Annotated in this window: 49 protein-coding genes and 1 tRNA gene (1 of these 50 cut by a window edge); 33 read left to right on the forward strand and 17 right to left on the reverse strand. The window is 70.6% G+C overall.

What is annotated here, in order from left to right; genetic code table 11:
- From AB0M26_RS06720 to AB0M26_RS06740, 5 genes are all read left to right on the forward strand, one after another.
- A partial coding sequence (locus tag AB0M26_RS06720) for a lipid II flippase MurJ (protein ID WP_365255568.1) occupies positions 1 to 968 on the forward strand: 968 nt, incomplete at its 5' end.
- Positions 958 to 1,704 carry a polysaccharide deacetylase family protein gene (locus AB0M26_RS06725; protein ID WP_365255571.1) on the forward strand — a complete coding sequence of 249 codons (747 nt, stop codon included), beginning with the start codon at positions 958 to 960 and terminating at the stop codon, positions 1,702 to 1,704. The genes AB0M26_RS06720 and AB0M26_RS06725, both read left to right, overlap by 11 nt.
- Before the next feature lie 20 nt (positions 1,705 to 1,724).
- A complete protein-coding gene (locus AB0M26_RS06730) occupies positions 1,725 to 2,927 on the forward strand; it encodes a glycosyltransferase (RefSeq protein WP_365255873.1) in 1,203 nt (400 codons plus the stop codon).
- A gap of 8 nt (positions 2,928 to 2,935) precedes the next feature.
- The gene (locus AB0M26_RS06735; RefSeq protein ID WP_365255573.1) at positions 2,936 to 3,628 is read left to right on the forward strand and encodes a Wzz/FepE/Etk N-terminal domain-containing protein; all 693 of its coding nucleotides are present in this window, start codon (positions 2,936 to 2,938) and stop codon (positions 3,626 to 3,628) included.
- Positions 3,625 to 4,833 (forward strand): GNAT family N-acetyltransferase, encoded by a 1,209-nt coding sequence (locus tag AB0M26_RS06740; protein WP_365255576.1) that lies wholly within the window; start codon positions 3,625 to 3,627, stop codon positions 4,831 to 4,833. The genes AB0M26_RS06735 and AB0M26_RS06740 overlap by 4 nt, the downstream gene beginning before the upstream one ends.
- 327 nt (positions 4,834 to 5,160) lie before the next feature.
- Here AB0M26_RS06740 and AB0M26_RS06745 read toward each other — a convergent pair whose 3' ends face one another.
- Entirely contained in the window at positions 5,161 to 6,300 is a 1,140-nt protein-coding gene (locus AB0M26_RS06745) for a glycosyl hydrolase (RefSeq protein WP_365255579.1), read from the reverse strand.
- A 417-nt stretch (positions 6,301 to 6,717) separates the two neighbouring features.
- Between AB0M26_RS06745 and AB0M26_RS06750 the strand changes: the two genes are divergently transcribed.
- The 4 genes from AB0M26_RS06750 (at position 6,718) to AB0M26_RS06765 (ending at position 10,963) form a co-directional block, all read left to right on the forward strand.
- Entirely contained in the window at positions 6,718 to 7,701 is a 984-nt protein-coding gene (locus AB0M26_RS06750; protein WP_365255582.1) for an ATP-grasp domain-containing protein, read from the forward strand.
- 88 nt (positions 7,702 to 7,789) lie between these two features.
- Complete coding sequence (locus tag AB0M26_RS06755; protein WP_365255875.1) at positions 7,790 to 8,986, forward strand: NAD(P)-binding domain-containing protein; 1,197 nt, start codon at positions 7,790 to 7,792, stop codon at positions 8,984 to 8,986.
- A 222-nt stretch (positions 8,987 to 9,208) separates the two neighbouring features.
- Positions 9,209 to 10,183 carry an MBL fold metallo-hydrolase gene (locus tag AB0M26_RS06760; protein WP_365255584.1) on the forward strand — a complete coding sequence of 325 codons (975 nt, stop codon included), beginning with the start codon at positions 9,209 to 9,211 and terminating at the stop codon, positions 10,181 to 10,183.
- Positions 10,184 to 10,210: 27 nt separating this feature from the next.
- The gene (locus tag AB0M26_RS06765) at positions 10,211 to 10,963 is read left to right on the forward strand and encodes a GPP34 family phosphoprotein (protein WP_365255587.1); all 753 of its coding nucleotides are present in this window, start codon (positions 10,211 to 10,213) and stop codon (positions 10,961 to 10,963) included.
- Between the two features lie 129 nt (positions 10,964 to 11,092).
- Here AB0M26_RS06765 and AB0M26_RS06770 read toward each other — a convergent pair.
- A tRNA-Leu gene (locus AB0M26_RS06770) sits at positions 11,093 to 11,180 on the reverse strand.
- A gap of 278 nt (positions 11,181 to 11,458) precedes the next feature.
- Between AB0M26_RS06770 and AB0M26_RS06775 the strand changes: the two genes are divergently transcribed.
- The 3 genes from AB0M26_RS06775 (at position 11,459) to AB0M26_RS06785 (ending at position 14,213) form a co-directional block, all read left to right on the forward strand.
- Positions 11,459 to 12,778, forward strand: coding sequence for a M20/M25/M40 family metallo-hydrolase (locus AB0M26_RS06775; RefSeq protein ID WP_365255590.1), 1,320 nt, complete (start codon positions 11,459 to 11,461; stop codon positions 12,776 to 12,778).
- A gap of 241 nt (positions 12,779 to 13,019) precedes the next feature.
- Entirely contained in the window at positions 13,020 to 13,253 is a 234-nt protein-coding gene (locus tag AB0M26_RS06780; protein ID WP_365255593.1) for a chaplin, read from the forward strand.
- A gap of 135 nt (positions 13,254 to 13,388) precedes the next feature.
- Positions 13,389 to 14,213: a chaplin family protein gene (locus AB0M26_RS06785; protein ID WP_365255596.1), complete on the forward strand. Its 825-nt coding sequence runs from the start codon at positions 13,389 to 13,391 to the stop codon at positions 14,211 to 14,213.
- Positions 14,214 to 14,320: 107 nt separating this feature from the next.
- On the opposite strand, the gene AB0M26_RS06790 is transcribed toward AB0M26_RS06785, so the two are convergent.
- The gene (locus AB0M26_RS06790) at positions 14,321 to 14,509 is read right to left on the reverse strand and encodes a DUF5703 family protein (protein ID WP_365255599.1); all 189 of its coding nucleotides are present in this window, start codon (positions 14,507 to 14,509) and stop codon (positions 14,321 to 14,323) included.
- 47 nt (positions 14,510 to 14,556) lie between these two features.
- Here AB0M26_RS06790 and AB0M26_RS06795 point away from each other — a divergent pair, with 47 nt between their 5' ends.
- On the forward strand, positions 14,557 to 15,252 hold the full coding sequence (locus AB0M26_RS06795) for a hypothetical protein (RefSeq protein WP_365255601.1): 696 nt from the start codon (positions 14,557 to 14,559) through the stop codon (positions 15,250 to 15,252).
- A gap of 204 nt (positions 15,253 to 15,456) precedes the next feature.
- Here AB0M26_RS06795 and AB0M26_RS06800 read toward each other — a convergent pair whose 3' ends face one another.
- Positions 15,457 to 17,403, reverse strand: a complete 1,947-nt coding sequence (locus AB0M26_RS06800; protein ID WP_365255604.1) for a helix-hairpin-helix domain-containing protein — start codon at positions 17,401 to 17,403, stop codon at positions 15,457 to 15,459.
- Between the two features lie 689 nt (positions 17,404 to 18,092).
- Positions 18,093 to 19,076 carry an aldo/keto reductase gene (locus tag AB0M26_RS06805; protein WP_365255607.1) on the reverse strand — a complete coding sequence of 328 codons (984 nt, stop codon included), beginning with the start codon at positions 19,074 to 19,076 and terminating at the stop codon, positions 18,093 to 18,095.
- A 137-nt stretch (positions 19,077 to 19,213) separates the two neighbouring features.
- Between AB0M26_RS06805 and AB0M26_RS06810 the strand changes: the two genes are divergently transcribed.
- Complete coding sequence (locus AB0M26_RS06810; protein WP_365255610.1) at positions 19,214 to 20,266, forward strand: LLM class F420-dependent oxidoreductase; 1,053 nt, start codon at positions 19,214 to 19,216, stop codon at positions 20,264 to 20,266.
- Positions 20,267 to 20,457: 191 nt separating this feature from the next.
- Here AB0M26_RS06810 and AB0M26_RS06815 read toward each other — a convergent pair whose 3' ends face one another.
- Positions 20,458 to 21,072 carry a hypothetical protein gene (locus tag AB0M26_RS06815; protein ID WP_365255613.1) on the reverse strand — a complete coding sequence of 205 codons (615 nt, stop codon included), beginning with the start codon at positions 21,070 to 21,072 and terminating at the stop codon, positions 20,458 to 20,460.
- Positions 21,073 to 21,334: 262 nt separating this feature from the next.
- Between AB0M26_RS06815 and AB0M26_RS06820 the strand changes: the two genes are divergently transcribed.
- The gene (locus AB0M26_RS06820) at positions 21,335 to 22,123 is read left to right on the forward strand and encodes a ferritin-like domain-containing protein (protein ID WP_365255616.1); all 789 of its coding nucleotides are present in this window, start codon (positions 21,335 to 21,337) and stop codon (positions 22,121 to 22,123) included.
- Positions 22,124 to 22,316: 193 nt separating this feature from the next.
- On the opposite strand, the gene corA is transcribed toward AB0M26_RS06820, so the two are convergent.
- Positions 22,317 to 23,312, reverse strand: a complete 996-nt coding sequence (gene corA / locus AB0M26_RS06825) for a magnesium/cobalt transporter CorA (RefSeq protein ID WP_365255878.1) — start codon at positions 23,310 to 23,312, stop codon at positions 22,317 to 22,319.
- Between the two features lie 64 nt (positions 23,313 to 23,376).
- Between corA and AB0M26_RS06830 the strand changes: the two genes are divergently transcribed.
- The 4 genes from AB0M26_RS06830 (at position 23,377) to mshC (ending at position 27,099) form a co-directional block, all read left to right on the forward strand.
- Complete coding sequence (locus AB0M26_RS06830; protein WP_365255619.1) at positions 23,377 to 24,078, forward strand: histidine phosphatase family protein; 702 nt, start codon at positions 23,377 to 23,379, stop codon at positions 24,076 to 24,078.
- Positions 24,079 to 24,263: 185 nt separating this feature from the next.
- Entirely contained in the window at positions 24,264 to 24,857 is a 594-nt protein-coding gene (locus AB0M26_RS06835; RefSeq protein ID WP_365255622.1) for a DUF3090 domain-containing protein, read from the forward strand.
- Positions 24,818 to 25,651, forward strand: coding sequence for an SCO1664 family protein (locus AB0M26_RS06840; RefSeq protein ID WP_365255625.1), 834 nt, complete (start codon positions 24,818 to 24,820; stop codon positions 25,649 to 25,651). Before AB0M26_RS06835 ends, AB0M26_RS06840 begins: the two co-directional genes overlap by 40 nt.
- A 218-nt stretch (positions 25,652 to 25,869) precedes the next feature.
- Positions 25,870 to 27,099 (forward strand): cysteine--1-D-myo-inosityl 2-amino-2-deoxy-alpha-D-glucopyranoside ligase, encoded by a 1,230-nt coding sequence (gene mshC / locus AB0M26_RS06845; protein WP_365255628.1) that lies wholly within the window; start codon positions 25,870 to 25,872, stop codon positions 27,097 to 27,099.
- Positions 27,100 to 27,189: 90 nt separating this feature from the next.
- Here the strand turns inward: mshC and AB0M26_RS06850 are convergent, their stop codons facing one another.
- The 6 genes from AB0M26_RS06850 to AB0M26_RS06875 all read right to left on the reverse strand — a co-directional run bounded on the left by AB0M26_RS06850 (position 27,190) and on the right by AB0M26_RS06875 (position 34,747).
- Complete coding sequence (locus AB0M26_RS06850) at positions 27,190 to 28,350, reverse strand: PAC2 family protein (RefSeq protein WP_365255631.1); 1,161 nt, start codon at positions 28,348 to 28,350, stop codon at positions 27,190 to 27,192.
- Between the two features lie 301 nt (positions 28,351 to 28,651).
- On the reverse strand, positions 28,652 to 29,332 hold the full coding sequence (locus AB0M26_RS06855) for an FCD domain-containing protein (protein ID WP_365255634.1): 681 nt from the start codon (positions 29,330 to 29,332) through the stop codon (positions 28,652 to 28,654).
- 211 nt (positions 29,333 to 29,543) lie between these two features.
- Positions 29,544 to 31,154 (reverse strand): glycerol-3-phosphate dehydrogenase/oxidase, encoded by a 1,611-nt coding sequence (locus AB0M26_RS06860; RefSeq protein WP_365255637.1) that lies wholly within the window; start codon positions 31,152 to 31,154, stop codon positions 29,544 to 29,546.
- Between the two features lie 3 nt (positions 31,155 to 31,157).
- Entirely contained in the window at positions 31,158 to 32,681 is a 1,524-nt protein-coding gene (gene glpK, locus AB0M26_RS06865; protein ID WP_365255640.1) for a glycerol kinase GlpK, read from the reverse strand.
- Between the two features lie 43 nt (positions 32,682 to 32,724).
- The gene (locus tag AB0M26_RS06870; RefSeq protein ID WP_365255643.1) at positions 32,725 to 33,507 is read right to left on the reverse strand and encodes an MIP/aquaporin family protein; all 783 of its coding nucleotides are present in this window, start codon (positions 33,505 to 33,507) and stop codon (positions 32,725 to 32,727) included.
- A gap of 475 nt (positions 33,508 to 33,982) precedes the next feature.
- Positions 33,983 to 34,747 (reverse strand): IclR family transcriptional regulator, encoded by a 765-nt coding sequence (locus AB0M26_RS06875; protein ID WP_365255646.1) that lies wholly within the window; start codon positions 34,745 to 34,747, stop codon positions 33,983 to 33,985.
- Positions 34,748 to 34,990: 243 nt separating this feature from the next.
- On the opposite strand from AB0M26_RS06875, the gene metH reads away from it, so the two are divergent.
- From metH to AB0M26_RS06890, 3 genes are all read left to right on the forward strand, one after another.
- Positions 34,991 to 38,500, forward strand: coding sequence for a methionine synthase (gene metH / locus AB0M26_RS06880; RefSeq protein ID WP_365255649.1), 3,510 nt, complete (start codon positions 34,991 to 34,993; stop codon positions 38,498 to 38,500).
- A 287-nt stretch (positions 38,501 to 38,787) separates the two neighbouring features.
- Positions 38,788 to 39,492: an HAD family phosphatase gene (locus AB0M26_RS06885; protein ID WP_365255653.1), complete on the forward strand. Its 705-nt coding sequence runs from the start codon at positions 38,788 to 38,790 to the stop codon at positions 39,490 to 39,492.
- Between the two features lie 414 nt (positions 39,493 to 39,906).
- Entirely contained in the window at positions 39,907 to 41,511 is a 1,605-nt protein-coding gene (locus tag AB0M26_RS06890) for an ABC transporter substrate-binding protein (RefSeq protein ID WP_365255656.1), read from the forward strand.
- 99 nt (positions 41,512 to 41,610) lie between these two features.
- Here the strand turns inward: AB0M26_RS06890 and AB0M26_RS06895 are convergent, their stop codons facing one another.
- Together AB0M26_RS06895 and AB0M26_RS06900 are read right to left on the reverse strand one after the other, a co-directional pair.
- Entirely contained in the window at positions 41,611 to 42,282 is a 672-nt protein-coding gene (locus AB0M26_RS06895) for a response regulator transcription factor (RefSeq protein ID WP_365255659.1), read from the reverse strand.
- A gap of 29 nt (positions 42,283 to 42,311) precedes the next feature.
- A complete protein-coding gene (locus AB0M26_RS06900; protein WP_365255881.1) occupies positions 42,312 to 43,316 on the reverse strand; it encodes a PD-(D/E)XK nuclease family protein in 1,005 nt (334 codons plus the stop codon).
- Positions 43,317 to 43,677: 361 nt separating this feature from the next.
- Between AB0M26_RS06900 and AB0M26_RS06905 the strand changes: the two genes are divergently transcribed.
- The 3 genes from AB0M26_RS06905 (at position 43,678) to AB0M26_RS06915 (ending at position 46,714) form a co-directional block, all read left to right on the forward strand.
- A complete protein-coding gene (locus AB0M26_RS06905; RefSeq protein ID WP_365255662.1) occupies positions 43,678 to 44,874 on the forward strand; it encodes a site-2 protease family protein in 1,197 nt (398 codons plus the stop codon).
- Between the two features lie 108 nt (positions 44,875 to 44,982).
- The gene (locus tag AB0M26_RS06910) at positions 44,983 to 45,888 is read left to right on the forward strand and encodes a tRNA (adenine-N1)-methyltransferase (RefSeq protein WP_365255665.1); all 906 of its coding nucleotides are present in this window, start codon (positions 44,983 to 44,985) and stop codon (positions 45,886 to 45,888) included.
- A 235-nt stretch (positions 45,889 to 46,123) separates the two neighbouring features.
- A complete protein-coding gene (locus AB0M26_RS06915) occupies positions 46,124 to 46,714 on the forward strand; it encodes a hypothetical protein (protein ID WP_365255668.1) in 591 nt (196 codons plus the stop codon).
- 22 nt (positions 46,715 to 46,736) lie between these two features.
- Here AB0M26_RS06915 and AB0M26_RS06920 read toward each other — a convergent pair whose 3' ends face one another.
- On the reverse strand, positions 46,737 to 47,039 hold the full coding sequence (locus AB0M26_RS06920; protein ID WP_365255671.1) for a ferredoxin: 303 nt from the start codon (positions 47,037 to 47,039) through the stop codon (positions 46,737 to 46,739).
- 242 nt (positions 47,040 to 47,281) lie between these two features.
- Between AB0M26_RS06920 and arc the strand changes: the two genes are divergently transcribed.
- From arc to prcA, 5 genes are all read left to right on the forward strand, one after another.
- Positions 47,282 to 49,048, forward strand: a complete 1,767-nt coding sequence (gene arc, locus AB0M26_RS06925) for a proteasome ATPase (protein WP_365255674.1) — start codon at positions 47,282 to 47,284, stop codon at positions 49,046 to 49,048.
- Positions 49,049 to 49,267: 219 nt separating this feature from the next.
- Positions 49,268 to 50,779 carry a depupylase/deamidase Dop gene (dop, locus tag AB0M26_RS06930; protein ID WP_365255677.1) on the forward strand — a complete coding sequence of 504 codons (1,512 nt, stop codon included), beginning with the start codon at positions 49,268 to 49,270 and terminating at the stop codon, positions 50,777 to 50,779.
- A 146-nt stretch (positions 50,780 to 50,925) separates the two neighbouring features.
- Positions 50,926 to 51,144 (forward strand): ubiquitin-like protein Pup, encoded by a 219-nt coding sequence (locus AB0M26_RS06935; RefSeq protein WP_251411117.1) that lies wholly within the window; start codon positions 50,926 to 50,928, stop codon positions 51,142 to 51,144.
- Positions 51,145 to 51,254: 110 nt separating this feature from the next.
- Positions 51,255 to 52,100, forward strand: coding sequence for a proteasome subunit beta (prcB, locus tag AB0M26_RS06940; protein WP_365255680.1), 846 nt, complete (start codon positions 51,255 to 51,257; stop codon positions 52,098 to 52,100).
- Between the two features lie 56 nt (positions 52,101 to 52,156).
- On the forward strand, positions 52,157 to 52,954 hold the full coding sequence (gene prcA, locus AB0M26_RS06945) for a proteasome subunit alpha (RefSeq protein WP_365255683.1): 798 nt from the start codon (positions 52,157 to 52,159) through the stop codon (positions 52,952 to 52,954).
- A gap of 97 nt (positions 52,955 to 53,051) precedes the next feature.
- Here the strand turns inward: prcA and AB0M26_RS06950 are convergent, their stop codons facing one another.
- Entirely contained in the window at positions 53,052 to 54,032 is a 981-nt protein-coding gene (locus AB0M26_RS06950) for a LacI family DNA-binding transcriptional regulator (RefSeq protein WP_365255884.1), read from the reverse strand.
- 301 nt (positions 54,033 to 54,333) lie between these two features.
- Between AB0M26_RS06950 and AB0M26_RS06955 the strand changes: the two genes are divergently transcribed.
- From AB0M26_RS06955 to AB0M26_RS06965, 3 genes are all read left to right on the forward strand, one after another.
- A complete protein-coding gene (locus tag AB0M26_RS06955) occupies positions 54,334 to 55,593 on the forward strand; it encodes an MFS transporter (protein WP_365255686.1) in 1,260 nt (419 codons plus the stop codon).
- Between the two features lie 9 nt (positions 55,594 to 55,602).
- Positions 55,603 to 56,964, forward strand: coding sequence for a Pup--protein ligase (pafA, locus tag AB0M26_RS06960; protein WP_365255689.1), 1,362 nt, complete (start codon positions 55,603 to 55,605; stop codon positions 56,962 to 56,964).
- Positions 56,965 to 57,123: 159 nt separating this feature from the next.
- Positions 57,124 to 57,671 carry the 5' portion of an FKBP-type peptidyl-prolyl cis-trans isomerase gene (locus AB0M26_RS06965; protein ID WP_365255691.1) on the forward strand. The gene runs 430 nt beyond the window's last position, so 548 of the gene's 978 nt are visible here — the first part of the coding sequence; it begins with the start codon at positions 57,124 to 57,126; the stop codon falls past the right edge of the window.

Genomic DNA, 57,671 nt, shown 5'->3' on the forward strand with positions numbered 1-57,671 from the left:
CGCCCGCCGACCCGCGTACGGAACAGACCGTCCCGCCCGCCGGTTCCCGTACGGGACGGAGAGACCGCGCGCCCGACCGTCCCCGGGCAACCGCACGGCGGGCCGTGCCCCCCGTGCTCGCCGTACTGGCACCCGTGGTCCTCTTCGCCCTCGGCCGCCAGTCCCAGGTGCTGGTCGAGCGGTACCTCGGATCCACCCTGTCCGCCGGCGCGATCTCGCACCTGAACTACGCGCAGAAGGTCGCCCAAGTCCCCATGACCCTCTCGCTGATGGTCGTGACGGTCACCTTCCCCCTGGTTGCCCGCGCCATGGCCGACGGCGAGAAGGAGCGGGCCCGCCGGCGCATCGAGCGCGACCTCTCCCTCGCCGCGCTGCTGGTGCTCCTCGGCGCCGCGTACGTCATCGCGTACGCCCCCCAGCTCATCGAACTCCTCTTCCAGCGCGGTGCCTTCGATGCCCAGGACACGGCCGCGACCGCGTCGGTCATGCGGGTCTACGCGATCGGGCTGCTCGGCCACAGCCTCACCGGAGCCCTCATCCGGCCGTTCTTCTCCGCGGCACGGCCCACCTGGGACCCCGCGGCGGCCATGGCCATCGGGCTGCTCGTCACCATCGGCTGCGCCCGTCTCGGCATCGTCCACTGGGGCGTCCACGGCATCGCCGCGGCCAACGCCACCGGCATCACCGTCACCATGCTGCTCCTGCTCCACGGCCTCGGCCGCCAGGGCATTGCCATCGACATCCGGCGTGTGACCGGTGGCCTGGCCCGGCTCGCCCTCGCCGCCGCTGCGGCCGTGGCCGCGGGCTGGGCCGCCGCACCCCTCGTCCCCACCGCCCTCGGCACCGCCGCGGCCGGCGCTCTGGTCGTCCCGGCGGCCTTCGCCGCCGCCGCGCTTGCGGTACGGGCGCCCGAAGTCCCCCTGCTGATCTCGTCCGCGAAACGGAAGCTGCGCCGACATGCCCGCTGAACCCTGGCTGCTGATGTACCACTCCGTGACCGGCTACACGGAGGACCCCTACCGGATCACCGTGACCCCGGACCGGCTGCGCCGCCAGCTCCGCTGGCTCGCCGGACGCGGCCTGCGCGGTGTCGGCGTCGCGGAGCTGCTGCGCGAGCGCGCCGCGGGGCGCGGCTCCCGCCTTGTCGGCCTCACCTTCGACGACGGCTACGCCGACTTCACCGAGAACGCGGTTCCGCTGCTTCGCGAACACGGCTTCCGCGCAACCGTGTTCGTCGTCCCCGGATGCCTCGGCGGCGACAACGGCTGGGACCCGCTCGGTCCCCGCAAGCCCCTGCTGACCGAGGAGGGCATCCGCGCCGCTGTCGTCGCCGGCATGGAGGTCGGCTCCCACGGCATGCTGCACGTCTCCCTGCCCGAAGCCGAAGACGCCACCCTCCGCGAGGAGACCGTCCATAGCCGTGAGCTGGTGGGCGAGATCACCGGCCGTCCCGTGCACGGCTACTGCTACGCCTACGGGCACGTCGACGCCCGCGCCATCGCCGCCGTGCGCTCCGCCGGATACGCCTACGCCTGCGCCATCGACCCCGGCCCGCTCACCGGCCCGTTCGCCCTGCCACGCATCCACGTCGACGACCGCGACACCTCCCTGCGCCTGACCGTCAAGCGGCTGCTGCATCCCGTACGACGGCGGGCCAGGCCGGGGACGACCGCCGGCGCGCCACTCGCCGGGGCCGGCCGATGAGGGTGCCGGGAAGAGCGCCACTGCGGGTGCTGCACGTCATCACCGGCCTGGGAGCCGGAGGTGCGGAACAGCAGCTGCGCCTGATGCTGCGTCACCTTCCCGTGACGTGCGACGTCATCACGCTCACCAACCCTGGCGCCGTGGCCCAGGGCATCATCAGCGACGGCACGCGCGTTCTCCACCTCGGCATGGACGGCAACCGCGACCTGTCCGCGCTTCCCCGGCTCGTCACCGCCATCCGGGCCGGGCACTACGACCTGGTGCACACCCACCTCTACCGCGCGTGCGTCTTCGGCCGGGTCGCCGCCCGGATGGCCGGAGTCGAGGCCGTGCTCGCCACCGAGCACTCCCTGGGTGCCACCTGCATCGAGGGCCGCCCCCTCACTCACGGCACCCGCGCGCTCTATCTCGCCACCGAGCGCCTCGGCTCCTCGACGGTCGCCGTCTCGGCCACCGTCGCGGACCGGCTGCGCGCCTGGGGTGTGCCCCGCGACCGTATCGAGCTGATCCCCAACGGCATCGATGCCCGGCACTTTCGCTACGACCCCGCGGCCCGCGCCGCCGCCCGGGCCCGCCTCGGCTTTCCCGAAAACGCCTTCGTGGCCGGGGGCGTGGGCCGGCTCGTACCGGGCAAGCGCTTCGACATCCTGCTGCGGGCCGTCGCCGAACTGCCCGAGGCCAGGCTGCTGCTCGTCGGCGAAGGACCCGAGCGTGCCTCCCTGGAGCGGCTGGCCGTACGGCTCGGCATCGAGCGGCGCGTACGGCTGCTGGGGGAACGCGACGGCGCCGTCGAGTGGAGTGCGGACCGCTCCGCCGACATCCCCGGACTCCTCGCCGCCATGGACGTGTTCGTCTCCCCGTCCTCCGAGGAGTCCTTCGGGCTGGCCGTCCTCGAGGCACTCGCCGCCGGGCTTCCCGTTCTGCACGTCACCAGCCCGGCGATCGACGAACTGCAGGCCGACGAGGCACCGGGAGCCCGGCGCATCGCGCTCGGCGTACCGTCCCTCGTCACCGCACTCGCCGAAGCCCGGCAGGAGCACGAGCGCGCGGGCACCCGCCGTCTGCCCGCCCCGCCGGCCGTCGCCCGCTACGACATCGCACGCAGCGCCGAGTTGCTTGCCGACCTCTACGAACGCACCGCCGCCGCCCGTCACAAGGGCGGCTGGGGCGCGTTCCCCAGCCCGTACCACCACGCCCCCGCCGTCTCCCGACCGAAAAGGTGACCGCCGCCATGACCACCGACACCGCAGTGGCCGCAGCCCCGGCAGCAGCACAACGCCCGGAACCGGGCCCGATGGACCTGATCCTCGCCCTGGGCCGGCGTCTTCCTTCCTGGTGGCCGCTCGCCCTGTGCCTGCTGCTCGGCACGCTGGCCGGCCTGGGCTACGGGGCGATGAAGACGCCGAACTACACGGCCACCAGCTACGTGGTCGTCAATCCCGAACGCGGCGCCGAAACCGCGACCGCGCTCGGCTTCGCTCACGCCTACGGCCGGGTCGTCAGCAACGCCGCGGTTCTCGCCGACGCCCAGGCGGCGACCGGCATCCCGGCCAACGAGCTCCGCAACCGCGTCCAGGCCGTGACGTCCCCCGAGGCACCCATGATCGAGATCGTCGGCAGCGACGTACGGGCGGACAAGGCGGCGACCAACGCCAATGAGGTGGCCCGGGCCCTCACCGCGTACGCCAACGCCTCGGCCGCCAGCACCGGCGTACGGCTCTCCGTGCTCTCCAAGGCACCCACCCCCACCGCTCCGGCCTCGCCCTCGATCTGGATCGCCGGTGCGGTCGGCGCCTGCGCCGGCGGACTCCTCGGCTGCCTGATCCTCCTCGTCAAGCCTTCCGGACGCCGCGGTTCCGCCTCGGTGGTTCCCGCGCCGGCGCCCTCCAAAGCGGGGCAGCCGGCGCGGGAGGCCACACGGTGACAGCCGATACCACCGCCGCCCCGGCCCGAACTCCCCCCGCAGTCAACGGGCTGACGGTGCGGCTATGCCGCGACCCGGACCGCTTCGCCTCCCTGGGGCCGGAGTGGGACCGGCTGTACCGGCGGTGCCGCACCGCGACTCCGTTCCAGACGCACGCCTGGCTCCATTCCTGGTGGCTGTCGTACGGCACGTCGACGCGGCTGCGGCTGCTGCTGGCCTACCGGGAGAACCGGCTGGTCGGTGCCGCTCCGCTGATGATGGCGTACCGTCCGCTGCCCGCGCTGGTCTTCCTCGGGGGAGGCATCTCGGACTACCAGGACGTGCTGATCGACGACAGTTGCGCGGGCGCAACGGCGGCCGGGCTGGCCGAGGGGCTGCACCGGGCCGCGCGCAGGGCCGTCGTGGATCTGCGCGAGGTACGGCCCGGCGCCGCGGCCGAGCGTGTCGTACAACTCTGGCGCGGAACGGGGAAGCAGCTCGAGGACTCGGTCTGCCTCGAACTTCCCGCTCTGCCCTTCGACGCGTTGATGCGCCGCCTTCCCGGTCCCGCCGCCCGCAGGTCGCGGGCCAAGGTGCGCAAGCTCGACTCGGTCGGCATCGAATACCGAGGCGTACCCGAACCCGAAGTGCCAGAAGCCGTCCTCGCCATGCTGGGGCTGCACCGGCTCCAGTGGCAGGGCCGAGGGGTCACCCCGGAGCACCGCAGGGCCCGCTTCGCCGAGCATCTCGTACGCGCCGTCGGGCACATGGCGACGACCGGCGACGCCCTCGTCACCGAGTACCGGCGGGGGAGTCAGGTGCTGGCGCTCGATGTGACGCTGATCTCCCCGGAACTCGCGGGCGGCTACCTCTACGGCGCTCACCCGGATCTGCGGGCGGCGAAGGCCGACATCACCACCATGCTGCTGCGCCACGACGCCGACCTGGCGGCCGAGGCCGGCCGCGGCGTGCTGAGCCTGCTGCGCGGGAACGAGGAGTACAAGCACCACTGGCGGCCGGTCACTGTCACCAATCAGCGTTTCCTGCTGGCCCGGGAGGAGATGGCCCCGGCCCTGCGGCTGTACGCCGCGCGGATCGCCGGCCGCGCCCTGCTCGCCGAGGAGGCCCGGAACCGCTTCCCCGGCCTGCTGCTGTGGCGGAGCAGACTGAACAACTGGCGTGCGGTTCCCGGCCGCAGGACCGGACCGGGCCGTCCCGCCGGCTGAGAGCCGCGTGACGTCGCACGGCGCCGGGCCGGCAGCCGCGCCCGGACCCGGGCGGGCGCCCGGGCACCCCAACGGTCCGCCCCTTCCCGGGCACCCGTACCGTCCTTGCCCGGGCACGCCTACCGTCCCGCCCCTCCCCGGCGGCCGCACGGCAAGCGCGATGCTCCCCGGTGCCGGCCCGCCGACATTGCCCGGGGGCGAGTTGTCCTGGTGCGGTGGGAGGCAAGTCGCCGGATCGGCCTGACAGCAGGCCAACGCGGATGATCGGCAATACGGCGGACGGCCGTGCCGGGGCGGCGAGCGGGGCACACCTCGGCGGGGGCGGCGCTAGCCCTTGGGCCAGTTGAAGCGGATGCACATGTCGCGTCTGCCCAGCAGCGACTCGGCCCAGGAGCCCAGATCCAGATGCATGCAGTCCGCCTCGTGCTCCGCCGGGTCGGGCTCGGTGAACTGCTGATGCCGGAACACCTGGGACGCCCTCGGATTTGTCCCGCACCGCCAGACGCCGTGCGGGCAGTAGTCCGTGATGGTGTGGTAGACGGGCGGATGCTCGGCGATCCAGTCCAGCATGTGCCGCATGTATTCAGGGTTGTCCCCGTTGCGGAAGAGTCCCCATTCGGGGTACGAGATGGGCTTGTTGTGCTGCCGCGCGAATTCCACCTGGTCCCGCAGGCCCATCCGCTGGTTGATGTGCTCCTCGAAACTCCGCCCCGGCGGCTGGTCGTAGGAATCCATGCCGACGATGTCGACCACATCGTCGCCCGGATAGCACTCGGTCCAGGGAATGGCGTCCTCGCCGCGGCTGGGCGCGAAATCGAAACGGAAACGCTGACCGGACACGGAACGCATCGTGGTGACGATGCGCCGCCAGTATGCCCGCCATGCCTCCGGATGCGGCGCGCACCGGCTGGTGTATGTGGTGCCGTTCATCTCCCAGCCCAGCACGATCACCGTGTCCGGAACGCCGAAGTTCACGAGCCTGTCCGCCAGCGTACGGAAGACCTGGTCGAACTCGCCTCCCGCGCCGCGTTCCAGAAGCTCCGCCACCTCCTCGTCCGGCACTCCCTCCTCATTGCGTTCCAGCATGGGCACGTTCAGCACGAACAGGCGGTCCGACTCCGCGCGGCGCCACCCCGACCAGGGCTCCAGCAGCGACGGGCTGCCCTCGATGTCTCTCCAGAGGTGGCCGGGAAGATAGGTGTGCCCCACCCGCATCTCGGATCCGCCCAGCCATTGCTGCATCGCCGTCATATGGGCCGGGCCCTCGGGACCGGACCCCAGGAATGCGCCCCACGGCACACCCGGTACCGGTTCCATCATCGGCGCGCTCTCGTCGAAGGGGAGACTTCCGGCAGACTCCGGGGCGGCCGGATCGGCGCCCTCCCCTATGGCAGTACCGGCGAGCAGAATTCCCACGGTGACTGCACCGAGGCATGATACGGCCAGCCTCCGAGGACGGCGCAACATTGGCTACTCCTTCCGGCGTGCAACCCGCGCGGCATGCATACCCGACGAATGCAATTGGGACGTATTCCGGAGAATTCCATCGCCCGCACGGCCTATTGATCCCGAAGGGGAGCAGTGCATCACCACACCCTTGCGCGTCCCGCCCCGCGTCCCGACCTCGACACCGATGTGCCGGCACTGCTGATCCGCCTTGATCAGAATCCGTTTCACCACGGAACCCTGGGGGCCGTCAGATCCCTCGGCCGTGCGGGAATCGAAGTGCATACGCTCGTCGAATCGGCGACGAGCCCGGTGAACCGGTCCCGGTACGTCCACCGGGCGCACCGCTGGCCCTCCGGTGGCCCGTCCACCGCACGGCTCTATATGACTCTCTGTCAGGTCGCGGAACGGATCGGACGGCGTGCTGTGCTGATCCCCATGGACGACGTCAGCGCCATCGTCGTCACCGCGCTCGAAGAGCGGCTGGCCGACTCGTACCTGATGGCCAATCAGCCAAGGGGGTTGCCCGAGCGCGTCGCCGACAAGGCCGAGCTGGCCCGGGTGTGCCGCGCCACTGGCGTACCCCACCCGACCACCGTCATCCCAGAGAGCGGCGCAGAGGCCGCAGCTGCCGCCGTCGAACTCGGAGCACCCGTAGTGGCGAAGTGGAGCAGGCCCTGGCTGCTGCCCCGCGCGGCCGGACTGCGCAGCACCACCCTGATCCACACCCCCGACGAGGCCCGCGCGCTCTACGAGCACAGCGGCCGGGCGGGCAGCAGGCTGCTGCTGCAACGACACCTGGCGGGCGGCCGGGACACGGACTGGTTCTTCCACGGCTGCTTCGGTGAGGGGTCCGTCTGCCTGATCGGCGGGGCGGGCCGCAAGGAGCTGTCCTGGCCGGTGGGAACGGGCCTCACGGCCGTCGGCACCTGGCTGCCCAACGAGGAAGTGGAAGCCACATCCCGGAAGTTGGCCGAGCAGCTCGGCTACCGAGGCATCCTCGACCTCGACTTCCGCCGCGACCACACCACCGGCACGTATCACCTCCTGGATTTCAACCCCCGACCCGGCGCCCAGTTCCGGCTGTTCACCGATGGTGCCGGGCTGGACGTCGTACGGGCGCTGCACCTGGACCTGACGGGGCGGCAGGTGGAGATTCCCATGCCCCGGCCCGGGCGGGTCTTCGTGGCCGAGAACTACGCCCTGCTCTCCGGCATGGCCACCGCCGCCGCAGCCGCTCCGCGGAGCCGGACTCGTCCTTCGGCACGCACCAAGCGCCTCTACCGCGCCCCCGAAACGGCCTGGTTCGCCTCGGACGATCCTGCGCCGTTCGCCGCCATGGCTGCGGCCTGGCTGGGGCGAGGCGGCATGAAGGGCCTGCGTCGGCTGCGGCCGCGGCCCACCGCCGTCGCGGCCCTGTGACACCGGACGCAACACCCTCCACCCGTACCACCCCGGGGCACCAGCCCCTTACGACGATCCCTTCATGACGAGAGAGCGGGAACCATCCATGTACGACCTGGTAGTCGTCGGCGCAGGCCCCTACGGACTGTCGATCGCTGCCCACGCGGCGGCGGCCGGACTGCGGCTTCGCGTGCTCGGACGTCCGATGGCCTCATGGCGGGACCACATGCCACCCGGCATGTTCCTCAAGTCGGAACCGTGGTCCTCGAATCTGTCCGACCCGACCGGCGACCGCACGCTGTCCGCGTACTGCGCCTCCCGCAACCTGCCCGCCGCCCACGGCACACCGGTGCCCATCACCACGTACACCGACTACGGGATGTGGTTCGCCCGGACCGCCGTCGAGCGCATCGACGAACAGACGGTGACCTCCGTACGCACCAGCGGCAGCGGGTTCGTGGTCATCACGGAGGACGGTGAGGCCATCCCCGCCAGGACGGTTGCGCTCGCCGCCGGAGTCATGCCCTTCGTCAACCACCCGGAGCCGCTCACCGTGCTCCCGGATGGGCTGGCCTCGCACAGCAGCCACCACAGCGACCTCTCCCGTTTCAAGGGCAAGGACGTCACGGTGATCGGCGCCGGGCAGGCCGCATTGGAGACCGCGGCCCTGCTGGCCGAGGAGGGTGCCACCGCCCGGGTCGTCGCCCGCGCGGGCCGGCTCAACTGGAACACCCCGCCGCAGCCGCTCGACCGCAGTCTGCTGCGTTCGCTCCGCGACCCGCACTGCGGGCTCGGCACCGGCTGGCCGAGCTGGGTCTGGTCCGAGATCCCGTGGGCCGTACGCCGTCTGCCCGGCCCCACGCGCGTACGCATCGCGGCCACGGCCCTCGGCCCCGCAGGTGCATGGTGGCTGCGCGACCGCTTCGAGAGCGCGGTCCCCGTCCTTCTGGGGCACCGGCTGCAGGCGGCCTCCCCGTCGTCGGGCGGTGTGCGGCTGGATCTGACCACGCCCGCGGGCGCGCGGACCGCCATCGAGACCGAACACGTCATCGCCGCCACCGGCTTCACCCCGGACCTCGCCCGGCTGGAGTTGCTGGACCGGGGGGTACGGGACGGGCTGCGCCGCGTGGGTGGTGGCCTGGCTCCGGACCTGAACGGCCGGTTCGAGTCCTCGCACCCCGGCCTATTCTTCGCGGGCCTGCTGACCGCGCCGTCGTTCGGCCCCTCGATGCGCTTCGTCTACGGGGCGGGGTTCACCGCCCAACGGCTGGTGCGCGGGGTGCGGCGCAGGCTGGGGAACTGAGCGGCGCAGGCCGGGGAACGAGCGGCGCAGCCCGGGGAACCGAGCGGCGCAGGCCGGGGAACCGAGCGGCGCAGGCCGGGGAACCGAGCGGCGCAGGCCGGGGAACCGAGCGGCTCAAGCTCGGGGGCCGAGCAGGGGAGAGTCGCGAACTGATAGACAGTCAGGGCCGCGGGCCGGGGGCCATCCCCCGCCCCGCGGCCCCCGTTCGTCACCGGTTGAACCGTGGCCGCCCCCGCATACGTCACCCCGGGCGAAGCCGTCGTCCCCGAGGAGGAGTTCATGATCACGCCCGATGCCAAGCTGGAGGAGGTCGCCGACGGTGTGTTCGCCTACCTCCAGCTCCCCGGGAGCTGGTGCCTCAACAACGCCGGATTCCTGGTCGGTTCGCCGGAAGGGGACACTGTCCTCATCGACACCGCGGCCACCGAGACACGGGCGCGGGCCCTGCGCGAGACCGTCGTCGCCACCTGCGGTCGGATGCCGGGCCTGCTCGTGAACACCCATCACCACGGCGACCACACCTACGGAAACCACCTCTTCACACCGCACGCCCGCGTGATCTCCCACCCCCGCTGCCGCGAGGAGATCCTGCGCAACGGCCTGGATCTGCCCGCGCTCTGGCCCGATGTCGTCTGGGGCGACATCGTCGTGACCCCGCCCTCGGCGACGTACACCGACCGTCTGACCCTTCACACACCGGCGTACGACATCGAGCTGATCCATCCCGGCGTCGCCCATACCGCGGGCGACACGGCCGTATGGCTGCCCGAGCAGAAGGTGCTCTTCGCGGGCGACCTGATCTTCTCAGAAGGCACCCCATTCGTCTTCATGGGCTCGGTGACCGGCTCCATCGACGCCCTCGGTCTCCTGCGCGAACTCGGCGCGGAGACCGTCGTTCCGGGACACGGACCGGTCTGCGGTCCCGAGGTCTACGACACCGTGGAGCGCTATCTCATGTGGATCCGGGGCCTGGCCGAGGAGGGCAGGGCGGCGGGGATCGCCCCGCGCGAGGTGGCGCTGGAGGCGGATCTCGGAGAGTTCGCAGCGCTGGGGGAGCCCGAACGTCTGGTGATGAATCTCCACCGGGCGTACGCGGAACTCGACGGCGTACCGGGCGGTGACCCGCTTCCGTTCCCCGCGGCTCTGGCCGATGCGATCACCTGCAACGGGGGCCTTCCGCCGGTGTGCAACGCTTGACCGGCCGGACGGCCCACCACCGTACCGGTGCCGGCCGTCCACCGTCGATCGTCCGCCGGCCGGTCGAAGGAGCCCGTCATCGAGCCGTACCGGGGCACGCTGCCCGAAGAACTGCTGCTGCTCGCCCATGATCCGGTCACCGGGCGGGAGCTGAGCCGCGCCCCGTACATCGAGTACGGCGTGGCGGGCGCGATCCTCGCCGAGCTGGAACGGGCCGGGCGGGTCCGTGCGGACGGCGGGCGCCTGGGCCTGGTGGACCCCGCCCACGTGGGGGACCCCGGACTCGACTGGGTGCTGGACGTGCTCTGCCGTCAGGGCGCCGCTGCGGGACGGGGTATCGGTGCACGGGTCTGGATACGCGACGCCGGGCTCCATGTCGTGGAGATCTACCGGAACGGGCTCGTGGCCTGCGGGGCGCTCCGCGTCGAACGGCGCCGGATGCTCGGCGTCTTCCCGTACGACAGGTACCCGGTGGGCGAGGTCGACTGGACGACACCGGTGCGCGAGCGCGTGGACGGGGCGGCCCGTTCCGGGCAGGCCGACACCGGGACCCACCTGCTCGCCGGGCTCGTCGCGGCGACGGGGATCGACGAGGAGTTGTACCCCGGGTTCGTAGCCCTTCGTCTCCGGCGCACGTTGGACGGGTTCGCCGACGGGGAGCGGACCGCCGACACCGTGCAACGGCTGGTGGAGAGCGACGAGTCGGCGCGAACCAGGCGGGCGAGGCGCACGCGGTTCGGCAGCGGGGACGGCGGCAGCAGCTTCGGCGGGGACGACTGAGAACCGGGGGCGGTTACAGGGGTCGACCCCATCTCAACGCGACAACGCTGCGATGCGGCAATGCTCAACACTGCAATGCGTCAACACTGCAATGACGAAAGACCCCAGCAGATGCTGGGTTCCCATCAGTGGTGTCCGAGGGGGGACTTGAACCCCCACGCCCGATAAAGGGCACTAGCACCTCAAGCTAGCGCGTCTGCCATTCCGCCACCCGGACAAGGTGCTCGGCGTCCGGCCCGAGGCCGTTCCGACGGAGAAAACCATAGCAAACATCGGGCCGCGCCCGATCACCCGGCCGGGCAGGCGGTTGCCCAACCCGCGGCCACCGCCCGGGGCGGCGCGACGCCTGCACCCCGCGGACCGTGACGGGCGCATGACGGCGGTATGACGGCCTTGGGCTGCGGCGCCGGGCGGGGGAGTATGGCCGTGGACCCCGTCGTGGGGGCCGGTCCTTCGAGCCCGGCCGCCCGCGGCAGCGAACCACGAGGAGGCAGCGTGAGCGAGTCGAGGCCGGCCCCCGCCGGTGAGGACGAGGTCGTCGACCTGTGCCGGGACCTGATCCGGATCGACACCAGCAACTACGGCGATCACTCGGGCCCCGGAGAGCGCGCCGCCGCTGAGTACGTCGCGGAGAAGCTCGCCGAGGTGGGACTCGAGCCGAAGATCTACGAGTCGCGTCCGGGCCGTGCCTCGACGGTGGCGCGGATCGAAGGCGAGGACCCCTCGCGGCCGGCGCTGCTCATCCACGGTCACACCGATGTCGTCCCGGCCAACGCCGAGGACTGGACGCACCACCCCTTCTCGGGCGAGATCGTGGACGGCTGCGTCTGGGGCCGCGGCGCGGTCGACATGAAGGACATGGACGCGATGACCCTCGCGGTCGTACGGGACCGGCTGCGCAGCGGCCGCCGCCCGCCGCGCGACGTCGTCCTCGCCTTCCTCGCCGACGAGGAAGCGGGCGGGGTCTTCGGCGCGCGGCATCTGGTCGACGAGCACCCGGACCTCTTCGAGGGCGTGACCGAGGCCATCGGCGAGGTCGGTGGATTCTCCTTCACGGTCGACGAGAGCCTGCGGCTCTATCTGATCGAGACCGCCCAGAAGGGCCTGCACTGGATGCGTCTGACGGTGGACGGCACGGCCGGCCACGGCTCCATGACCAACAGCGACAACGCCATCACCGAACTGTGCGAGGCGGTTGGCCGCCTCGGTCGGCACCGGTTCCCGGTCCGGGTGACCAAGACCGTACGGTCGTTCCTCGACGAGCTCTCCGATGCGCTCGGCACGCCGCTCGACCCGGAGGACATGGACGCGACACTGGCGAAGCTGGGCGGCATCGCGAAGATCATCGGGGCGACGCTGCGCAACACCGCGGCCCCGACCATGCTGGGCGCGGGCTACAAGGCGAATGTGATTCCGGGACAGGCGACCGCCCATGTCGACGGCCGCTTCCTTCCCGGGTACGAGGAGGAGTTCCTCGCCGACCTCGACCGGATCCTGGGCCCGCGGGTCAAGCGCGAGGACGTGCACGCCGACAAGGCGCTCGAGACGAGCTTCGACGGCGCGCTCGTCGAGGCCATGCAGTCGGCGCTCCGGGCCGAGGACCCGATCGCCCGGGCCGTCCCCTACATGCTCTCCGCTGGCACGGACGCCAAGTCCTTCGACGACCTCGGCATCCGCTGCTTCGGCTTCGTGCCGCTCAAGCTGCCGCCCGAGCTGGACTTCCCGGGGATGTTCCACGGCGTCGACGAACGGGTGCCGGTGGACGGCCTGAAGTTCGGCGTGCGTGTTCTGGATCGCTTCCTCGATGCCTGCTGAGCGCGGATCGGATCGGCTCCGGATGGGAGCCGGGTAGAGCTCGGATCGGACTGAGGCTGACCGAAGAGCGAGCCCCATCCGCGAATACTTGTCCGCTGAAACGATGAGCCGTCGATCTCAGATTCGTATAGTGCTCACTGGAAAGGGTGAACGCCAAGTCGGCCCCGTGGCCGAGTTCCCCCATCCTCGTTACAGGCAGTGCGGTCCTGGCTGGGACCGCATTTGCCAACAAGGAGGAAGAATGATCAAGAAGGTCGTCGCTGTCGCGGCTGCCACCGGCGGTCTCGTGCTCGCCGGCGCAGGGATGGCAGTTGCCGACTCCGGTGCTCAGGGTGCTGCGCTGCAGTCCTCGGGTCTGGGGTCCGGCAACAGCGTCCAGGTGCCGGTGCACGTGCCGGTGAACGCCTGCGGCAACACGGTCTCCGTGATCGGGCTGCTGAATCCCACCGTCGGCAACGCGTGTGTCAATGCGTGAAGTTGTGCCGCACCCGTGAGGGTGTGATCCCAGGCCCCGGAGTGCACTCCATGTACTCCGGGGCCTGGGAATTGGCGAGCGGGCATTCGTCCGTGAGCATTTCCGAATGGCGATAGGCAGCAGGGGAGCGAACCTATGCGAAAGGTCGCGAGAAAGAGTCTGATCACCGTTGCGGCAGCGGGCAGTGTGCTGGCCGTGACCGGTGGTTACGCGTACGCGGATGCGGACGCACACGGAGTTACGCGGAACTCTTCGGGCTTCGGTTCCGGTAACTCGGTCCAGGCGCCCGTGCACGTTCCGATCAACGTCTGCGGCAACACGGTGAACGTCGTGGGGCTGCTGAATCCGGCCGGCGGCAACAAATGTTCCAACGTCTCCCGCGGCAGCGGCGGGTCGCACCATGGCGGCAACGGCGGATCGCACGCCGGCGGCAGCGGTTCGTCGGCCGAGGGTGGGGCCAGCAACTCGTCCGGCCTCATCTCCGGCAACTCGGCGCAGGTGCCGGTGGACGTTCCGGTCAACGCCTGCGGCAACAGCATCGGCGCCGGAGCCGGTAACGACGCGTCGGACAACAAGTGCACCAACACTTCCGACGACAAGCCGGACGAGCCCGGGTACCCGAACGAGCCGGGCAACCCGAGCGAGCCGGGCAACCCGAACGAGCCGGGCAACCCGAGCGAGCCGGGCAACCCGAACGAGCCGGGCAACCCGAGCGAGCCGGGTAACCCGTCCCAGCCGGGCGACGAGGACAAGCCGAGCCCCGGAAAGCCGGGTGACGAGGGCGGGTCCGAGGCGAAGCCGTCGACGGAGCACAAGCCGCAGGGCAGCGCCGTCCAGGGCACGGAGGAACTGGCCGAGACCGGTGCCGGCACGCTCGCCGCCACCGGTGCCGCGAGCGCCGCGATGCTGCTCGGCGGCGTCGTGCTCTACCGCCGTGCGCGGTCCGCGTCCCGGTCGTAAGGCTCAGGACCGGTAGAGATCGGTACGTGACGGAGATCGGTACGTGACGGAGCGGGTCCCGCGGATGCGGGACCCGTTTCGTTTTCACTGTGCGTCACAGGACGGGTTCACCAAGTGGCGCGCGGCTGCCGGATGATCCGGCGGCGCAGACGGACGCGTCGGCTGCCGTCCGGATTCAGCCGTAGCCGCTCCAACTCCCAGTGTCCGTACTCGGCGTGGTCGGTCAGCAGGCGCGTGGCAGCCTTGCGGGAGACCCCGCGCGGCACGTACACATCGCGAAATTCATATTCCGGCATCGAATCTATTGTGCGGGTAGTGCCCGAGTACGGATAGCGTCTGCACTATGTCTGATGCTGCGCAGCCGACCGCTGCCGAGGTACGCGCCGCCGCCGAGGCGGTCAAATCCGCGCTGGACCGCCACCTCGACGCGGTCGAGAGGCGGTCGGGTGACGACGACCCCGTCGTCTACACGGCCTTCAACGAGCTGGCCGCGGCGGCCGAGACGTATGACGAGCTGCTGTACGAGGCCTACGACGAGGTCACACCCTTCGAGATCCCGGGCGACGGCTCGATGCCCGCCTACACCGGGCCGGAGGAGCCGAACGCGATCAGCGTACTGATCCGCCGGGACTATACGGTCACCGAACCGCAGCGGCTGCTGTCGCAAGCGCAGCGGGTAGCCGACCTCGACCCGGACGTGGAGCTGGGCGGCTCCGGGAAGAACGGCTCCGAGGGCGGGGCGGGGGCCGGCGTTTATGCAGCCCTCGGCGTGCTCTTCGGGGAGTACGAACCGGACGAGATCGCCTCCCGGCACAAGGAGTTCGGTCTCGAAGAGGGCGACTCCACGCTGTGGGTGGCCGCGGTGGACGAAGCCGCGGACCCGGGGGAGTGGCTGAACGCGCCCTTCGACCAAGCGGATCCGGAGCGGGTCGTCTGCCGCTTCGATGTCAGCGCGGTCTTCGACGACGAACTGGACGACGAGGAGGACGAGGAGGACGAGGAGGACGATGAGCTGGAGCCGCTCGACTCCGAGCGGTAGGTCTCGTCCTCTGGTCACCGTCTCCGGCGCGGCGACAGCGGCCGGCCGGCAGTGGCGGACCCGGCACTGCACCCATGCCTACGGCTTCGTGCTCCCGCGCCTGCGTGTCCCGTCGGCCCCGCCCGTCGCCATGATGGACGACGAGGGTCGGATGGGCGACGGGCGTCGAATGGGTGGATGACCAAGACCGCCGCCGGCCGGGGCTCATCCGGCCGGCGGCGCGCTGCTCCGCAGCAGGGCACGCAGCCGGGTCGTGCGCTCCTTCACCGGCACCTCCGCGACGGCCCGCGGCAGGGCCCCCTCCGCACCCTGCACCACCGACAGATGCCGCTCACCCCGGCCGAACGCGGTGTAGACCCAGGACCGCGTCAGCGCCTGGCCCGCGTCGCCGGGCAGTACGACGACCACGGCCGGCCAGCGCATGCCCGCCGCCTGGTGCGCGGTCAGCGCCCAGCCGTGCCGTACGGTGCCGCTCACCCGCTCGCGCGCCACGATGATCCGCGACCCCGCGCAGTCCAGATGGAGACCCTGGGTGTCGGCCGCGATCACCTTGCACGGCAGGGTCCGGCCAGGCGTCGGCGTGTAGGCCACCCGGTCGCCGGGGTCGAAGCCGCCGAACCGGCCGGGGCCGGGGTTGAGCCGTTCCTTGAGGGCTGAGTTCAGGGCCCGGGTGCCCGCCGCGCCGCCGTGCCCCGGCGTGATCACCTGGGTCAGGTCGGCGGGTACTCCGATGGCGCGCGGCACCGAGTCGGCCACCAGTTGCACGGCGCGGTGCACCGCTTCACCGGCGTCCCGCACCGGGACGATCACCACTTCCTTGCCGGGCGCCCCCACCTGGGCCAGCTCACCGATCCCGATGCCGGACACCAGCTCGCCGATCGGACCGGGGTCGGGCGTACGGGAGGCGATCTGGGGGCAGGTGCGGGCCGCGAGCAGATCGGCGAACACCTTGCCCGGACCGGCCGACCAGAGCACCCCAGGGTCTCCGCTGAGGATCAGCCGCGCGCCGTCGGGCAAGGACTCCACGAGCATCGCCGCGGATTCCACATCGAGCTGCGGTGCGTCCAGCACGGCCAGGACGTCGACGGCGAGGGCGCCGTCCGCGTCCCGGCCGGGCCCTTCCGTTCCCGCGAGCAGCCCGGCGACCGTGACCGCCCCCGGGCCCGATCCCTTCCACCCGGCCGGGGCCAAGTCCCGCCCGGGATCGGGGGCTTCGTCGGCGGCGAGACCCGCGGGCTCGGTGTCCAGGAGCTCCTGCAGCCGCCGGCGGCCGTCCTCGGTGTGCGCCGCGGCGTAGGCGCGAAGACCCAGCGCACGGGCGGCTGCCACCACCGAGGCGGGCTCCGCGCGGGCCGCCTCGCCGCCGGTGTGCGCGACGAGACCGTGGCCTGCCACCGTCCGCAGCAGTTCGGCGGCAGAGGGGGAGGGAGCGGTCCGGACGGAGGCCTGCCAGTCGTCTGCGGACGGCGTCCCCGGAGTGGCCGCGCCGCCCGCCTCCTCCGCGCCGGAAGCCGAACCGGCTTCGGGCACAAAGGTGTTGACCAGCCGAGCGAGTCCGTCGGCGAGGCTCTCCTCGGCCAGGGCGAAGCGGTCGAGCCCCACCAGGACCCGTACGGGCTGTCCTTCGGCCTCCTCGTCCTCGGAAGCCGCCTGTGCCGGGTCGGAGCCAGGGGCGTCCAAGGCGTCCTGGAAAACCAGCACCCCGGCGTCCGCGATCGCCGCCCGCAGCGCCGCCTCCGGGTCGGGCACGGACCTCTGAGCGAGAGCCGAGGTCAGAGCCGCGGGCTCCAGGGCCGTGTGCCCTTCGAGGGCGGCGCGCTCCAGCAGCCACTGGACGAGCGCTCGCGCCCGTCGGTCGTCGGCGGGGCCGCAGTCGGCGCCGAGCAGGGCGCGGGCGAAGCCGTCGGCCTGCTCGGGCCTCACCCCGGGCACGGCGAGAAGCTGCCAAGGGTCCTCGCGCAGTGTCTGTGGCGCGCGCTCGCCGAGCACATCGAGCACCTTGTCCGCCAACGCGTCGGGAGCGCCGCCTGCATTGAGTACCTCGCGCACCGTCGCGCTCCGGGCGAGCCGCTCCGCGGGTGGCAGGCCGGCGGACGCGGAGGGCGGTGCCGCGGTGGCCGGGCTCCCGCCCATGCCACCGGCCGGACTCACGCCTCCCGGAACGGGTACGGAACCTCCGGGCCCTCCGGTCCCGGACGCGGTGGTGCCCTGTCCGGACGCCGGGCTGCCCGGCCCCGATGCCGAGGTGCCCGTTCCGGAGGCGGACGTGACCGGTCCTGACGCCGAGGTGCCCGTTCCGGACGCCCTACCGGGCGGCCCGCCGGGCGCACGCCCGGGCTGCTGTGCCCCCTGTGCTGAGCCCGCTCCGCCGGGCCGGCTCTGCTCGGTGAAGAACGAAGCAGCGGACCGTTCGCCGCTCTCCACCGCCCGTACGGCGGCGGCCAGTGCGTCCACGGCGGCGGACCGCCCCGTCGCACCTGTCCCGCCTGGCGGCCCCTCCCCTCCGGATCCCCCCGACTCAGCATCGCTCGATTCGACGCCCCCCGACTCAGCACCGCTCGGTTCAGTCCTGTTCGATTCAGCGCTGTGCGGTTCGGCGCTCCCGGCCTCGGTGCCACTCACTTCAGCGCCGTCCCGTTCGGTGCCACTCGCTTCAGCGCCGTCCCGTTCGGTGCCCTCCGCCTCCGAGCCGCTCGAAGAATCGGCTCCCGAGCCCGGGCGGGATTCCGTCCGCTCGCCGGACGGGAGGTCCGCGTCCGCGGTCGTCTCCCGGCGGTCCCGGCGATGATCGGCCGGGCGGTCGGGCGTCCGCGCGGATTCGTCTGCGCGGCGGTCCGTGGTCACAGCGTGCTCCAGTCCTGGTCGGGATAGCGGTGCAGTGGCGCCGATACGTCGTCGAGCGCTTGGCAGATCTCGTCCGGAAGCGTAAGCGCCTCCACTGACAGCGCCGCTATGAGCTGCCGTGCGTTCCGTGCGCCCACGATCGGGGCCGCCACCCCCGGCCGGTCGCGGACCCACGCGAGTGCCACCTCCAGCGGGCTGGTGGCAAGGCCGTCCGCCGCCGTGACGACGGCGTCCACGACGCGGCCCGCCGTGTCGTCCAGATACGGGGCGACGAACGCGCCGAGGTCCGGCGAGGCACCCCGCGAGTCCGCGGGCGTCCCGTGCCGGTACTTGCCCGTCAGCACACCTCGTCCCAACGGGGACGACGGCAGCAGTCCCACGCCCAGGTCCAGCGCCGCGGGGAGCACCTCACGCTCCACGCCCCGCTGCAGCAAGCTGTACTCCATCTGCGTGCTCGCCAGCCGGGCGTGCGCCCCGGGCGCGGCGAGCTGCCAGGTGGCGGCCTTGGCGAGCTGCCAGCCACAGAAGTTGGACACCCCGACGTAGCGCGCACGGCCGCTGCTGACTGCGATGTCGAGCGCCTGCAGCGTCTCCTCCAGCGGTGTCCGGTAGTCGAAGGCGTGGACCTGCCAGAGGTCCACGTGATCCGTGCCGAGGCGCTCCAGCGAGGCGTCCAGTGCGGAGAGGAGATGGCCGCGCGAGCCGTCGAAGCGGCGGTCGGGATCCGGGACGCTGCCCGCCTTCGTCGCGATGACGAGATCACGGCGCGGCACCAGGTCCTCAAGGAGGTGCCCCAGCAGATACTCGGCGCCCCCGTCCCCGTACACATCCGCGGTGTCGACGAGCGTCCCGCCGGCCTCCCAGAACGCCTTGAGCTGGTCCGCGGCGTCATGCTCGCCGGTGTCCCGCCCCCAGGTCAGGGTGCCGAGCCCGATCCGCGATACGCGAAGGCCCGTACGGCCGAGGTGCCTCTGCTCCATGGCCCCGACATTACTGGCCCGGCCACGGCCCGAGGCGGCCTGTGGACAACCCCGCACCAACCCGCCGCTGACGGATCCGGGCATCGCGCGCTAGAGTCCGCGGAGCAGGTACGTTACTGATCGGTAAGGGGAGCGGCATGCGGCTCGGGATCAACCTCGGCTACTGGGGCGCCGGAATGGACGCCGACAACCTCGCGGTCGCCCGCGAGGCCGACAAGCTCGGCTTTTCCGTCTGCTGGGCTGCGGAGGCGTACGGCTCCGACGCGCCCACCGTGCTCGCCTGGGTCGCCGCCCAGACCGAGCGCATCGACATCGGCTCCGCCATCTTCCAGATCCCCGCCCGCGCCCCCGCCATGACCGCCATGACGGCCGCCACTCTCGACTCCCTCTCCGGCGGCCGGTTCCGGCTGGGCCTCGGGGTGTCCGGCCCGCAGGTTTCCGAGGGCTGGTACGGCGTCAAGTTCGACAGGCCGCTGGCCCGCACCCGTGAGTACGTGGAGATCGTCCGCAAGGCGATGACCCGTGAGCGCCTGACACACGAGGGCGAGCACTGGACCCTTCCGCTGCCCGGTGGCCCCGGCAAGCCGATCAAGCTCACAGTCCACCCGGTGCGCGAGGACATACCGCTCTACATCGCCGCCATGGGCCCCAAGAACCTCGAGCTGACCGGCGAGATCGCGGACGGCGCGCTCGTGCTGTTCTGTGCGCCCGAGCACGTCGAGGAGACCTCGCTCGGCCACATCCGCGTGGGCCGTGAGAAGGCGGGCAAGACGCTCGACGGCTTCGATCTCGTCCCGACCGTGCCCATGGCGGTGGGCGACGACGTGGACGCCCTGGCCGACCTCTTCCGGCCGTACACCGCCCTCTACGTCGGCGGCATGGGCAGCGCCAAGCAGAACTTCTACAACAAGCTGGCGCAGCGCATGGGTTACGAGAAGGAGGCCGCCGAGATCCAGGAGAAGTACCTCGGCGGCGACAAGGGGGGCGCTGCCGCGGCCGTGCCGAAGCAGCTCATCGACTCCACGACGCTGCTCGGCCCGGTCGAGCGAATCGCCGACCGTATGCAGGCCTACGCCGAGGCCGGCGTCACGACTCTGTCGCTGGCCCCGGCGGGCTTCACGCGCGACGAGCGTCTGGCCTCGCTGCGGGCCGGGGTGGAGGCCTTGGAGCGAGCGGGGCTGGCCGAGTAGCCGCTGGGCCCGGCGCACGGATCGGCCCGGTGGCCGGGGTTGCCCCCGGCCACCGGGCCGTCCGCGTTCGTCGAAGGACCGGATACGAGACGAAGTCCCGTGGATCGTAAGGGACTTCAAGGGAACGCCAGGGGGCTCGGGGCGGGCCGAGGGCAAGCCGGGCGCGGGGCACCCGGTGCCGGAAGCGGGCGTCAGCCCGGAACCAGACGTCCCATCAGCCGTCCGAAGGCGATCAGCCTGGCTATCTGCCCCGCCCCTCCGTCGTCGAGCGACTTGCTGAAGCGGAACGCCTCCGGCCTGAACCGGGCGGTCGACAGCGGAGTTTCGGGGTCGGCACCGGGCACCGTGTTCATCTCGTGGGGCGTGCCCGTCGCCAGCACCACGTGCACCCCCCGGTCGATCCGGCGTCCCGACGCGTCGCGCCCGACCAGGGTCCGCATACCCACATGACGGATCGAGGCCAGCGGCAGCACCTGCACCGAGGAGTCGAGGATCGTGCCGTCCTCGTCCGCCATTTCCTCGCTGTGCCACAGGATGAGCCGCCGTCCGTCGCAGACCGCGGCTTCCTGCCACACGGACGTGCCCGCCTCGGACAGGTCCACCACCCGCTCCAGGGTGAATCCGCGGACGCGGTGTCGTCCCAGGACTCCGGCGATCGCATCGAGCGCGACATCGGCGTGCAGGAAGTAGGCACGCGCCGCCTCGTCCAGACGTTCGTACGGCGACCAGTCCGAGCTCGCGGGCCCCAGGCGACGTGGTGCGGGCCGGCTCTTCGCTGCTCTGCTGAACTTGCCCACCGGTGTCACAACCCCCTCCAGGCTCGGAATCACCCTACCCAGAGGTGGCGGGGGGAGAGGCTGAGAGGTTTCCGCGGCCGTGGTGGGGGCTCGGGGGTCTTCCCCGCCACGGCCGTCACACAGCACAACGCGCGGCCGCCCCCCGGGGTTACGCGCCGCGGCCGGACTTCTCACTCCTCCTTTCGGCCGAGCACGCCGACTGTGCTGTTGCCGGACCTCCCGCCTCCCCTTTGACTTTTTCACTGCGGACGTCCGTACGGAGGTGGCAGTGATGCTCTCGGCCCGAAGCATGTTCCAGGAGATCCTCGACAACGACGAGTCGTTCCGGCTGTTCTGCTCCATCGCCGCCAGTGGCGAGTCGCAGGGCGGCTGGGAGAACGCGCGGATCGCCGCACTCGTTCCGGAGTCCCAGCGACGGCTGGCACCCAAAATCGTCCGGCACGGGGCGGACGAGGACAAGCACGGGCGCATCTTCAACGCCCTGCTGCGCAAGCGCGGTCTGGATCCCGTCGACGTACCCGGCGAAGCCGACTACACCATGCTCCTGGAGAAGCAGGGCATCGGGCTGGCCCACGACAAGCTGCGTGCCGACGCACCGCTGACCGAGTACGACATCGTCTCCTACCTGGCGCACAGCCGGGTCACCGAACAGCGCGCGTCCGAGCAGATGCGGCTGCTGTGCAAGCACTTCGCCGAACACCCGGACCTCGGCCGCGCGGTGAGGATGATCTCGAACGACGAGGACAACCACCTCGCGTACTGCCACGAGGAACTGCTGCGCCTCGCCGCCGCGGGCCACAGCCGGAGGATCCAGCGGATCCTGCGGCAGAGCGCGATGGCCGAGATCCGGGTCTACCGCGATGTCAGCCTTGCATTCATGACGCACATGGGCCGCATCCTGGGCTGGTCCGGGCCGAAGGTCGCGGTGCTCATGACCGGGATCCACCTGGTGTACCTGTTCGAGCGGCTCTTCGGCTGGCGGCGGATGGTGACGCTGTCCATGCCGGAGCGGCGGGACGCGCTGGGCGGCCCGGCCACGCCGGCCACCGAGTTCGCCTGAGGGTGACCGCCGCGCTTGCGGGGCCGGTGCCACGCGTGGCACCGGCCCCGCAGTACGGCCATGAAGACCGTGGGGCTCGCGCTGCTCGTACGGTTCCCGCGACCGCTGCTTGTACGGTTCCCGCGCCCCGTGCGGCCCGCCTCCCCTGTGACGCCGATGCGGTCCCCACGGAACCGGCGGCGTGTCAGTACAACTAGAGCCAGCCGCGCCGCTTGAACAGGCGGTGCAGGCCGATCACCACCACCGCCATGAGGGCCACCGTGGCCGGGTAGCCCCACACCCAGTGCAGCTCCGGCATGTGGTCGAAGTTCATGCCGTAGATCCCGGCGATCGCCGTCGGAACCGCGACCATCGCCGCCCAGGCCGAGATCTTCCGCATATCGCTGTTCTGCCTTACGCCCATCTGCGCCAGGTGCGCCGAGAGGATGTCGGAGAGCAGCCGGTCGAAGCCCTCGATGTACTCACTCGCGCGCGTCAGATGGTCGGAGACGTCCCGGAAGAACGGCCGGGAGGGTTCGCGGATGAACGGGACACCGGTGCCGGAGAGCCGGGCCATCGGCTCCGCCAGCGGCCCCACGGCCCGGCGGAACTCCACCACCTGCCGCTTGAAGTGGTAGATCCGCGCCGCCGTGGTCCCGGTGTCGCCGCCGCCCGTCGGGGCGAACACATCGGCCTCCAGGGCGTCCAGATCGAGCTGCAGCTCCGAGGCCACGTCGATGTAGTCGTCCACCACGGCGTCGCTCACCGCGTACATCACCGCGGTCGGGCCGTGCTTCAGGACCTCCTGCTCCGCTTCCAGACGCTGCCGCAGCTGAGCGAGCGGGGAGCCCTCGCCGTGCCGGACGGTGACCACGAAGGAGTCACCGACGAAGACCATCAGCTCGCCCGTGGTGACGGTGTCGGTGTCGTCGTCGTACATCACCGGCTTGAGCACGAGGAAGAGGGAGTCGTCGTAGACCTCCAGCTTCGGCCGCTGATGTGCCTTGAGCGCATCCTCGACGGCCAGCGGATGCAGCCCGAACTCCGCTGTCACCAGGTCGAACTCCTTCTCCGTCGGCTCGTGGAGACCGATCCAGAGGAAGGAGTCACCCTCGGCACGGGCCTGGTCGAGGGCGTCGGAGAAGTCCGCCGGTCCCTCGGTGCGGCGCCCGTTCCGGTAGATGGCACAGTCCACGATCACGCAGCGCATTCTCCCTCGAAGCCCCGCGATGTGCACGGGCCGCCCGGTCGCGCGAGCCCGTAGGGTGGCAGACATGCCCACGCTGATCCTCGTACGGCACGGCCGTTCCACCGCCAACACCGCGGGCGTGCTCGCGGGCTGGACGCCCGGCGTCGCCCTCGACGAGCGGGGTGCCGCACAGGCCGCGGCACTGCCCGGGCGGCTGGCCGGTCTGCCGCTGGCCGCCGCCGTCACCAGCCCGCTGCAGCGCTGCGAGGAGACGCTGCGGCCGCTGCTGGACGCCCGCCCGGAGCTGCCGCTGCACACCGACGAGCGCATCGGCGAGTGCCATTACGGCGCCTGGACCGGGCGCAAGCTCGAGGAGCTGGCGGACGAGTCGTTGTGGACGACGGTCCAGCGGTACCCATCGGCCGCCGAGTTCCCGGGGCCCGACGGTGAATCCGTACGGGCGATGCAGACACGGGCCGTGGACGCCGTACGGGAGTGGAACGCACGGATCGAAGCGGAGCACGGGGCCAACGCCGTCTACCTGATGTGCTCGCACGGCGACATCATCAAGTCCCTCGTCGCCGATGCGCTCGGCCTCCATCTGGACCTGTTCCAGCGGATCTCCGTCGAGCCCTGCTCGGTCACCGCCATCCGCTTCACCCCGGTCCGCCCCTTCCTGCTCCGGCTGGGCGAGACCGGGGACTTCCGCGCACTGGCCCCGGACGGCGGCGCGGCGCCGGGGGCGGAGGGCGATGCGGCCGTGGGCGGTGCCACGGGCGCACCGTGATCGCCGCGGGCAGTAGGGTGGACGGGCTGCGCTACGGGGTACGCGGGAGCTGCGTGCACGCCGTCCACCCGAGACCCACCGACCGATTCGGACCGTTCAGACGTACAGACCGACCACACGTACAGACCGTTCAGACCACAGACGCCGGACAGACTCCGCAGCGATGACATAGAGGAGAGCAGGACGTGGCCCGTCAGGTGTACCTGTACGACCCGCCGGACCGCTTCGTCGCCGGTACGGTCGGGCTGCCTGGCCGCCGGACCTTCTTCCTCCAGGCCAGCGCGGCCGGCCGGACGACCACGGTCGCCCTTGAGAAGACCCAGGTCGCCGCACTCGCCGAGCGGATCGACGAGCTGCTGGACGAGGTGGTGCGGCGCACCGGGGGCAACGCGCCCGTGCCCGCCGTCGCCCCCACGGAACTCGCCGACAGCGAGCCGCTCGAGGTGCCCGTCGAGGAGGAGTTCCGGGTGGGGACCATGGCGCTCGCATGGGACGGCGAGGAACAGCGCATGATCGTCGAGGCCCAGGCGCTCGTCGAGCTCGAGGCCGAGACCGAGGAGGACCTCGCCGAAGCCGAGGAGCGGCTGCTGCAGGACGAGGAGAACGGTCCGCCGATGCTACGCGTCCGGCTCAGCGGGCCACAGGCCAGAGCGTTCGCCAAGCGGGCGCTGGAAGTGGTCAACGCCGGCCGCCCGCCGTGCCCGCTGTGCAGCTTGCCGCTCGACCCGGAGGGACACGTATGTCCGCGCCAGAACGGATACCGCCGCGGGGAAGCCTGACGGAGGACTCCGCGGTGTGCGAACTGCTCGCCGAGGGCGAGCTGACCGTGCGCGGACGGATCAGGGAAGCGTCGAACGCGGTGCTCCACTGCGCAGTCGAACTGGACGGCCGCAGCGCCGCCTGCGTCTACAAGCCCGTCGCGGGGGAGCGTCCGCTGTGGGACTTCCCGGACGGGAGCCTGGCGCGGCGCGAGGTGGCGGCGTACGAGATCTCCCGCGCCACGGGATGGGGACTGGTGCCGCCCACGGTGCTGCGCGACGGCCCGTACGGCGAGGGCATGTGCCAGCTCTGGATCGAGGCCGATCCCTCCGAGGAGCTGCTCGCGCTCGTCGAGGGCGAGGAGCCGGGGGAGGGGTGGAAGGCCATCGGTTTCGCCGAGGTCGCCGGAGGCGGGGCGGCGCTGCTGGTGCACGCGGACGACCAGCGGCTGCGGCGGCTCGCCGTCCTCGACGCGGTGATCAACAACGCGGACCGCAAGGGCGGCCATCTGCTGCCGACGGTGGACGGTCGGCTGTACGTGATCGATCACGGTGTGACGTTCAACGCCGAGGACAAGCTGCGGACGTTGCTGTGGGGATGGGCGGCGGAACCGCTCACCGACGAGGCGCTCGAGGTGCTGCGGCGGCTCTCGTCGGACCTCGACGGGGACGGCGCTCTGGCCGCCCGCCTCTCCGGCCTGATCACCTTCGAGGAGCTCGACGCCCTGCGTACGCGGGTGGGCGGGCTCCTCCGAACGGGCCGTCACCCCGAGCCGAGCGGTGCTTGGCCCGCCGTTCCCTGGCCGCCCGTCTGAGGCCGCGGTGCCCGGTGGGGCGCTGGTCCCGGCGCCGGCGCCGGGACCAGCGCGTCCCGCGCCGCCCCGACTCCCGTTGCCGCTCCGCCTCCGCCCCCGGGACCGACGTTGCGGTCCTACGGACCGGCACATCCTGCCGATGCGTGCAAGAGCGCCCATCCGGCCAAGCCCGCAGGTCCGGTTCGTGTGAGGATCGGACATCCGGTTACGCTCAAGGCATGCATGCCTGGCCCGCTTCTGAGGTTCCCGCCCTGCCCGGCAGTGGCCGCGACCTCCGGATCCACGACTCCGCGACCGGGAGCCCGATCACCCTCGACCCCGGTCCCGTCGCCCGCATCTACGTCTGCGGCATCACTCCGTACGACGCCACCCACCTGGGGCACGCGGCGACCTACAACGCGTTCGACCTTGTGCAGCGCGTGTGGCTCGACACGAAGCGGCAGGTTCACTACGTCCAGAACGTGACGGACGTCGACGATCCGCTCCTGGAGCGGGCCCAGCGGGACGGGGAGGACTGGACCGGGCTCGCCGAACGTGAGACCGCCCTGTTCCGTGAGGACATGACCGCCCTGCGGATTCTTCCGCCCCGGCACTACATCGGCGCGGTCGAGGCCATACCGGGCATCGTTCCGCTCGTCGAACGGCTCCGCGACTCCGGGGCCGCATACGAACTCGACGGCGACATCTACTTCTCCGTGGAGTCCGACCCGGGCTTCGGCACGGTCTCCGGGCTCGACGCCGAAACGATGCGGCAGCTCTCCGCCGAACGCGGCGGCGACCCGGAGCGCCCCGGCAAGAAGAACCCGCTCGACCCGATCCTGTGGATGGCCGCCCGTGACGGCGAACCGAGCTGGGACGGCGGCTCCCTCGGCCGCGGACGCCCCGGCTGGCACATCGAGTGCGTCGCCATCGCGCTCGACCACCTCGGTATGAGCTTCGACGTCCAGGGCGGCGGCTCCGATCTGGCCTTCCCGCACCATGAGATGGGCGCATCGCACGCCCAGGTCGTCACCGGCGAGTACCCGTTCGCGAAGGCGTACGTCCACGCCGGGATGGTCGCCCTCGACGGTCAGAAGATGTCCAAGTCCAAGGGCAATCTGGTCTTCGTGTCCGCACTGCGCCGCGACGGGGTCGACCCGGCCGCGATCCGGCTCGCCCTGCTGGCGCACCACTACCGCGACGACTGGGAGTGGACGGACACCGTGCTCGACACGGCGGTCGAGCGGCTCGCCCGCTGGCGCTCCGCGGTCTCGCGGCCCGACGGACCGCCGGCGGAAACCCTCCTGGAAGAGATCCGTGAGGCCCTCGCGAACGACCTCGACGCGCCGTCCGCGCTGGCGGCCGTCGACCGCTGGAGCGCGCTCCAGCAGTCGGAGGGCGGTACGGACGAGGGAGCGCCCGGACTCGTCTCGCGCGCCGTCGACGCACTGCTGGGAGTGGCTCTCTGACGCCCTGACACTTCCCGTACGGGGATAGGACTCGGGGCGCGCCTTCACCGAAGGAGCGCCCCGATCCGCTTGCCGTGAGCGGGACTTCGCCTACTCGTCCTCGGCGATCGGGCCCGAATCCGAACCGGATCCCGGGCCGGGGGAGTCCGCGGAGCCCGAGGAGTCGCTGGAGCGCGAGTCCGTGGAATCCTGGGAATCTCCGCCGTCCTGCTCCTCGCCCCGGGACGACGGCTTCGACGGCCGCGCACGCCCTGCGGAAGTGTCGCGGGGGGTGTCCCGCAGGTAGGAGGCCCCGTCGCGGCCCCCCTCGCGCGACTCCGGCGCCGCGCCGCTCTCGGTCGCATGGCCGCCCGGCTGCCCGGGACCGGCTCCCGGTCCGGCGCCCGGGGTCCCCGGTCCAGCGCCCGGCTGCCCGTCGCGCCGCCGCAGATAGCGCTCGAACTCGCGGGCGATGGCCTCGCCCGATGCCTCGGGAAGCTCCGCGGTGTCGCGCGCCTCCTCCAGCGACTGCACGTACTCGGCGACTTCGCTGTCCTCGGCGGCCAGTTGGTCCACGCCCAACTGCCAGGCCCGCGCGTCCTCGGGCAGCTCGCCGAGCGGGATGCGGATCCCGATCAGGTCCTCCAGGCGGTTGAGCAGCGCGAGCGTGGCCTTGGGATTCGGTGGCTGCGACACATAGTGCGGGACGGCGGCCCACAGGCTGACCGCGGGCACGCCCGCGTGCGTGCAGGCCTCCTGGAGGATGCCGACGATGCCGGTGGGGCCCTCGTACCGCGTCTCCTCCAGGTCCATCGTCCTGGCCAGGTCCGGGTCGGAGGTGACGCCGCTGACCGGGACGGGGCGGGTGTGCGGGGTGTCGCCGAGCAGCGCGCCCAGGATCACCACCATCTCCACGCCCAGTTCATGCGCGAAGCCGAGGATCTCGTTGCAGAAGGAGCGCCACCGCATGCTCGGCTCGATGCCTCTGACGAGCACGAGATCGCGGGGCTTGGAGCCCCCGATCCGGGCCACCGACAGCCGTGTGGTGGGCCAGGTGATCTTCCGGACCCCGCCTTCCAGGAAGACGGTGGGTCGGTTGACCTGGAAGTCGTAGTAGTCCTCCGCGTCCAGGGCGGCGAAGACCTCGCCCTTCCATTCCCGGTCCAAGTGCCCGACCGCGGTGGAGGCTGCGTCACCGGCGTCGTTCCAGCCTTCGAACGCGGCCACCATGACCGGGTCGATCAGCTCGGGAACCCCCTCGAGCTCGATCACCCAGCGCCTCCTTCCGACCGGCGGACGTCCGTGCGGATCGCCCCCGGTTGCCGATCCATTGCGTGCGTCCCCAGCCTACGGCCAGACCGGGGGCCCTCCGCAGCCCCCGCGCAGACGCGTCCATTGATTGATCCGAGCTGTAGCCTGCCCATTTCCGCCCCAACCCTGCACTCCGGGGGCTGTAACCGGCCATACATCGGACGACTGCCGGGACGTCCGATGTCTGCCTGGCCGGGGGGAGTCGCAAGAGGTGCCGCGGGCCGGCGAGCAGCGGCGTACGGGCTCCCCTGCAACACACGGCTCACACGGCTCCCATCGCCGAGCGGAGCCACTGCTCGGCGCCGGCGACATGCACAGCCGCCCACGAACGCGCTGCGTCGGCGTCGCGGTCGCGCAGGGCGGCCAGGATCGCGCGGTGCTCGTGCAGCGTCCTGCTCGCCGCCCCCGCACGGTCCGCCGCTCGCCAGATACGCGCCCGGATGGCCGGGCCCGACAGCCCCTCCAACAGTGAGCAGAGCACGGAGTTGGCCCCGGCCCGTACGATGCGCCGGTGGAACTCCAGGTCGCAGTCGGCCAGTTGCTCGACCGTGGGACTGGGGCCCAGCGCGTCCAACCGGGTTCCCAGCTCGTCGAGTTCGGCGACGCTGATCCGTGCGCTGGCCAGTGCGGTGGCCGCGGGTTCCAGGATCCGGCGGACGGCGAGGAACTCCAGGGCCGTCTCGTCGCGGTGGACGTCGACGACGAAGCTCACTGCCTCCAGCAGGAGTTGGGGCGCCAGACTGGTCACATACGTACCGTCGCCCTGGCGCACGTCCAGGACGCGGATGAGAGCGAGGGCGCGGACGGCCTCGCGCAGGGAGTTGCGCGACAGGCCCAGCTCCGCGGCCAGTTCGCTCTCCTTGGGAAGCCGGTCGCCGGGCCTCAGTGCACCGGAGACGATCATGCTTTTGATCTTCTCGATCGCCACATCGGTGACGGCCATGGCGTCCTCCCGCAGCAGACATCCGATGTCTGCCTCCCAGTATGGCGCGGTGGTCCCGGCCTCGTGCCGTTACCGGAGGATGGCGTTCCGGACCTGCGGTTTCGGTGACGGCCGGGGCGTGGCGGGCCGGGGCGCAACGCCGTAAGGGGCGGCCCCAAGGAGAGCCGCCCCTTACGCCTTCCTGTGCCTTCGGCCCGGACGGGCCGGACGATCAGCCGTCCTTGCGGTCCAGCAGGTCCTTCACCCGGGTCCGGACGTCCTCGCTGTCCAGACCTCGGATCGTCAGCGTCGTACGGCGCCGCAGCACATCGTCGACCGTCTCCGCCCACTCGTGGTCGCGGGCGTAGACCACCTGCGCCCAGATCTCCGGACCGTCGGGGTGGATCCGCTCGCCGAGCGCCGGGTCCTCGTTCACCAGCCGGGCGATGTCGAAGGACAACGAGCCGTAGTGCGTGGCGAGATGACGGGCGGTCAGCGGATCCATCCGCACGCCCGGTTCGCGGTCCACCAGCAGGCGGTGCGCCACGGCGTTGGGGTTGGCGATACCGGGCAGCGGCTGCCGGCGGACGAGGCTGGAGACCGGCTCCATGTCCTCGTTCAGCGGTGTCCCCGGCAGCTTGGCCAGCTTGTTCATCACCGTACGGCCGATGTGGCGGTACGTGGTCCACTTGCCGCCGGCGACCGACAGCATCCCACCGCTCCCCTCGGTCACGACCGTTTCGCGCTTGGCCTGTTCCACGCCGCCCGGACCGCCCGGAAGCACCCGCAGGCCCGCGAAGGCGTACGTCATCAGGCTGGGGTCGAGATGCTCGTCGCGCACCGAGAACGCGGCCTCGTCGAGGATCTGCTGGATGTCGGACCCGGTGGCGCGCACGTCGCCCGGGTCGCCCTCGTACACCTCGTCGGTGGTGCCCAGCAGGAGCTGGTCCTCCCACGGCAGGGCGAACGTGATGCGGTACTTGTCGATCGGCGTGGCCATGGCGGCCTTCCAGGGCGCCTTGCGCTTGAGCACGATGTGCGCGCCCTTGGAGAGCCGGATACTCGGGGCGGCGTTCTCGTCCTCGAGCTTCCGCAGGTGGTCCACCCACGGTCCGGTCGCGTTCAGCACCACGCGGGCGTCGACACCGAACTCGGTCCCGTCCAGGCGGTCCCTGAGCTCAGCGCCGCTGACCCGGCCGTGCAGGAAGCGCAGTCCGGTGACCTCCGCGTGGTTGAGGACGACGGCTCCGGACTCGACGGCCGCGCGGACCGTCATGACGGCCACACGCGAATCGTTCATCTGGTGGTCGTAGTAGACCGCGACGGCCTTGAGATTGTCCGTCCGCAGACCGGGGTTGTTCGCCTGGGCCTTGGCCGGGGATATGACCTTGCCGACCCCGTCGCCGAACGCGGAGAGCGCGGAGTAGGCGAACACGCCCGCGCCCAGCTTGGCCGCGCCGACCGGACCGCCCTTGTAGACGGGCAGGTAGAAGGTGAGCGGGTTGACCAGGTGCGGGGCCACGTCCTTCGCCAGCACCCGCCGCTCGTGGTGGTTCTCCGCCACCAGCTTGACCGCGCCGGTCTGCAGGTAGCGCAGACCGCCGTGGACGAGCTTGGAGGAGGCGGAGGAGGTGGCGCCGGCGAAGTCGCCGGCGTCCACCATCGCCACCCGCAGCCCGGACTGCGCGGCGTGCCAGGCCACCGAGGTGCCCAGGATGCCGCCACCGATGACCAGGAGGTCGTACGTGGCCCTCGCGAGCCGGTCCCGGGTCTCGGCACGGCCGGGGTTCTGGCCGGCAGCCGGGTGCGTCCCGAGGCTCGGGACGCTCTGCAGGGTGCTCATGTCTTACTCCTCGTCGTCGATCCAGCCCATGGTCCGCTCGACGGCCTTGAGCCAGTTCTTGTACTCGCGGTCGCGGGCATCCGCGTCCATCCGGGGGGTCCACTCCGCCGCCCGGCGCCAGTTGGCGCGCAGCGCGTCGGCGTCGGGCCAGAAGCCGACGGCCAGGCCGGCGGCGTAGGCAGCGCCGAGGCAGGTGGTCTCGGCCACCATCGGGCGCACCACGGGTGCGTCGAGGAAGTCGGCCATGGTCTGCATCAGCAGGTTGTTGGAGGTCATACCGCCATCGACCTTGAGAGCGGTCAGGTCGACACCGGAGTCCTTGCGCATCGCGTCGACGATCTCGCGGGTCTGCCAGGCCGTGGCCTCCAGCACGGCACGGGCGAGGTGCGCCTTGGTGACGTAGCGGGTGAGACCGGCGATGACACCGCGGGCGTCCGAGCGCCAGTAGGGGGCGAACAGGCCGGAGAAGGCCGGCACGAAGTACGCGCCGCCGCTGTCCTCCACCGAACTCGCCAGGGTCTCGATCTCGGCGGCGGTGCTGATCAGGCCCATCTGGTCGCGCATCCACTGCACCAGCGACCCGGTGACCGCAATGGAACCCTCCAGCGCGTACACCGGCTTCTCGTCGCCGATGCGGTAGCCCACCGTGGTCAGGAGCCCGCTGTAGGAGTTGATGACCTTGTCGGCCGTGTTCATCAGCAGGAACGTGCCGGTGCCGTACGTGGACTTGGCCTCGCCCTCGGAGAAACAGGTCTGGCCGAACAGCGCCGCCTGCTGGTCGCCGAGCGCCGAGGCGACGGGGACATCCTCCAGGACGCCCTTCGCCGTGCCGTAGACCTCGGCGGAGGAGCGGATCTCCGGCAGCACCGCGGCCGGGACACCCATCGAGTCCAGGATCTTGTCGTCCCACTGCATGGTGTGCAGGTTCATCAGCATGGTGCGGGAGGCGTTGGTGACGTCGGTGACGTGCACGCCGCCGTCGGTGCCACCCGTCAGATTCCAGATGACCCAGGAATCCATGGTGCCGAAGAGGATGTCCCCGGACTCGGCGCGCTCCCGCAGCCCCTCGACGTTGTCGAGCAGCCAGCGGATCTTCGGGCCCGCGAAGTAGGAGGCGAGGGGGAGCCCGGTCTCGCGGCGGAACCGGTCCTGGCCCACGTTGCGGCCGAGCTCCTTGCATAGGGCGTCGGTACGGGTGTCCTGCCAGACGAGTGCGTTGTGTGCCGGCTCTCCGGTGGCCTTGTCCCACAGGACGGTCGTCTCACGCTGGTTGGTGATGCCGATCGCCTGTATGTCGTTCCTGGTGAGACCGGCCTTGCTGAGGGCGCCGGCGACGACCTCCTGCACATTGGTCCAGATCTCGGCGGCGTCGTGCTCGACCCAGCCCGGCTTGGGGAAGATCTGCTCGTGCTCCTTCTGGTCGACCGAGACGATGCGGCCGTCCTTGTCGAACACGATGCAGCGGCTGGATGTGGTGCCCTGGTCGATGGCGGCGATGAAGGGACCCGCGGTGTGGGCGTCGGTCACGGTGTTCTCCTGGAGTGGTCGCGAAGGGTCGGTGTGCTCGGGCTCAGGCGAAGACGAGCTCGTAGACGAGGCCCGCGAGGGCGCCGCCGAGGAGCGGGCCGACGACCGGGATCCATGCGTAGCCCCAGTCGGAGCCGCCCTTGTTCGGCAGCCGCAGCAGGGCGTGCACGATGCGTGGGCCGAGGTCGCGCGCCGGGTTGATCGCGTAGCCCGTGGGGCCGCCGAGCGAGAGGCCGATGCCGACGACGGTCAGCGCGACGATGAGGATGCCGGTGCCTGAGACGGCCAGGCCCTTGGTGAGTCCCGTGGTGAGGATCAGGAGAACGAGGGTCGCGGTGCCGATGATCTCGGTGATCAGGTTCTGCGCCGGGTTCCGGATCTCCGGGCCGGTGGAGAAGACGCCGAGTACGGGGCCGGCGTGCGGCGCTTCGGCCTTGTCGACGAGGCCTTCCTCGTCCTTCCTGGCGACGATCTCGGGGTCGGTGAGATGGGCTTGGAACTGGCCGGCGTACGCGAGCCAGGCGAGGAAGGCGCCGAGCATCGCACCAGTCATCTGACCGGCGAAGTAGACCGGGACGTCGCCCCACTCGCCGCTGGTGATGGCGACGCCGAGGGTGACGGCGGGGTTGAGGTGCGCACCGGAGAGCGGGGCGGATATGTACGCGCCGGCGAGTACGGCGAAGCCCCACCCGAAGGTGATGGCGACCCAGCCGGCATTCAGCGCCTTCGAGCGCTTCAGGACAACGCCGGCGACCACGCCGGCACCGAGCAGGATGAGCACGGCGGTACCTATGGTCTCGCCGAGGAAGATGTCGGAGGTGGACACCAGCGACTCCTTGTCCTTCGTCCAGGGGAAGGCAGGCCAGCGGGGTCCCACCCGCGTGCCCGCGCCCTCGGGTGAGGGCGGTGACCGGTCCGCCGCCGCGGAACACCATAGCGAAGTTATCGGCTGCTGTTCGACAATGCCGACCGGCGAACGGCAGTTTTCTTCACCTCCCGTGCCGCGTCAATAGGGGTGCCACGGCAACTTCGATCCGTTGTCCAAGCGTGACCGCGAGAAGCGAAACGCCTGGTGGTGGAGCGTGGACGAGGATGGGCGGAGCGTTTGCTGGGCTGGCGCGGCAGGGGGTCCGCGCGCATCGGGGTGCCGGATCCGGGCGGGCCGGTGCATCTGGTGCGGACGGGCCGGGGGTGCGGGATCCGGGCGGGCCGGGTCTACCGAGGCGCCGGGACGAGGCCGAACCGAGGCGCCGGGAGGTCGAACCGAGGCGCCATTACGAGGCCTCCGACCCGTGCCTGCCTCAGAAGCGGCCGGCGCCGAGATCTCGCGAGACTGCACGGGCACAGTCGCGTACCGCCGCCACCAGGGACGAGCTCAGTACGCCGTTCTCGCAGACACGCTCCACGGCGCCCGTGACGGCGACCGCGCCCACCGGCATGCGCCGCCGGTCGTGGATGGGGGCCGCGACCGAGGCCACGCCCTCCCAGGTCTCCTCGACGTCGGAGGACCAGCCGCGGGCGCGGGTGAGGTCGAGAACGCCCTCGAAGTCCTCGAGGGCGGTGACCGTGCGGGCCGTGAAGGATTTGCGGGCGCCCTCGGCCGCCTCGCTGTGGGCGACGGGGTCGTAGGCCGAGAGGATCTTGCCCAGGGCCGTGCTGTGCAGCGGCTGCATGGCGCCGACCTCCAGCACCTGGCGGCTGTCGTCGGGCCGGAAGACGTGATGAACGATCAGGACGCCCTGCTGGTGCAGTACGCCCAGGTAGACGCTTTCGCCACTGGACCGGGCCAGGTCGTCCGTCCAGACCAGGGCCCGTGCCCTCAACTCGTGCACATCCAGATAGCTGTTGCCCAGTCGCAGCAGCTCGGCGCCGAGCTGATAGCGCCCCGAGGCGGGGTCCTGCTCGACGAATCCCTCCTGCTGAAGGGTGCGCAGTATTCCGTGCGCCGTGCCCTTGGCCAGCCCCAGTGCGGCCGCCACATCGGACAGTCCGAGCCTGCGCTCACCGCCGGCGAGCAGCCTCAGCATCGCAGCCGCTCGCTCGAGCGACTGGATCGTCCGGGCCATCGGGCAACCTCCTCCAACCACGGGGTTCGACAATGCTGAACAGTATCGGCCTTTGCCGACCTCGTGGTAGCACCGGGGTGTTGGTCCGGCACGGCGTCATCTCACCCGTACGGCCCGCACCGCCGGTGTCCGCCTCGTGGAATACCCCGAGCCCGGCACGTCGCCGACGGTTACCCTGGCGGCGTGCGCCCTCCCACCGGGGGGCGCAAAGCCGACAGCCGTCGCACTCCAGGGAGCGTCTCCATGGCCTCGTACGAGCCATCGTCCGCCGTCACCGACCGGGCCCGAGCACTACGGGAGGCGCTCGCCTCCCGCGTGGTCGTGGCCGATGGGGCCATGGGCACCATGCTCCAGGCACAGGAACCGAGCCTGGAGGACTTCCAGCAGCTCGAAGGCTGCAGCGAGATCCTGAGCGTCACCCGCCCCGACATCGTGCGCTCGGTGCACGACGAGTACTTCGCGGCGGGCGTCGACTGCGTGGGGACCAACACCTTCGGCGCCAACCACACGGCGCTCGGGGAGTACGACATCGCCGACCGGATCTTCGAACTCTCCGAATCCGGTGCGCGCCTCGCCCGTGAGTCCGCCGACTCCTTCACCGCCGATGACGGCCGCCGGCGCTGGGTGCTCGGCTCCATGGGCCCCGGCACCAAGCTGCCCACCCTCGGCCACGTCCCTTACATCACGCTGCGCGACGCCTACCAGCAGAACGCCGAGGGCCTGATCACCGGTGGCGCGGACGCCCTGCTGGTGGAGACCACGCAGGACCTCCTGCAGACCAAGTCGGCCGTTCTCGGCGCCCGCCGGGCCCTGGAGGCCCTAGGCGCCGACCTGCCGCTGATCTGTTCGGTGACCGTCGAGACCACCGGCACCATGCTGCTCGGCTCGGAGATCGGCGCGGCGCTTACCGCGCTCGAACCACTGGGCATCGACATGATCGGCCTCAACTGCGCAACCGGCCCGGCGGAGATGAGTGAGCATCTGCGCTACCTCTCGCGCCACTCGCGCGTCCCGCTGTCGTGCATGCCGAATGCGGGTCTGCCCGTTCTCGGCAAGGACGGCGCGCACTACCCGCTCACCGCCGGTGAACTGGCCGAGGCCCAGGAGACGTTCATCCGCGAGTACGGGCTCTCCCTCGTGGGCGGCTGCTGCGGTACGACCCCCGAGCACATGCGGCAGGTCGTCGAGCGCGTCCGTGAGCTGCAGCCCGCCGAGCGCAGCCCGCGCCCCGAGCCCGGCGCCGCCTCGCTCTACCAGACCGTCCCGTTCCGCCAGGACACCTCGTACCTGGCCATCGGTGAACGGACGAACGCCAACGGCAGCAAGAAGTTCCGTGAGGCGATGCTCGACGGCCGCTGGGACGACTGTGTCGAGATGGCCCGGGACCAGATCCGCGAGGGTGCCCATCTGCTCGACCTCTGCGTGGACTATGTGGGCCGCGACGGCGTCGCCGACATGCAGGAGCTGGCCGGCCGATTCGCCACCGCCTCCACCCTGCCGATCGTGCTCGACTCCACCGAGGTCGACGTGATCCGGGCGGGCCTGGAGAAGCTGGGCGGCCGCGCGGTGATCAACTCGGTCAACTACGAGGACGGGGACGGGCCGGACTCGCGGTTCGCCCGTGTCACCCGGCTCGCCGTCGAGCACGGCGCCGCCCTGATGGCGCTGACCATCGACGAGGAGGGCCAGGCCCGTACGGCGGAGAAGAAGGTCGAGATCGCCGAGCGGATCATCGCCGACCTGACCGGCAATTGGGGCATCCGCGAGTCCGACATCCTCATCGACTGCCTGACGTTCACGATCTGCACCGGCCAGGAGGAGTCCCGCAAGGACGGCGTGAACACCATCGAGGCGATCCGCGAGCTCAAGCGCCGCCACCCGGACGTCCAGACGACACTTGGCCTTTCCAACATCTCGTTCGGTCTCAGCCCGGCCGCCCGCATCGTGCTCAACTCCGTCTTCCTGGATGAGTGCGTGAAGGCCGGTCTGGACTCGGCCATCGTGCACGCCTCCAAGATCCTGCCCATCGCGCGGCTCGACGAGGAGCAGGTCAAGGTCGCCCTCGACCTGGTCCACGACCGGCGCAGCGAGGGCTACGACCCGCTCCAGAAGCTGCTGGAGCTCTTCGAGGGCGTCGACACCAAGTCCATGAAGGCCGGCAGGGCCGAGGAACTGGCCGCTCTCCCGCTGGAGGAGCGCCTGCAGCGGCGGATCATCGACGGTGAGCGCAACGGCCTGGAGGCCGACCTCGACGAGGCGCTGGAGAGTCGTCCCGCACTGGAGATCGTCAACGAGACGCTGCTGGCCGGCATGAAGGTCGTCGGCGAGCTCTTCGGCTCCGGCCAGATGCAGTTGCCGTTCGTCCTCCAGTCGGCCGAGGTCATGAAGAGCGCGGTCGCCTACCTCGAACCGCACATGGAGAAGTCCGACGACGAGGGCAAGGGCACGATCGTGCTCGCCACGGTGCGCGGGGACGTCCACGACATCGGCAAGAACCTCGTCGACATCATCCTGTCCAACAACGGCTACAACGTCGTGAACCTGGGCATCAAGCAGCCGGTTTCGGCCATCGTCGAGGCCGCTGAGGAGCACCGCGCGGATGTGATCGGCATGTCCGGCCTGCTGGTGAAGTCCACTGTGATCATGAAGGAGAACCTGGAGGAGCTGAACCAGCGCAAGCTGGCCGCCGACTTCCCGGTGATCCTCGGCGGCGCCGCCCTCACCCGGGCGTATGTCGAGCAGGACCTGCACGAGATCTACGAGGGCGAGGTCCGTTACGCCCGCGACGCCTTCGAGGGCCTGCGCCTGATGGACGCCCTCATCGCGGTCAAGCGCGGCGTGCCCGGCGCGACCCTGCCCGAGCTCAAGCAGCGCCGGGTGCCCAAGCGCGACCTCCAGGTCAGTGAACCCGACCCGGACGAGGGTGCCGTACGGTCCGATGTGGCCACCGACAACCCCGTCCCGGAGCCGCCGTTCTGGGGCACCAAGGTCGTCAAGGGCATCCAGGTCGCTGACTACGCGTCGTGGCTGGACGAGGGCGCGCTGTTCAAGGGCCAGTGGGGCCTGAAGCAGGCCCGTACCGGCGACGGGCCCTCGTACGAGGAGCTGGTGGAACGCGAGGGCCGGCCCCGGCTGCGCGGCTGGCTGGACAAGCTGCACACCGGGAATCTGCTGGAGGCGGCCACCGTCTACGGGTACTTCCCCTGTCACTCCAAGGGCGACGACTTGATCCTGCTGAACGAGGACGGCTCGGAGCGGACCCGCTTCACCTTCCCGCGCCAGCGCCGCGGCCGCAGGCTGTGTCTGGCCGACTTCTTCCGGCCGGAGGAGTCCGGGGAGACCGATGTGGTCGGCCTGCAGGTCGTCACCGTGGGGTCGAAGATCGGTGAGGCCACCGCCGAGCTGTTCGCCGCCGACTCCTACCGCGACTACCTCGAGCTGCACGGCCTCTCGGTGCAGCTCGCCGAGGCCCTGGCCGAGTACTGGCACGCCCGGGTCCGCGGTGAGCTGGGCTTCTCGGGTGAGGACCCGGAGGCCATGGAGGACATGTTCGCGCTGAAGTACCGCGGCGCGCGGTTCTCCCTGGGCTACGGCGCCTGTCCCGACCTGGAGGACCGGGCGAAGATCGCGGAACTCCTCGAGCCCGAGCGGATCGGGGTGCAGCTCTCCGAGGAGTTCCAGCTCCACCCGGAGCAGTCCACGGACGCGATCGTGATCCACCACCCGGAGGCGAAGTACTTCAACGCCCGCTGAGGCGGCGATCCCGGCCCGGGGCGGGCGCCGGCGTGCTGAGTGCCGGGCCGGTGCCGACCCGGCCCCTGGGCGGTCCTGTCCGGCCCCTCGGGGCCCTTCCGCCGGTTGCCGGGGCTTCACCGCCGCCCACCGGGAAGCGCCGTCATGACCCGCCGTGGAGGAAAGAACGCTCAGTTGTCAGGATCGTCGTACAATGGTCGGTCCGGTACAGGCCGGTCGGCGCCCTTCCGGGGGCGGCGGCCGGCCGATTTGTCCCTCCGGGGGCAGTCACGAGGAGAGGAGCACGGATGACCAGCATCATCCCCGCACTCGACGACACGCGGCCGGCCGAGGGCTCGGCCCTGCAAGCCGTGCTCCTCGACATGGACGGCACTCTCGTGGACACGGAGGGTTTCTGGTGGGAGGCCGAAGTCGAGATCTTCGCCGAGCTCGGCCATGAGCTCGCCGAGGAGCACCGGGAGGTGGTGGTCGGCGGCCCCATGACGCGCAGTGCGTCCTATCTGATCCAGGCCACCGGCGCGGACATCACCCTGCCGGACCTGTCGACGCTGCTCAATGCACGGTTCGAGGAACTGGTGGACCGGGGCGTGCCCCTGATGCCCGGTGCCGACCGCCTCCTGGCCGAGCTCGCCGCCCACAACATCCCGGCCGCCCTGGTCTCCGCCTCGCACCGGCGGATCATCGACCGGGTGCTCAAGTCGGTCGGTCCCGACCACTTCGCCCTCACCGTCGCCGGGGACGAGGTGGTGCGTACGAAGCCGCACCCGGACCCGTATCTGCTGGCCGCGGCAGGGCTCGGCGCGGACCCTGCGCGGTGCGCCGTCGTGGAGGACACGGCGACCGGTGTGGCGGCGGCGGAGGCGGCGGGCTGCCGGGTGGTGGCCGTGCCGTCCGTGGTGCCGATCGAGCCCGCCGAAGGTCGTGTCGTCGTCCCCTCGCTCGAGGACGTGACCCTGCCCTTCCTGCAGAGGCTCGTCGCCGGAGTGCGCTGAGCCTGGGGCGGTGATCCGCGCAGGAACGCGGGGCGAGCCGCGACGCCCGGCGCAAAGCGCCATGATCACCGCGATGGAGAAAGACCCCCTAGGGTTCGAAGTCGATGCGTGACGTTTATCACATGCCGTCCCGTCGACAGTATTGCGGGGATCTGCTTGCAACGGGCCCCAAGGGTCTGAGCGCGCACCCATAAGTCCCGGTTGGTTACTTCATGGGCGATTCGCTCTACGCTCGGGGCGAGGGGCCGCTGGCGCCCGTTATCGATGCGTGATATTGCCTCAACTTCGTTGTGTTCCGGCCTGTCTGGCGCCGCGGACTAATCTCGTCGCCAGAACCTTTGACGCATCCCTGTGGCCGGCAGCCCCACGTCGGTATGGTCCGGGGATCGACGCTTCCGCAGGAGACCGCCGACGATGAATCGCAAGACCTTGGTGATGCCGGCCGTGCTGGGTCTGCTGGCTCCCGTTCTCGCAGCATGCGGCGGTTCGGACGAGGCGAGCGGGGACGACAAACCCATCGTCATCGGCACCACGGACGCCTTCGTGAGCACCTCGGACTACCCGGCTCCCTTCGACCCGGCCCTCGCCTACGAAGCGGGCGCGTGGAACATCCTGCGCAACACCTTCCAGACGCTGATGGCGCTGCCCCGCTCGGGCGGCGACCCGGCGCCGGAGGCGGCAGAGAAGTGCGGCTTCTCCGACCAGAAGAACGAGTCGTACCGCTGCACGCTGCGCGGCGGCATGAAGTTCGCCAACGGCAACGACCTCAGCTCCGAGGACGTGAAGTTCTCCATCGAGCGCACCCTGTCGATCAAGAACCCGAACGGCCCGGTCTCCCTGCTCTCCAACATCGACACCGTCGAGACCCCGAGCGAGACCGAGGTCGTCTTCCATCTCAAGTCCCCGGACGCGACATTCCCGCACAAGCTGGCCACCCCGGCCGCGGCGATCGTCGACAAGGACTCGTACGACGGGACGAAGCTGCGGGAAGGATTCGCGGTCGACGGCTCCGGCCCGTACACCATCGAGACCGAGCAACAGAAGGACGAGGTCGTCTCGGCCGTCTTCAATCGGAACCCCAACTACCAGGGGAGTCTCAAGCCGAAGAACGACAAGGTCGAGATGCGCTTCTACCCCGACTCGGGCGCCATGGAGAAGGCCCTCCAGAAGGGCGAGATCGACCTGATGACGCGCACCATGTCGCCGGAGCAGGTCGACCGGCTGGAGCGCGGCGGCTCGGAGAAGATCGAGCTCAAGGAGATGCCGGGCCAGGAGATCCGCTATCTGGCCTTCAACACCGACGACCCGATCGCGGGCAAGAAGGCCGTACGTCAGGCCATCGCCCAGGTGGTGGACCGCCAGGCACTGGTCCGCGATGTGTACGAGCGCACCGCCGAGCCGCTCTACTCTATCGTCCCGTCGAGCGTCGGTTCGCACGTCAACTCGTTCTTCAACAGGTACGGCGACCCGGACGTGACCGAGGCGCGCAAGACGCTGCGCGCGGGCGGGATCGACACCCCGGTGCGGCTCAAGCTCACCTACACCACCGACCACTACGGCTCCGCCACGGCCAAGGAGTTCAAGGCGCTCCAGGCGCAGCTCAACCGCAGCGGTCTGTTCGACGTGTCGATCAAGGGCGTGCCGTGGAAGAAGTTCCGCCCGGCCCAGTCCAACCGGGAGTACGCGGCCTACGGCATGGGCTGGTTCCCCGATTTCCCGGACCCGGACAACTTCATCGACCCGTTCTTCGCCAAGGACAATTTCCTCAACAGCCCATACCGCAACGACACGATCCGCACCCAGCTGATTCCTCAGACGCGGCAGCAGGCCCAGCGGACCGCGGCGGCCGAGGACTTCGAGAAGGCGCAGGACATCGTGGCCGATGACGTGCCCGTCCTGCCGCTGTGGCAGGGCAAGCAGTACGTGGCGGCGCGCGACGACATCACGGGCGTCGAGTGGGCGCTCAACTCCTCGTCGGTCCTTCAGCTCTGGGAGCTGGGCCGGGGGATCTCCGCCTGACGCAGGGCGGTACGGCTTCGGTACCCAACGCGCCCCCGGAGGGCTCTGCCGGGGGCGCGTACCGCCTCTGTCCAACACGCCCGGTCGGCGGGACGGGACTCACTGCGCGCCGGGGCGCACCAGACCGCTCTCGTACGCGTAGACCGCGGCCTGCACCCGGTCGCGCAGGCCCAGCTTCGTCAGGACGTGCCCGACGTGGGTCTTCACGGTGGTCTCGCTCACGAACAGCTCAGCGGCGATCTCCGCGTTCGACAGCCCGCGCGCGACCAGCTTGAGCACCTCCACCTCGCGCTCGGTGAGGGTGTTGAGGGTGTCGGGTACCGGCTCGTCACCGGAGGGCAGTTGTCCTGCGTACTTGTCGAGGAGCCGCCGTGTGATGCTCGGGGCCAGCATCGCCTCGCCCGCCGCCACCACCCGGATCGCCTGCACCAGCTCCTGGGCGGGGGCGTCCTTGAGCAGAAAGCCGCTGGCCCCGGCCCGCAGCGCCTCGACCACGTATTCGTCGAGGTCGAAGGTGGTCAGCACCAGCACCTTCGCGGGGCCGTCCCGCCCGGGGCCGGTGATCTGACGGGTGGCCTCCACGCCGTCCATGCGCGGCATCCGGATGTCCATCAGCACCACGTCGGGCTGCAGGGCCCGCACCTGGTCCAGCGCCTGCAGGCCGTCGCCGGCCTCACCGACGACGGCGAGGTCCTGCTCGGCCTCCAGGATCATCCGGAAGCCGGTGCGCAGCAGCGGCTGGTCGTCGACCAGGAGAACGCGGATCGCCACAGGGCACCTCGTATTCGTCGGCGGTTCGGCTAGGCCTGCCCCATTCTGCCCTGCACCGGAATCACGGGTAGCGGGTAGGGCGGGGGAGTGCCACCGAACTCCGGGCAGAGGGCCTGGTGGTCGCACCAGTCGCACAGTCTGCTCGGCCGGGGCCGCCAGTCGCCGGTCTCGGTCGCGCGCTTGATCGCCTCCCACAGGGCGTGCAGCTTGCGCTCGACGGCCCGCAGGTCGTCCTCCACCGGGTCATAGGTCAGCACATCGCCACTGCCGAGGTAGACGAGCTGGAGCCGGCGGGGGAGCGTCCCGCGCAGCCGCCACAGCACCAGTGCGTAGAACTTCATCTGGAACAGCGGACCGGAGGCGTATTCGGGGCGGGGCGCCTTGCCCGTCTTGTAGTCGACGATCCGTATGTCCCCGGTCGGTGCCACGTCGACCCGATCGATGATGCCGCGCAGGGTCAGCCCGGACTCCAGCTCCGTCTCGACGTACAGCTCGCGCTCGGCGGGCTCCAGACGCGTCGGATCCTCCAGCGCGAACCACCGCTCCACGAGGCGCTCGGCCTCGCGCAGCCACTGCGCGAGACGGTCCGCCGGGCTCGGGGCCGTACCGCCTGCGACGGCGGCTGTGCCCCCGGCCCCATCGGTTTCACCGGCCTCCTCGGTCCCGGCTTCCTGGGACCCACCGCTCCCGGCTTCCTGGGATCCACCGGCCCCCGCCGCCGTGGAGGCCCCCATGTCGCCGGCTCCGGCCCGGCCGCCGCGCCGGCGCCCCTCCCCGTCCCCTTCCCGTTCCCGTTCCCCGTCCGCCGGATCCGCGTCGGAGAAGAGGTCCGCCAGCTCCGGGCGCGCCTCCAGCAGGCGCTCCCACTCGCCCGCGACCATCGACCGGGCCCGCTGCGCCGTACGCTCCACCGCGGGATCGTCGAAAAGCCGCTCCAGCACCGCATGCACCAGCGTGCCGCGCGTCGCCGCCTCACTCGGCTTCTCCGGGATCCTGTCGATAACCCGGAACCGGTACAGCAGCGGGCAGGTCATGAAGTCCGAGGCGCGCGACGGCGACAGCGACGGGGGCCGCTCCCCTCGCGGATCCTCGCCTCCGGGCTCCTCGCCGGGCTTGACGACCCCGGGCTCCACGGCTGCGGGGTCCCCGCCGGGAGTCACGACGGCCGCCCCCCGGCCGCGGGCCTCCTCGCCGGAAGGCTCCGCGCCGTGCGTATCGGTACTGGTTCCCATGGCTCACGACCCTATGACCCGTCACTGACATCAAGCCGCATACCATCGACGTCAGAAGCACTCGCACTGCACGATCGTGGGATCGCACGAAGCCGACGCGCGGCGGTGTCAGGGTGCCTGGGCCTGAACGGGCGGTTTATCACACGAGGGGACACCTGACACCGTGGACGAGAGCGGCGAGAGCGGGAAGCCGCAGCGCCCCCGCGAGAGCGGCGGCGGTCTCCTGATGGGCCGGCCCTTCGGCGTGCCGGTCTACGTCGCCCCGAGCTGGTTCCTGGTCGCAGCCCTGATCACCTGGGTGTTCGGCGAGCAACTCGAGCGCGTCCTGCCCCAACTCGGCGGTCTGCGCTACCTCGTCTCGCTCTTCTTCGCGGTCGCCTTCTACGGTTCCGTGCTCGTCCACGAACTGGCCCACACCGTCGCCGCGCTCCACTTCAAGCTGCCGGTGCGCCGTATCCAGCTCCAGTTCTTCGGCGGTGTTTCGGAGATCGAGAAGGAGTCCGAGACCCCGGGCCGGGAGTTCGTCCTCGCCTTCGTCGGACCGCTGCTCTCCCTCGTCCTCTCCGGTGTGTTCTACGCCGCCATGCAGTCCGTCGAGCCCGGCACCGTCCCCGGTGTGCTGCTCGCGGGCCTGATGATCTCCAACCTGATCGTGGCCGTGTTCAACCTGCTGCCGGGACTGCCGCTCGACGGCGGCAGGATGCTGCGTGCCGTGGTCTGGAAGATCAGCGGCAAGCCCATGACAGGAACCATCGCCGCCGCCTGGACGGGCCGCGCTCTCGCCGTCACCGTCCTGATCGGACTGCCCCTGGTCACCCAGACGGGGCTGCTGGGCAGAAACACCGAGGACATCAGCGGCGTCGACACCATCACCGACGCGCTGCTGGCCGCCATCCTCGCCGCGATCATCTGGACGGGCGCCGGCAACAGCCTGCGTATGGCCCGTCTCCGCGAGCACCTGCCCGACCTCCGGGCGCGGGCGCTGACCCGGCGCGCCGTACCCGTCCAGTCCGACACCCCGCTCTCCGAGGCTCTGCGCCGGGCGAACGAGGCGGGCGCCCGCGCCCTCGTCGTCGTCGACGGCCTGGGCCGGCCGACCGCGGTCGTCCGCGAGGCGGCAATCGCTGGAGTCCCCGAGCACCGGCGCCCCTGGGTCGCCGTCAGCGGCCTCGCCCAGGAGCTCAAGCCCGGCATGCGCGTCTCCGCGGAACTGTCGGGCGAGGAGCTCCTCGACACCCTCCGCGCCACCCCCGCGACGGAGTACCTGGTCCTGGAGGAGACGGGCGAGATCTACGGGGTGCTGTCCACCGCCGATGTCGAGCGGGCCTTCGTCGCGGCGATGGCACGACCCTCCTCGTAACGCGGCCCCGCCCTCCGTCCTCGGTCCCCGCCCTCGACCCGCGGCCTCGCGTGCGCGGGCGGGCACCGTGCGTACGGGAGCCACCGACCCGCCCGGTACCCTGGTCGCATGTCCGAACCGACCGGTGCCGCCCGCCGTCGCGGGCCCTTCCAGGTCGGGGACCAGGTCCAGCTCACCGACCCCAAGGGACGCCACTACACCTTCACGCTCGAGGCAGGGAAGAGCTTCCACACCCACAAGGGCGCCTTCCCGCACGACGAGCTGATCGGTGCTCCCGAGGGCAGTGTTGTCCGTACCACGGGGAACGTCGCCTACCTCGCGCTGCGTCCCCTGCTCCCCGACTACGTCCTGTCCATGCCGCGCGGCGCTGCCGTGGTCTACCCCAAGGACGCGGGTCAGATCCTGGCGATGGCCGACATCTTCCCCGGCGCGCGCGTCGTCGAGGCGGGGGTGGGCTCGGGCTCGCTCAGCATGTTCCTGCTGCGAGCCGTGGGCGACCGGGGGATGCTCCACTCGTACGAGCGCCGGGCCGACTTCGCCGAGATCGCCGCCGACAACGTCCGCCGCTACTTCGGCGGCGAGCACCCCGCGTGGCAGCTCACCGTCGGCGACCTCCAGGACAACCTCTCGGACACCGACGTCGACCGCGTCATCCTCGACATGCTCGCGCCGTGGGAGTGCCTGGAGGCCGTCTCCAAGGCGCTGGTCCCCGGCGGCATCCTCTGCGCGTACGTGGCCACCACGACCCAGCTCGCGCGCACGGTCGAGGAGATCCGCGAGCACGGCACCTTCAACGAGCCGACCGCGTGGGAGACCATGGTCCGCACGTGGCACGTCGAGGGCCTGGCCGTACGCCCCGACCACCGGATGATCGGCCACACCGGATTCCTGCTGACCGCCCGCCGCCTCGCCGACGGCGTCGAGCCGCCACTGCGCCGCCGCCGTCCCGCCAAGGGCGCGTACGGCGAGGACTACACGGGGCCGGGCAGCGGCAGCGGCTCCCGGGCCGACTGAGCCGTCCCGCCGCCCGCGGTGGGCCGCACCGCTCGCTGCGCGCGCTCCGCTGATCCATCCTCGATACGCACCACAACACCCAAGCGCCGCCGCCGACTTCCCGCCCGGGGGGTCGACGGCGGCGCTGTGCGTACGGGGACAGTATGGGCGGGCACCCGGGCGTTCCGGCCCGGTGTGAGATGTGGCACCATGCTGGCCACCCCAGTCGCCTCAGCTTTCACAGGAGACAACCCGCGTGCAGCCCTCTGCAGGCCAGGACCTCCCGCACACCCGCACCCGCCCGGTGCACTGGATCGCCACCGCCGCGGCACTCGCCGCCATCGTGGGCGGCTCGGCGCTCCTGCAGCCCGCCGGCGCCGTCGCCACGTCGAAGGCCGGTGCTTCGGCCCCGTCCCGGACTGCCGAACCGCTGCCCAGGGGCGGACCCGACCCGGAGAAAGCGGACTATCCTGTCGACTGCGGTCCGGAGAAGGTGCAAGTTGTGCGCCACGGCTCGGGCGATCTGGACGGCGACGGGCGCGCGGAGACGGTCGCCGTCGTGCGCTGCAAGGCCGGCTTCGGCACCCCGCCCAACGGCATCTACGTGCTGGCCCACCCGTCCTCGGGCAAGGGCGCACCGCGGATCGTGGAGACCTTCCTCGACCCGAAGGAAGGCATGAACGTCTCGGCATTCGCCGTCCGCGGCCGTACGGTCTCGGCGACCCTGCTCGGCTACTCGTCGGAGGACGTGCCGAGGTGCTGTCCGGATCAGCAGCGAAGGGTCGAATGGCGGTGGCGCAAGGGGAAGTTCAGGCTCAGTGCCCTTCCCGTGGCGGAGAGTGTCTGACCCGTCACTCGGGGTCGCTTCGTCATTCGGCGTCTGGGCCGTAGACTTCAACCTTGTCCGAAATCCGACGTACATGAATACAGTCGCCGGGACACTCCTTTGCGGAGTCGACGACGTCCTGGAGCAGCGGTAGCGGGACGGGGGTTGTGGCTCCGGGCTCCGAGAGGAGTTCGTCCTCTTCACCCTCCGCGGCCGGTCCCTTTACATAGGCCAGGCCGTCGATGTCGAGCTCGAAGACCTCGGGCGCGTACTGCGCGCAGATACCGTCACCGGTGCACAGGTCCTGGTCGATCCACACTTCCAGCGCCTCGTTCTGTGCGGACATCTCCCCTGCCGTTCCCTGCCTACGCGGACCAATTGAAGCCAACCCTGACGGGTGTTGACCGACTCGACGATACAACCGCTCGCTTTCGGATGTTGTTGGGTGGGTAAGCCCCTGGCGTGGGGACGTACGCAAGGGTGAAGATCAGACACACCCCGACCGTCTTTGTGATCTAGGGGTTTCAACCCGCACCTGCACAGGTAGGGTCAGGAAGCGTCCAGCTCCCCTTGGAGGAGGTGAGGACCGTGGCAGCCCACGACGACGACATCAACCGCGGCATCCGGCCCGGACGTGGTCCAGAGGACCCGGCGGGACAGGTTGCCTATCTCGAGCAGGAGATCGCCGTCCTGCGGCGCAAGCTCGCCGACTCTCCGCGGCACACGAGGATTCTCGAAGAGCGGATCGTCGAGCTGCAGACCAATCTGGCCGGTGTCTCGGCGCAGAACGAGCGACTCGCCAACACGCTGCGTGAGGCGCGGGACCAGATCGTGGCCCTCAAGGAGGAAGTCGACCGGCTCGCCCAGCCGCCGGCCGGCTTCGGGGTATTCCTGCAGGCGAACGAGGACGGCACGGCCGACATTTTCACGGGAGGCCGGAAGCTCCGCGTGAATGTCAGCCCGAGCGTCGAGCTCGACGAGCTCCAGCGCGGCCAGGAAGTGATGCTCAACGAGGCGCTCAACGTGGTCGAGGCCATGGAGTTCGAGCGCTCCGGGGACATCGTCACCCTCAAGGAGATCCTCGAGGACGGCGAGCGCGCCCTGGTGCTGGGCCACACCGACGAGGAGAAGGTGGTGCGGCTCGCCGAGCCGCTGCTGGACGCCACGATCCGGCCCGGTGACGCCCTGCTGCTCGAGCCCCGTTCCGGCTACGTCTACGAGGTCGTGCCCAAGAGCGAGGTCGAGGAGCTCGTCCTCGAAGAGGTCCCGGACATCGACTACGACCGGATCGGCGGCCTGGGGAACCAGATCGAATTGATCAGGGACGCGGTCGAGCTGCCGTACCTCTACCCCGACCTGTTCAAGGAGCACGAACTGCGGCCGCCCAAGGGCGTACTGCTCTACGGCCCGCCCGGCTGCGGTAAGACGCTGATCGCGAAGGCGGTCGCCAACTCCCTTGCCAAGAAGGTCGCCGAGGTGACCGGGCAGCCCGCCGGCAAGAGCTACTTCCTGAACATCAAGGGCCCCGAGCTCCTCAACAAGTACGTGGGCGAGACCGAGCGCCACATCCGCCTGGTCTTCCAGCGGGCTCGTGAGAAGGCGAGCGAGGGCACCCCCGTGATCGTCTTCTTCGACGAGATGGAGTCGCTCTTCCGCACCCGTGGCTCCGGCGTCAGCTCGGACGTGGAGAACACCATCGTTCCGCAGCTCCTGGCGGAGATCGACGGCGTCGAGGGCCTGGAGAACGTGATCGTCATCGGCGCCTCGAACCGCGAGGACATGATCGACCCGGCGATCCTGCGGCCCGGCCGTCTCGATGTGAAGATCAAGATCGAGCGTCCGGACGCGGAGGCGGCCAAGGACATCTTCGCCAAGTACATGGTGCCGACACTTCCGCTGCATGCCGACGACCTGTCGGAGCACAACGGCTCCAAGGAAGCCGCGGTCGACGGGATGATTCAGTCCGTCGTCGAGCAGATGTATGCGGAATCCGAGGAGAACCGCTTCCTCGAGGTCACCTACGCGAATGGCGACAAGGAAGTTCTGTATTTCAAGGACTTCAATTCCGGCGCCATGATCCAGAATATTGTGGACCGGGCGAAGAAGATGGCCATCAAGGCATTCCTGGACCACAATCAGAAGGGTCTGCGGGTCTCCCATCTGCTCGCCGCATGCGTGGACGAGTTCAAGGAGAACGAGGACCTGCCGAACACCACGAACCCGGACGACTGGGCCCGGATCTCCGGAAAGAAGGGCGAGCGGATCGTGTTCATCCGCACCCTTGTCACCGGAAAGCAGGGCGCGGACACCGGCCGGTCCATCGACACGGTGGCAAACACCGGCCAGTACCTGTAAATGGCAGTCCGGCTGCGGACGTCCCCGGCCAGGGACGTCCGCAGCCGGGTGCGTTTTCGGTGAGAATGATCTCCCAGCCACCGCATTGCCGTTCTAGGCTCTTCGGTACCGCCGAGTCTCGGCGCAGTGCGGGGTCGGGCGCACCGCACACGCATCGAGAAGAAGCGGTACTTGAGCGCTCACCCCATCCGGGGGGCGGCGCCGGGCAAGGAGGGCCGCATGACCGTACGGCGAGTGATGGGTATCGAGACGGAGTACGGGATCTCCGTCCCCGGTCACCCGAACGCCAATGCCATGCTCACCTCGTCCCAGGTCGTCAACGCATATGCGGCGGCGATGCACCGGGCGCGCCGCGCCCGCTGGGATTTCGAGGAGGAGAATCCGCTGCGGGACGCCCGCGGCTTCGACCTCGCCCGCGAGTCCGCGGACGCAAGCCAGCTCACCGACGAGGACATCGGCCTGGCGAATGTGATTCTCACGAATGGCGCCCGGCTGTACGTCGACCACGCCCATCCGGAGTACAGCGCCCCCGAGGTGACCAATCCGCGTGATGCCGTGCTCTGGGACAAGGCCGGCGAGCGCATCATGGCCGAGGCCGCCGACCGGGCCGGTCAGCTTCCCGGCGCCCAGCCGATCCACCTCTACAAGAACAACACCGACAACAAGGGCGCCTCCTACGGCACGCACGAGAACTACCTGATGAAGCGGGCGACGCCGTTCTCCGACATCGTGCGCCACCTGACCCCGTTCTTCGTCTCCCGCCAGGTCGTCACGGGCGCCGGCCGGGTCGGCATCGGCCAGGACGGCCACGACCACGGCTTCCAGCTCAGCCAGCGCTCCGACTATTTCGAGGTGGAGGTGGGGCTGGAGACCACCCTCAAGCGCCCCATCATCAACACCCGGGACGAGCCGCACGCGGACGCGGAGAAATACCGCAGGCTGCACGTGATCATCGGGGATGCGAACCTTTCCGAGATCTCCACATACCTCAAGCTCGGCACGACCTCGCTGGTGCTCTCCATGATCGAGGACGGGTTCATCGCCGTCGATCTGGCCGTCGACCAGCCCGTACGCACCCTGCACCAGGTCTCGCACGACCCGTCGCTGGGGTCTCTGATCACTCTCCGCAGCGGCCGGACACTCACCGCAGTGCAACTGCAGATGGAGTACTACGAGCTGGCCAGGAAGTACATCGAGGACCGCTACGGAGCCGACGCCGACGAGCAGACCGTCGACGTGCTCACCCGGTGGGAGGACGTGCTCAACCGCCTGGAGCGCGATCCCATGAGCCTGGCGAAGGAGCTGGACTGGGTCGCCAAGCGGGAGCTGCTGGAGGGCTACCGGCGGCGTGACGGGCTGGACTGGGACGCGGCCCGGCTCCACCTGGTCGACCTGCAGTACGCGGACGTGCGCCCCGACAAGGGCCTGTACAACCGTCTGGCGGCCCGCGGCCGTATGAAGCGGCTGCTGGACGAGGACGCGGTCGAGAAGGCCCGTACGAACCCGCCTGAGGACACCCGCGCCTACTTCCGCGGCCGGTGCCTGGAGCAGTACGCGGACGACGTCGCGGCCGCCTCCTGGGACTCGGTCATCTTCGACCTGCCGGGCCGTGACTCCCTGCAGCGGGTCCCCACGCTGGAACCCCTGCGCGGTACCCGCAACCACGTCAAGGAGCTCCTCGACCGCTGCCGCACCGCAGAGGACCTGGTACGCGTGCTGTCCGGTGGCTGATCCGCGGCTGAAACGGCGCCGATGCGGGAATCATCGGGATGGATCCCGGACGTTGTAGCAACTACAGGGCCGATGTCGGACCCCGGTTGTAGGGTCTGATCTTGACCGATCGATCTGTGTCGGGCGAACCGAGCGGGGTGAGGGATATGGCGACCAAGGACACCGGCGGAGGCCAGCAGAAGGCGACGCGCTCCACCGAGGAGGTCGAGGAGACCGCGCAGGACGCACAGGCCTCCGAAGACCTCAAGGAGCGGCAGGAGAAGCTGTCGGACGACGTGGACTCCGTCCTCGACGAGATCGACGACGTCCTCGAGGAGAATGCAGAGGACTTCGTTCGGTCTTTTGTACAGAAGGGCGGTCAGTAAGACCGTTCGCATCCGTCCCGCGTCCTCTCGGAGGGGGCGCGGGACGGATGACATTCACGGCCCCGGGTAAGGTCCCGTGCAGAATTCCAAGATCTCGTGGAAGGAACCGCGTGGAAGCCAACACTCGTAGCACAGGGCGTCTGCCGAATGCCTTCCTGACGCCAGGCTCCTCTTCGTTCATGGACTTCCTGGCCGACCACTCCCCGGAACTTCTCCCGGGGAACCGACGGCTGCCGCCGGTTCAGGGCGCGATCGAGGCGCCGCACGGCACGACGATCGTCGCCGCGACGTTCCCGGGCGGTGTGGTCCTGGCCGGTGACCGCCGGGCCACTATGGGCAACATCATCGCGCAGCGCGACATCGAGAAGGTCTTCCCGGCCGATGAGTACTCGGCGGTGGGCATCGCCGGAACGGCCGGTCTCGCGGTCGAGATGATCAAGCTCTTCCAGCTCGAGCTCGAGCACTTCGAGAAGGTCGAGGGCGTCCAGCTCTCCCTGGAGGGCAAGGCGAACCGGCTGTCGACCATGATCCGGGGCAATCTGGGGATGGCCCTGCAGGGTCTGGCCATCATCCCCCTCTTCGCCGGCTGGGACGTCGACCGCGAGAAGGGCCGGATCTTCTCGTACGACGTGACCGGCGGGCGCTCCGAGGAGCACGGATTCGCGGCGACCGGCTCCGGTTCGGTCTTCGCCCGCGGCTCCCTGAAGAAGCTCTACCGCGAGGACCTGACGGTCGAGCAGGCCACCACCCTGGTCGTGCAGGCGCTGTACGACGCGGCCGACGACGACTCGGCGACCGGCGGACCCGACATGGCCCGCCGCATCTACCCGCTCGTCACGGTCATCACCGACGAGGGCTTCCGGAAGCTCTCGGAGTCCGAGGCCTCCGAGATCGCCCGCGCCGTCCACGAGCGGCGGCTCGAGGAGCCGGACGGCCCCCGGGCCGCGCTGCTCTGAGGTGAGGGCGGCTCCGCGGAATGACCTTGTCACTGACAGAAAGGGACGGATAGCCGGTGTCGACGCCGTTCTATGTCTCACCCCAGCAGGCCATGGCCGACCGCGCCGAGTACGCCCGCAAGGGCATCGCGCGCGGCCGAAGCCTCGTCGTACTGCAATTCACCGACGGCATCGTGTTCGTCGGCGAGAACCCGTCCCGCGCGCTGCACAAGTTCAGCGAGATCTACGACCGCATCGCGTTCGCGGCGGCAGGCAAGTACAACGAATACGAGAACCTGCGGATCGGCGGCGTCCGCTACGCCGATCTGCGTGGCTACACCTACGACCGGGAGGACGTCACCGCCCGCGGCCTGGCGAACGTCTACGCGCAGACGCTGGGCACCATCTTCTCCAGCGCCGGAGAGAAGCCGTACGAGGTCGAGCTGGTCGTCGCCGAGGTGGGCGAGTCCCCCGAGGGCGACCAGATCTACCGCCTCCCGCACGACGGTTCGATCGTCGACGAGCACGGCTCCGTTGCGGTCGGTGGCAACGCGGAACAGATCAGCAGCTTCCTGGGGCAGCGCCACCGCGAGGGGATGACCCTCTCCGAGGCCATCAAGCTCGCCGTCCAGGCGCTCTCCCGCGACAGCAACGGCGATGAGCGGCAGTTGACGGCGGATCAGCTGGAGGTGGCGGTCCTGGACCGTACGCGACCGCAGAAGCGGAAGTTCCGGCGAGTGGTCGGGAGTCGCCTCGCCCGGCTCCTGGAGCCGGAGAGCGGCGGTCCGGAGAGCGGCAGTGAGGAGTCCGCGCCGACCGATGCCGTCGAGGACGTCGAGCTCGAGGGGGACACGGGGTCGGAGACGGAGCAATAGCCCGGCCGGAGCACCTTCGTTCCGTGGTCCCGCGCCCCGTCCGGCAGTCGCCGGCCGGGGCGCGAGGCGTTTCCGGCACTGCCCGCGTCCCGAGGGCTCAGGACGCGGGCGGTGCCGTCGAGTTGCGGCGCATCAACTCCACGGGGACGGCTGCGTTCCCGGCCTCCCGCCCGTCGAGTACGGCCAGGAGCGCGGCCATGCCCCTCGCGCCCACCTCCTCCGCGGGCAGCCGGACCGTGGTCAGCTCCGGCTCCACTGCCGTCGCCAGCGCCAGGTCGTCGAAGCCGGTAACGGAGACGTCCTCCGGCACGCGCAGCCCCAGCCGCCGTACCGCTTTGCAGGCCCCGGCCGCCAGGATGTCGTCGTCGCACACCAGGGCTGTGGGCCGCGGGCCCGGCGGGGCCAGGGCGTGTTCGGCCGCCCGGCGTCCGGCGTCCACGGTCAGTTCGGCCGGCTCGCGGCGCGCGACCGCGCCGGGGACTGCACCCAGGGCTTCGCCCAGCGCGGCACGCCGTACCCGGAAGGTCCAGGAGTCCACGGCGGAGGCGATGTGCAAGAAGCGCCGGTGCCCGAGGGACAGCAGATGCTCCGCCATCAGCCGCATGCCGCCCGCAATGTCGAGGTTGACGGTCGCCGAGGCCGCGGTGTCGGCGGGATCGCTGTCCAGCATCACCAGCGGAAGCCCGCCGCCCCCGCTCATGGCCTCGAGGGCGTCCGCGGCCATCGAGGAGGCGATCACGCCGTCCAGTGCGGCCCGCGCCGAGTCGAAGGGGTCCCGCGCCGGGCCGACGCCCTCCGGGGACGGGTAGAGCACCACTCCGAAGCCGTGCTCGGCGGCCACACGGGCGGCACCCGTGTAGACGCGGGCGAAGAACTCGTTCGTCAGCGCCGGCACCACCAGCAGCGCCGTCCGGGTCCGGCCGAGCCGCAGATTGCGGGCGGCAAGGTTGGGGCGGTAGCCGAGCCGGTCGGCGGCCGCGCGCACCGCGTCGGCCGTGCGATCCGAGACCCGGCCGCGCCACTTCTCACCCAGCACCAGGGACACCGTGGCCTGTGAGACCCCGGCGGCGCGGGCCACGTCCCGGCTCGTTGCGCGTACACCCGAGCCGACGACGGGCGCCCTCTTCGCGCCCCGAGCCCCCGGGGCGGGCCCCTCGGTGTCCTGGGCGCGCCGGCCCGGCCGGAGGGGTGTCACCCGTCCGGGTGGTGGCTCGTCGTGCTTCACGCTGCGCCTCCGCCGACTCTCGTGTTCCGCCGCATCCGGCAGAACGCTTCGGAATTCCGGTGGACCCACGGACAGCGCCATGGTACGTATAACGCAGCAAGTTATACGTAAAACCCGGTGCCGTACGGTGGCCGCCGGAGGAAGGGGCTGGTCCATGGCTTCCGGGTACGCGGAGCTGCTGCGGGCGCGGCATGCGGCGCGGCTGCTCACCGGCACTCTGGTCGGACGGCTGCCGAACGCCACCGGCCACATCGCCATCGTGCTCTTCACCCGCTCCGAGGGCGGCAGTTACAGCCTCGCCGGTGTGCTGGCCGCCGTGTACGGCCTCGCCACCGCAGCCGGCCAGCCCCTGCTGGGACGGGCCGTCGATCTCCGCGGGCAGCCCCGCGTCATGTTCCCCGCCGCCGTGCTCTCCGCCCTCGGTATGGCGCTCTTCGCGACTTCCGGCCTCGACCCGCTCCCGGTGGCGTACGCCGCGGTGCTGATGGCCGGCTTCTTCACACCGCCCCTGGAGGGCGGTCTGCGGGCCCTGTGGCCGAGCGTGCTGAAGCGTGAGGACCGGGTCCACACTGCGTACGCGCTCGACGCGGTGGCGCAGGAGGTGATGTTCACCGTCGGGCCGCTGCTCGTCACGCTGCTGGTTGCCGCCTGGTCCGAGGCCGCCGCACTGCTGGTGATCAACACGGTGGGTGTTCTCGGCGCGCTCTCCGTGGTCGTCTCGCCGCCGTCACGGGCCTGGCGCTCGGCGCCGCGAGAGGCGCACTGGCTGGGCGCGCTCCGCTCGTCCGGCCTGCTCGCGCTCCTCGGCGCGTTCTTTTTCGTCGGCACGGCGCTCGGCTCGATCACGGTGGCCGCCCTCGCGTACGCGGACGGCCACGGCGGGGACACCGTCTACGGCGTGCTGCTCGCCGGTCTCGGCCTCGGCGCGCTGATCGGCGGTGTGGCCTACGGAGCCCGGCAGTGGACCGGCTTCCCCGAGAGGCGGCTGCGCGTCCTCGTCGGTCTGCTCGCGCTCGGGTATCTGCCGCTCGCGCTGACTCCGGGAAGCGTCCCGATGACCGCACTGAGCGTGCTCTCCGGGCTGTTCCTGGCGCCGGCGCTCGCCTGCGCGTTCGTCGTCGTCGACCGGCACGCGCCGAGCGGCACGGTCACCGAGGCGTTCTCGTGGCTGGTCACGACGTTCACCGTGGGTGCCTCCGCCGGAACGGCCGTGGCCGGACCCGCTGTCGAGTTCAGCGGTACGAGCGCGGGTTTTGCCGTCGCGGGCGCGGGCGGTCTCGCGGCGCTGCTGGTTCTTCTCGCCACACGGCGGGTTCTCGCAGTTCCCGCACGCGCCACCGGTGGCGGGGCGACGGTGGAAAATGATCGAAACGCTGCTCGGGAACCCGGTTTGGGAGCAGGCCATCAGGCGTAATGTTCAGTCATGGACCGCCGCATCTTCGGGCTGGAGAACGAGTACGGCGTCACGTGCACGTTCAGGGGACAGCGCCGACTGTCACCTGACGAAGTGGCGCGCTACCTCTTCCGCCGAGTCGTCTCCTGGGGCCGCAGCAGCAACGTCTTCCTGCGCAACGGCGCCCGTCTCTACCTCGACGTGGGCTCGCACCCGGAATACGCAACGCCCGAGTGCGACAACGTGATCGAGCTGGTCACCCACGACAAGGCGGGCGAGCGCATTCTCGAAGGCCTGCTCGTCGACGCCGAACGCCGCCTGCACGAGGAGGGAATCGCGGGCGACGTATATCTCTTCAAGAACAACACCGACTCGGCGGGCAACTCCTATGGCTGCCACGAGAACTACCTGGTGGCGCGGCACGGCGAGTTCTCCCGGCTCGCGGACATCCTCATTCCGTTCCTGGTCACCCGCCAGCTCCTGTGCGGTGCGGGCAAGGTGCTGCAGACGCCGCGCGGCGCCGTCTACTGCGTCAGCCAGCGCGCGGAGCACATCTGGGAGGGCGTCAGCTCCGCCACGACCCGCTCCCGCCCCATCATCAACACCCGCGACGAACCGCATGCCGACGCCGAGCGCTACCGCAGGCTCCACGTCATCGTCGGCGACTCCAACATGTCCGAGACGACCATGCTGCTCAAGGTCGGCGCCACCGACCTCGTCCTGCGCATGATCGAGGCCGGCACCGTGATGCGCGACCTCACCCTGGAGAACCCGATCCGCGCCATCCGTGAGGTCAGCCACGACATCACGGGCCAGCGGAAGGTGCGACTGGCCAGCGGACGCGAGGCCTCCGCCCTCGAAGTGCAGCAGGAGTACTACGAGAAGGCCGTCGACTTCTGTGAGCGGCGCGGCATCGTCAGCGGCATGGTCGAGCGGGTCCTTGAGCTCTGGGGCCGCACGCTTGAGGCCATCCGCACCCAGGATCTGGACCGGATCGACACCGAGATCGACTGGGTGATGAAGTACAAGCTGCTGGAGCGCTACCGCGCCAAGAACAACATCACCATGTCCCACCCGCGCGTGGCGCAGATAGACCTCGCGTACCACGACATCCACCGCCGCCGCGGCCTGTACTACCTGCTGGAGCGGCGCGGCCAAGCGGCAAGGGTCTGCAACGATTTGAAGATTTTCGAGGGCAAGTCGGTGCCGCCGCAGACCACGCGCGCCCGGCTGCGCGGGGACTTCATCCGCCGCGCCCAGGAGCAGCGCCGTGACTTCACCGTCGACTGGGTCCATCTCAAGCTCAATGACCAGGCGCAGCGCACTGTGCTGTGCAAGGACCCGTTCCGCTCCGTCGACGACCGGGTGGAGAAGCTGATCGCCGGGATGTGATCCACCCGGTGTGATTGGGTGTGACGCAGCACACACGAGCGCTGTGCGCCGGAGTCCGAGGGGTTCCGGCGCACAGCCGTGTCAGACGCCCGTGCACTTGCGCCCGCAGGTCGTACAGTGGCGGGAATGCCTGCTGATCCCCCTAGCCGAGTTGGACTGATGAAGCACACCTGGAACATCCGCCGCCTCGTCGCGGCGCTGGCCGTACCCGCCCTTGTGTTCACCGCCGCCGCGTGCGGGTCCGACGACGGTTCGTCGGACGCCGGAGTCGTCTCGGTGGAGGGCAAGGCCGGGGAGAAGCCCAAGATCTCCGTGCCCAAGGACGCCAAGGCCTCCGAGAAGCTCGTGAGCAAGACGGTCTCCGAGGGATCCGGCGCCGAGGTGAAGAAGGGCGACCTGGTCCGCCTGGACTTCGCCGGCGAGACCATGAAGGGCGGCAAGACCCTCGGCAGCACCTGGGTCAAGCAGCCCGGCGCGGACCCCAAGGCCCCCCGCACCCAGGTCGTCCAGGAGCTGGGCCAGCAGAGCCAGTCGCTGCCCGCCCCGGTGCTCGACGCGCTGGTCGGCAAGAAGGTCGGCAGCCGGGTCGTCGTCGAGGGCACCGCGAAGGCCCTGATCGGCCAGCAGCTCAACCCGCAGTCGGGCATCAAGCCCGGCGACGGCCTCGTCTGGGCCATCGACATCGCCGCCGCCAGGAAGCCCGACAA

Origin of the sequence: Streptomyces sp. NPDC051776, assembly GCF_040681345.1 — a bacterium.
Lineage (GTDB): Bacteria > Actinomycetota > Actinomycetes > Streptomycetales > Streptomycetaceae > Streptomyces.

Bases quoted from the DNA above. Each gene is read 5' to 3' on its own strand.
- AB0M26_RS06725 (WP_365255571.1), top strand. From the start codon at position 958: ATGCCCGCTGAACCCTGGCTGCTGATGTACCACTCCGTGACCGGCTAC.
- AB0M26_RS06735 (WP_365255573.1), top strand. From the start codon at position 2,936: ATGACCACCGACACCGCAGTGGCCGCAGCCCCGGCAGCAGCACAACGC.
- AB0M26_RS06745 (WP_365255579.1), bottom strand. From the start codon at position 6,300: ATGTTGCGCCGTCCTCGGAGGCTGGCCGTATCATGCCTCGGTGCAGTC.
- AB0M26_RS06750 (WP_365255582.1), top strand. From the start codon at position 6,718: ATGGACGACGTCAGCGCCATCGTCGTCACCGCGCTCGAAGAGCGGCTG.
- AB0M26_RS06755 (WP_365255875.1), top strand. From the start codon at position 7,790: ATGTACGACCTGGTAGTCGTCGGCGCAGGCCCCTACGGACTGTCGATC.
- AB0M26_RS06780 (WP_365255593.1), top strand. From the start codon at position 13,020: ATGATCAAGAAGGTCGTCGCTGTCGCGGCTGCCACCGGCGGTCTCGTG.
- AB0M26_RS06785 (WP_365255596.1), top strand. From the start codon at position 13,389: ATGCGAAAGGTCGCGAGAAAGAGTCTGATCACCGTTGCGGCAGCGGGC.
- AB0M26_RS06790 (WP_365255599.1), bottom strand. From the start codon at position 14,509: ATGCCGGAATATGAATTTCGCGATGTGTACGTGCCGCGCGGGGTCTCC.
- AB0M26_RS06795 (WP_365255601.1), top strand. From the start codon at position 14,557: ATGTCTGATGCTGCGCAGCCGACCGCTGCCGAGGTACGCGCCGCCGCC.
- AB0M26_RS06805 (WP_365255607.1), bottom strand. From the start codon at position 19,076: ATGGAGCAGAGGCACCTCGGCCGTACGGGCCTTCGCGTATCGCGGATC.
- AB0M26_RS06810 (WP_365255610.1), top strand. From the start codon at position 19,214: ATGCGGCTCGGGATCAACCTCGGCTACTGGGGCGCCGGAATGGACGCC.
- AB0M26_RS06820 (WP_365255616.1), top strand. From the start codon at position 21,335: ATGCTCTCGGCCCGAAGCATGTTCCAGGAGATCCTCGACAACGACGAG.
- corA (WP_365255878.1), bottom strand. From the start codon at position 23,312: ATGCGCTGCGTGATCGTGGACTGTGCCATCTACCGGAACGGGCGCCGC.
- AB0M26_RS06830 (WP_365255619.1), top strand. From the start codon at position 23,377: ATGCCCACGCTGATCCTCGTACGGCACGGCCGTTCCACCGCCAACACC.
- AB0M26_RS06840 (WP_365255625.1), top strand. From the start codon at position 24,818: ATGTCCGCGCCAGAACGGATACCGCCGCGGGGAAGCCTGACGGAGGAC.
- mshC (WP_365255628.1), top strand. From the start codon at position 25,870: ATGCATGCCTGGCCCGCTTCTGAGGTTCCCGCCCTGCCCGGCAGTGGC.
- AB0M26_RS06855 (WP_365255634.1), bottom strand. From the start codon at position 29,332: ATGGCCGTCACCGATGTGGCGATCGAGAAGATCAAAAGCATGATCGTC.
- AB0M26_RS06860 (WP_365255637.1), bottom strand. From the start codon at position 31,154: ATGAGCACCCTGCAGAGCGTCCCGAGCCTCGGGACGCACCCGGCTGCC.
- AB0M26_RS06875 (WP_365255646.1), bottom strand. From the start codon at position 34,747: ATGGCCCGGACGATCCAGTCGCTCGAGCGAGCGGCTGCGATGCTGAGG.
- metH (WP_365255649.1), top strand. From the start codon at position 34,991: ATGGCCTCGTACGAGCCATCGTCCGCCGTCACCGACCGGGCCCGAGCA.
- AB0M26_RS06885 (WP_365255653.1), top strand. From the start codon at position 38,788: ATGACCAGCATCATCCCCGCACTCGACGACACGCGGCCGGCCGAGGGC.
- AB0M26_RS06890 (WP_365255656.1), top strand. From the start codon at position 39,907: ATGAATCGCAAGACCTTGGTGATGCCGGCCGTGCTGGGTCTGCTGGCT.
- AB0M26_RS06900 (WP_365255881.1), bottom strand. From the start codon at position 43,316: ATGACCTGCCCGCTGCTGTACCGGTTCCGGGTTATCGACAGGATCCCG.
- AB0M26_RS06910 (WP_365255665.1), top strand. From the start codon at position 44,983: ATGTCCGAACCGACCGGTGCCGCCCGCCGTCGCGGGCCCTTCCAGGTC.
- AB0M26_RS06920 (WP_365255671.1), bottom strand. From the start codon at position 47,039: ATGTCCGCACAGAACGAGGCGCTGGAAGTGTGGATCGACCAGGACCTG.
- dop (WP_365255677.1), top strand. From the start codon at position 49,268: ATGACCGTACGGCGAGTGATGGGTATCGAGACGGAGTACGGGATCTCC.
- AB0M26_RS06935 (WP_251411117.1), top strand. From the start codon at position 50,926: ATGGCGACCAAGGACACCGGCGGAGGCCAGCAGAAGGCGACGCGCTCC.
- AB0M26_RS06955 (WP_365255686.1), top strand. From the start codon at position 54,334: ATGGCTTCCGGGTACGCGGAGCTGCTGCGGGCGCGGCATGCGGCGCGG.
- pafA (WP_365255689.1), top strand. From the start codon at position 55,603: ATGGACCGCCGCATCTTCGGGCTGGAGAACGAGTACGGCGTCACGTGC.